This is a genomic window from Burkholderia sp. BCC1988 (assembly GCF_905339895.1).
Classification (GTDB): domain Bacteria; phylum Pseudomonadota; class Gammaproteobacteria; order Burkholderiales; family Burkholderiaceae; genus Burkholderia.
The window spans coordinates 1-57,671 of the sequence record NZ_CAJPHA010000007.1 but is presented as its reverse complement, the minus strand read 5'-3'; the positions used below and the strand labels follow the sequence as shown (position 1 = coordinate 57,671).

Here is a 57,671-nt window from a genome sequence, read left to right as displayed (position 1 = left end):
GCATCGCCGTTTCCCTGCTCCCCCCACACGAACAGTGTTTTGCCGTCCAGCGACTCCCCCGTCCACCGCGGCACGGGCATATTCGGCAACACGTCGCGTAGCTCCGGTGAGCCAAACCAGCGGGCCTCGTGGTTCGCCCATCCTGGCACGTAATCCCCGTGCAGCAATTGCAACATCGCCATTGCCCAGATGATCGACGGATTGCTCGGATCAAATTGACGCGCACGGTGAATCGCGGTCAGCGCCGCGTCCCACTGTTGCCTCTCTTTCAGCACTTGAACATGGGTGAGCAGCGCGACCGGGTAGTCGGGCGCCAAAGCGCAAGCGCGCTCGGAGGCTACTTCACTGCCGGCGAGGTCGTGCTGTTCGAGCAGGACGAGCGCCAGGTTGTTCCACGCCAGCGCATTCGACGGTTCACGGGCGACCAGTGCCTCGAGCAGTGGCTGCGCATGCAACAACTCGCCGAGTTCGATGTTCGCAGCCGCGATATTGTTTTCAAGCATCGGCATCGCAGGGTCAAGCTGCGAGGCGCGCCGGTACGCGGTCAACGCTTCACGGTGCCGTCGTGCACGCTGATGCAGCAGACCGAGATGGAACCATCCCGACGCGCTGGACGGCGAAGCTTCACAGAAACGCTCCGCCAAGTCGATCGCGTTCGTTTCGTCCGGGTGCCGCACAAGCAATTCGATCCACTCGATAATCCAGGGCTCGCCTTTCCCCGCGTTCTGATAGGCCCGTGCATACCACCTGCTTGCCTGATTCCAGTCTTCCGCCGCGACAGCCTGCCGCGCGCGTTCGACCCACGCCGGTTCGTAGTCGCGGTCCAGCACCAACGCGCATTCGATGAGCGCGTCAGCATCGACATTGCGGCCACGCATACGCATGATCCGGCTCCCGGCGATCAGCAGCGACGGATCGCACGAGTTTAGAGCGGCAAGCGCATCGAATAGACGCGACGCGCCAATCAGGTCACCCTGTTCGAGCAATCGGTCGATCCGGGCTGAAATAGGTTCACGGCTCGTCATTGTTCTTCCCCGGTTGTATAAACGTCGCAAAGGCTTGCGGTCATCGTCAATTCGACTCGCATTCGGAATCGTCCCCCTGCTTGTCGCCGGTACCGGGAATCCGGTATCGGTCGCGATCCTCGCCGACCATCCAGACCGGCGGTCGTCCTCGCCCGCTCCATGTCTGCCCCGTCACCGGATTCCAGTATTTCGGCACCGGCCTCCTGTTTTTTTCGAACCCGGGTGTTTTACGCGGTATCACTTCGAAGTCGAAGCCGAACTCCTCGAGCACCGCACGCACGCGAGCGGCCACGAGATTCTCCAGGCGCCCCCTTTCAATCGCGCGCTCGCGCTCGATCTCACTCTTCAGTTTTTCATATCGTTCCAGCAATGTCTGATAGCGGCTCATGATTCCCCCCCGGGCAAACCATCGGTTCCATCCACTCTCAACAACAGTTCGTCGTAGCGCGCGATCACCTTGGCGTCAGTCGACAAGAAACGGCCGATACATTGCCTTTGGCACGCCAGGTACTCCTCCCAACCTCGATCGTGATGTCGAATCGCCCGTACGAGTTGACGCGCGCCCTCGTCGACATCCTGGCCCGGATAGTAGTAGCCGAGGTCGCTGCACAAATGCGCGTTATGCACGAACGGATAGCCGTTCAAGCACACGTCGAAATAGAAATAGTTCAGCGCGAGCCCCCACTGATGGGCGATGTCCCATGGCAGTTTCGACGTGATCGCAACCGACCTGGTGTTGACCGGCATCACCCGATGGCGCAGCGGCGAATGCTGGAATACGCGCATCAGATACAGCGCGTTCTGCTTGATGCCATTGACCCACAGGCTTTCAGCCTCATCCTGCAGGCCGATCGTGATACCGATGCGCAGGGATCGCTCCGCCCGCCCGGGACGAGCCGACGTTGTCGTGTTCATTGCGCGCCCCCCCACTGGAATTGCACTTGACGGCGCAGGATCAGGCAGGAGGGCGGAGTATCGACGAGAACGACCGTTTCGCGCGGGTGGGACGAATCGGTATAGACCATGACGGATTTGACGAGAGGGGTGGCGTGATAGCCGGCCAGTTCAGCGCGCGCGACCTGCGCACAGGACAGCGGTGCGCTGGAAATCCGCTCGGCCAACACCGAGCAGCCGCCGGTGACGCCCGGAACCGTGACCAGCGACAAAAGCGCGGACGATGCCGGGAATTCGATGCCCGACATCGAAAAGAACGGACCGATGTCGGGATTCGCGCGCTGCCAGTCGAGCAGCACATCGGCCCGGTGCGCATGATCGAACACGCGCGCCGACACCTGGGCGACGGCGTCGTAGCAGCGACGAATACCGATTTCCTGGGCGGCATGTGCAAGGACGGTGACTGGCGCGGCGGCCGACGGCACGACAGGCGCCGGCTGCGCGAGTACCGCAATCGCGCCTCCCCACGCGGCGAGCGCGATGGCAAACGGAATGGCAAACATACGGGCGACCATGCGTATCACCCTCCGCTGAAAACCGACTCGATCGCCGCGGTGTACTGCTCGACGTTCGCAGGCAACTCCGGATCCAGCGATGCCAGGAAGGTTCGCGCGTTGCGGCGATATTCATCGAGTTGCAGATCGTGCTCCGCGAACGCGCGACGCAACGCGAGCGCGCCCTCTCCACAATCGAAACCCTCATAGCGATACCCGCAACGACCCAGCAGCGTCGAATTGTGAATCAGCGGGAAGCCGCCATACAGTGCCTCGTAGTACAGATAGTTCTGCGCGTTCTCCCATTGGTGCGACACGATCGCGTCGGCCTGGGCGGGCAAGATCTCGTACACCGGCAACCTCGGCTCGAAGCTGGCGCGTCCCTGTCGGGTCAAGTCGAGACCAAGGGCGAAGCCGACGAACGCCGCATCCTCCTTCAGCGTCATCGCATTGAAGACGCGCAGATAATCGATGAATCGAGGATCCTGTCGATGCGCGAGATCGGTGATCAGCATCGCGAGATGCGCGGTCTTGACCATGCAGATGTTCGGCTCGAGCACGGCAATGCGCCAGCGAGCACGCCCGGGCACGTAGTCCAGCGCGCTGTCAACGCCCGCGCCCTTCATCGATTGCTCCAGCAGCACCGGGCTCCACAGGTGTTGCATCACGTGTACGGGCGAGCGCGAGCCAACCTCGTAGTAGCCGGTGCAGGTCTTCTCGAACGCCGGCAGCGTCCAGACCGCGCTGTATGGCGTGCCGGACAGCAGCAGCCCATGGGTCTTGCCGAACATCATCCGCTCGATGTCGATGACGTAATCGTTGGCGACGCGCATGCCGATCACGCGACCGCCTCGATCACGAAATCCGCGTGCCCAGTCCGGATCCAACTGCGCGCTCAGTTCGATCACCACGTCGAGTTTCTCTCGCGCGACATCGAGGTCGATCACTGGTGCCGGCGATAGCGCGAGGAACGAGGTCGCTTCCGCCGGGCTTCCATCGCCGCCGTTGATCAGATATACCTCGTCGACGAGCGGCGAGCGCCTGAGCAGCATCGCGAGGAAATAGACATTCTGGAAGATGCCGTTCTCCCAGATCGATTGCTGGCCGGTCCGCAGAAAAATCGTGATGCCGACCTTCACTCGTATCGGACGGGACATCACGCCTCCCTGCCGCGGCCACGCGCGGTCACGCTCAGCAACTGCTGAAAGTAGCGTGCGCCGTTTTCCGGCGAGTGCGGATGCAGTCCGGCCAGGAAGGTGCGCGCATCGCGCACATAGTCGGCATGATTCGCGTCATGCTGCCGCGCCGCGCGGACAAGCGCCCGGGCACCTGCCGACACTTCGAATTCCGGATAGTAGTAGCCGAACCCGCGCAGCCAGGCCGAGTTGTGAATCAACGGGTAGCCACCATAAAGCGCATCCAGATACAGGATGTTCTGATCGTTCTGCCACTGATGCGCGACAACCGTATCGGACGACCGACTCATGTAGTCCACAAAATCGTGCCGATGATCGACGTAGACGCGCCCCTCGCGATGCAGATCCAGCCCGTTGCGCATGAACGAGAAGGTTGGATGCTGTTCGAGATGAGCACCGTTGAGGACCCGCATCTCGGCAATCGTGTCGGGCGCTGCACGAAACGCCGCGTCACAGATCAGCATTGGCACCATGCAGCACTTCACGACGGAAATATTGGGCTCGAAGATCGCCACCCGCAGCGCCCGCGGCGCTGCATGTGGCGCCGTCGCCGGTACGTATCCGAAGTGCTGTCCCTCGGCATTCAGTGCGTTCGCGCGATGATCGACGAACATCGGATCCCACAGGAACGGCACTTCATGGACCGGACACCGATGTAAAGTTTCCAGCATCGGTCCGAAGACGCGGTCTTTCGGAAGTATCCAGATCTCGTCGCATCGATCGGCGCGCGCGACATATCCGCCGCGCTGAAAGATGCTCGGCTCGATCAACCCGACATACGGTTGCCCACTGCATAGATAGACGACCTTCTTGCCGCGCGCGCGGAGATGGTCGAGCCATGCGACATCGAGCCCGACGCTCATTTCGATGACCACGTCGACCAGCTCCGTTGCTTCGTCCGGACGCAACATCTTCAGGTCCGGCATCAGCGCTTCGGCGTCCGCCGGCATTCGCGTCTCGAAGCCGCAATTGAGCAGGATCACATCCCGAACCGCCGGCAGCGCACGCAGAAGCTTGGCCAGGAAAAATACGTTCTGCCCCAGCCCATTGTCCCAAATGGTGTGGCCTGGCCGGGTGGCCAATGAAATTCCAATACGCATCGTGTTTCGCCTCGCCCTCGTGGGGCGTCCTCGTGTTTTTTCTCGAAACAATTTCTACAGCGATGCCGCTACTCCAGCCTCCGACGGAATCGGGTGTCACCGTTGCGGCAACCGGTAACGCCCGAGCACCGACGCCCTCGTCTCGTCGATATCGAATAAAAAGGAGGACCGGATCGGGGAAATCCGATCCTCAAGCCCCAAACATTCGCCGGAACGCACGAGGATCCGTCCGGGAACCAACCGAGCCCGGGGCAGTACATCAGTTTTGTTGCAATACGATCTCCACGCGGCGGTTCTGCGCGCGACCGGCGGCCGTGCCGTTCGTTGCAACAGGATTGGCCTTGCCATATCCGTGTGCCTCGAACTGCTTCGCGTTCAGCCCATGCGATCGCAGATAGCGCGCGACCGTTTGCGCACGCTGCTCGGACAGGCGGAGGTTGTATTCGCTCGAGCCGACGCTGTCCGTGTAGCCATTGACGTCGACCGTACCGAAGGTCATTCCCTTCGCATCCGAGACCAGTTTGTCGAGTTGCCCGGTCGCGACCGGTGTGAGCGAAGCCTTGTCGGTTTCGAAATTCGCATCGCCTGACAGCGTCATCTGCCGCGGCTCCGATCGGACGACCGGCGCGGGGGCGGGTGCCGGGGCCGGTACCGCGGCTGGCGTCGCCGCCGGCGCACCGCACTGGAATGTCAGAAGACGGGTGTTCGGTTTGCCGTCCGATGTCATGGATCCGAACGGCGCGTCATCCTGGACCGGTCGCATCGGCTGATCGCGACAAATCTCGCGCGCCTTGCTGTAGCAGGTTTCCGCTCCTTCAAGCAGTCCGTAGCAACTGACCCGATAGGTTTTCTGCCCGTCCTGCCGATCGACCGACCACGCGCTGAAGGTCGGTCCGGACGATGCCGAGCAACCCGCCAGGGTAGCCAGCGCCGCAATGCAGAACATTGCCTTATACATGTCGTACCTCATGTTTCATGTCTTGTTTCGGCGATTCCCGATCGCCCGCATGATCGGCGGGAACCGAGCAATGCTCGGCCCCTGCCGATCGCGTTACCACTGATAGCCCAATCCAACGCCGTAGGTGCGACCGGCACTACTCGCGCCAACCCCGCCCTTGAGTTTCAGGTTCTCGGTAATTCGGGCGGTGAATCCGAGCGCAACAGCACCGTAGCCTTGATAGGTCGCGGCACCGATGCCGACAGCGATCGTCTTGCCCAGGTCGACGTCCGGAATCATCGTCAACGCGGTTGCGCCGGCGACGCCCGCGTAGGCCGTCCGCGCCACCGTGTTGATCGACCCCTGCACCGCATTGAGCTGCGACACGTTCACGGCGTCGGTCGGGTTGACGCCCGGCCCGACGTTGGTGATGCGGCGTTCGCTGCCAGGCGCACCTACCGATACCGTGTTGGCCTCGCCTGCGATCGAACCCGCACCGAGCGCGACCGAATTCGGCGCGGTGGCGTTCGCGCCGGAGCCGAGTGCGACGCTGTTCTTGCCGCTGCCCAACGCGTTCGCGCCGATCACCGTCGCACCGTCTCCGGAAGCGTTCGCACTGGCGCCGACCGCCGTGGCATTCGCGCCCGATGCCGTCGCGTTGACCCCCGCCGCCATCGCGTTGTCACCGGTCGCTCCATCGTTGTTGTAGTTGCCCTGTTGAGTCCCGTTGTCGTTCACGCTGTAGTAGTGCGTGCGCGCTGACGTGACCAACGTCGACAGCGAAGTGGTCGTACCCACGGCCGAGCTGACGCTCGTCGACAGCGATGCAAGATTGCTGTCGGTTACGGAAAGTCCCGTCGACAGGGAGATGACCGAGCTGTTCGTCGTGCTCAACCCCGTCGACAGCGAGCCAACCGAGCTCGACATCGACGTCGACAGCGAAGTCACGCTGCTGTTGGTCGTGCTCAATCCCGTCGACAGCGAACTGACCGCGCTGGAGGTCGACGTGGACAACGACGCGACGTTGCTGTTCGTCGTCGACAACCCTGTCGACAAGCTACCGACCGCGACATTGGTCGCGTTCAATTGCGAGCCATTGATCGCATCCGTGCTCGTCGCACTCACACGCCCGGCAGCGACGTTGGTGATCTGGCGTTCGGCGCCCGGCGCACCGACGCTCACCACACTGGTCGGCGCAGCGCCGGCGTAGGAGTACACGTTCCCGGCCACGATGCCGCTGGCAACCGGGTTCGGTGCCGAGGTAATCGACCCTGAACCCAGCGCAACGTCACCCGGATTCGCCGTGGCGGTCGCGCCATTGCCGATCGCCACGCTTCCGGTCGTCGCTCCCGCCGTGCCCGCCGCCGAGTTCTGGCCGAGCGCAACCGAACCCGGACCTTGCGCCGTGTTCGTATTGCCGATCGCCAACGCGCCATTGCCCGTCGCCGTGTTGTTCGCGCCAACCGCCACCGCACCGGTTCCGGTCGCCGTGTTCGGATCGCCAAGAGCAACCGCTCCGCTACCGTTGGCCGTCTGACCTTCGCCCAATGCAATCGCACCCGTTCCAGAAACGACCGTCGAGTTGTGACCGCCGGCGATCGAGCCTGGGCCGGCCGCAGCCGACACCGTGTTGCCGTCGCCGATCGCCACGGTCGAAGCCGCGGACGCCGTCGAGCCGTTGCCCATCGCGACGCTCTGCGTGCCTGCTGCATTGGCTGCGTTGCCGATCGCCGTCGCCGCGCTGCCGCTTGCCGTCGCGTTGGTGCCGGCTGCCATGGCGTTGATGCCGGTTGCACCGTCGTTCGCGTAGTTGGCCTGCTGAACACCGTTGTCGTTCACGCTGTAGTAGTGCGTGCGTGTCGTCGAGACCACCGTCGACAGGGATGCCACATTGCTGTTCGTCGTGGACAGGCCGGTGGACAACGAGCTGACGCCCGTGGACAGTGAGCTGCCCATCGTCGACGTGGAGGTCGACAGCGAAGCCACGCTGCTGTTCGTCGTGCTCAGGCCGGTCGACAGCGAGTTGATACCCGTCGAGGTCGACGTGGACAGCGAGCTGATCGAGCTGGTCGCCGACGACAGGCCAGTCGACGTCGAAGTCGACAGCGACGTCACCGTGCTGTTGGTCGTGCTCAGGCCCGTCGAAAGCGAGCTGATTCCCGTCGAGGTCGACGTCGACAGCGACGAAATCGAGCTGGTTGCCGACGACAGGCCAGTCGACGTGGAGGTCGACAGCGAAGCGACCGAGCTATCGGTCGAGCTCAGACCCGTCGACAGCGAGCTGATGCCGGTCGAGGTCGAAGTGGACAGCGACGAGATCGAGCTGGTTGCCGACGACAGGCCGGTCGACGTGGAGGTCGACAGCGAAGCCACCGAACTGTCGGTCGAGCTGAGGCCCGTCGACAGCGAGCTGATGCCTGTCGAGGTCGACGTGGACAGCGACGAGATCGAGCTGGTTGCCGAGGACAGGCCGGTCGACGTGGAGGTCGACAGCGAAGCCACCGAGCTGTCGGTCGAGCTGAGGCCCGTCGACAGCGAGCTGATGCCCGTCGAGGTCGACGTCGACAACGAGCTGATCGAGCTGGTCGCTGAGGACAGGCCCGTCGACGTCGAAGTCGACAGCGAGGCCACCGAGCTGTCGGTCGAGCTCAGGCCCGTCGACAACGAGCTGATGCCGGTCGAGGTCGACGTCGAGAGCGACGAAATCGAGCTGGTCGCTGAGGACAGGCCAGTCGACGTGGAAGTCGACAGCGAGGCCACCGAGCTGTCGGTCGAGCTCAGGCCCGTCGACAACGAGCTGATGCCCGTCGAGGTCGACGTCGAGAGCGACGAAATCGAGCTGGTCGCCGACGAGAGGCCAGTCGACGTGGAAGTCGACAGCGAGGCCACCGAGCTGTCGGTCGAGCTGAGGCCCGTCGACAACGAGCTGATGCCCGTCGAGGTCGACGTCGAGAGCGACGAAATCGAGCTGGTCGCCGACGAGAGGCCAGTCGACGTGGAAGTCGACAGCGAGGCTACCGAGCTATCGGTCGAGCTGAGGCCGGTCGACAGCGAGCTGATACCCGTCGAAGTCGACGTCGACAACGAGCTGATCGAGCTGGTCGCCGAGGACAGGCCAGTCGACGTGGAGGTCGACAGCGAGGCCACCGAGCTGTCGGTCGAGCTCAGGCCGGTCGACAACGAGCTGATACCCGTCGAGGTCGAGGTGGACAGCGAGCTGATCGAGCTGGTTGCCGAGGACAGGCCCGTCGACGTCGAAGTCGACAGCGAGGCCACCGAGCTGTCGGTCGAGCTCAGGCCCGTCGACAACGAGCTGATGCCGGTCGAGGTCGAGGTGGACAGCGAGCTGATCGAGCTGGTCGCCGAGGACAGGCCAGTCGACGTGGAGGTCGACAGCGAGGCCACCGAGCTGTCGGTCGAGCTCAGGCCGGTCGACAGCGAGCTGATGCCCGTCGAAGTCGAGGTAGACAGCGAGCTGATCGAGCTGGTTGCCGACGACAGGCCCGTCGACGTGGAGGTCGACAGCGAGGCGACCGAGCTATCGGTCGAGCTGAGGCCGGTCGACAGCGAGCTGATGCCCGTCGAGGTCGACGTCGACAGCGAGGCGACCGAGCTGTCGGTCGAGCTGAGGCCGGTCGACAGCGAGCTGATGCCGGTCGAAGTCGAAGTGGACAACGAGCTGATCGAGCTGTTAGCCGACGACAGGCCAGTCGACGTGGAGGTCGACAGCGAAGCAACCGAGCTGTCGGTTGAGCTCAGGCCCGTCGACAACGAGCTGATGCCGGTCGAGGTCGACGTGGACAACGAGCCGATCGAGCTGTTAGCCGACGAGAGGCCAGTCGACGTGGAGGTCGACAGCGAGGCCACCGAGCTGTCGGTCGAGCTCAGGCCCGTCGACAGCGAGCTGATGCCGGTCGAAGTCGAAGTGGACAGCGACGAAATCGAGCTGGTTGCCGACGACAGGCCAGTCGACGTGGAGGTCGACAGCGAAGCGACCGAGCTATCGGTCGAGCTCAGGCCCGTCGACAGCGAGCTGATGCCGGTCGAGGTCGACGTCGACAGCGACGAAATCGAGCTGGTCGCCGAGGACAAGCCGGTCGACGTGGAAGTCGACAGCGACGCGACCGAGCTATCGGTCGAGCTCAGGCCCGTCGACAGCGAGCTGATGCCCGTCGAGGTCGACGTCGAGAGCGACGAAATCGAGCTGGTCGCCGAGGACAAGCCGGTCGACGTGGAGGTCGACAGCGACGCAACCGAGCTATCGGTCGAGCTGAGGCCGGTCGACAACGAGCTGATGCCGGTCGAGGTCGAAGTCGAGAGCGACGATATCGAGCTGGTCGCCGACGAGAGGCCGGTCGACAACGAGCTGATGCCGGTCGAGGTCGACGTCGAGAGCGACGAAATCGAGCTGGTCGCCGAGGACAAGCCGGTCGACGTGGAAGTCGACAGCGACGCGACCGAGCTGTCGGTCGAGCTCAGGCCGGTCGACAGCGAGCTGATGCCCGTCGAGGTCGACGTCGAGAGCGACGAAATCGAGCTGGTCGCCGAGGACAAGCCAGTCGACGCGGAGGTCGACAGCGAAGCGACCGAGCTATCGGTCGAGCTCAGGCCCGTCGACAGCGAGCTAATCGAGCTGGTTGCCGACGAAAGGCCCGTCGACGTCGAAGTCGACAGCGAGGCGACCGAGCTATCGGTCGAGCTGAGACCGGTCGACAACGAGCTGATGCCCGTCGAAGTCGACGTGGACAGCGAACTGATCGAGCTGTTAGCCGAGGACAGGCCAGTCGACGTGGAAGTCGACAGCGAAGCGACCGAGCTATCGGTCGAGCTGAGGCCCGTCGACAGCGAGCTGATGCCCGTCGAAGTCGAGGTGGACAGCGAACTGATCGAGCTGGTTGCCGAGGACAAGCCAGTCGACGTCGAGGTCGACAGCGACGCCACCGTGCTGTCGGTCGTGCTGAGGCCTGTGGACAGCGAACTGATCGAGCTGGTCGCCGACGACAAGCCGGTCGACGTCGAGGTCGACAGCGACGCCACGCTGCTGTTCGTCGAGCTCAGGCCCGTCGACAGCGAAGTAATGCTGCTCGTTGTACCGGACAACGTCGTTGACAGGCTATCGACGGCAAGATTGGTCGCGAACAACTGAGATCCATTGATCGCATCAGTGCTCGTTGCGCTCACCTGGCCGGCTGCTACGTTCGTGATTTGACGCTCCGCGCCCGCCGCGCCAACGCTCACCACGCTGCTCGGATTAGTGCCGGCGTAGCTGTATGTCACACCGCCCACGGTTCCTGTCGCGGTCGGATTCGGTGCGGCCGTCACCGAGCCACTACCCAGTGCCACGTCACCCGGGCTGGTCGTCGCTGTCGCGCCGTTACCAATTGCCACGCTTCCCGTCGTCGCCCCGGCCGTACCAGCCACCGAGTTCTGACCCAGCGCAACCGACCCGGGGCCTTGCGCGGCGTTCGTATTGCCAATCGCCAACGCGCCATTGCCCGTCGCCGTGTTGTTCGCGCCCAGCGCAACCGCACCATTGCCGGTCGCCGTGTTCGGATCACCAATCGCTACAGCACCGTTACCATTAGCCGTTTGACTCTCGCCCAACGCAATCGCACCCGTACCGGACACGACCGACGAATTGTGGCCGCCGGCAATCGAGCCGGCACCGGCCGCTGCCGATACCGTGTTGCTGTCGCCCATTGCGATAGTCGAGGCTGCGGCCGCAGTCGAGTTATTGCCGATTGCAACACTCTGAATCCCCGCTGCGTTCGCAGCATTGCCCACCGCGGTAGCAGCATTGCCACTTGCAGTCGCATTGACTCCCGCTGCCAGCGCGTTGATTCCCGTCGCGCCGTCGTTGTTGTAGTTGCCCTGCTGGACGCCGTTGTCATTGACGCTGTAGTAATGAGTGCGCGTCGTCGAGACGACTGTCGACAGCGATGTCACGTTGCTGTTCGTCGTGCTCAGCCCCGTCGACAGCGAGCTGGCCGTCGTCGAGGTCGAAGTCGACAGCGACGTCACCGTGCTATTGGTCGTGCTCAGACCCGTCGACAACGAGCTGGCCGTCGTCGAGGTCGAAGTCGACAGCGACGTGATCGAGCTGTTCGCCGACGACAGACCGGTCGACGTCGACGTCGACAGCGACGTCACCGCGCTATTGGTCGAGCTCAGGCCCGTGGACAGCGAGTTGGCCGTCGTCGACGTCGAAGTCGACAGCGAGGCCACCGTGCTATCAGTCGAGCTGAGGCCCGTCGACAGCGAGCTGATGCCGGTCGAGGTCGAGGTGGACAGCGAGCCGATCGAGCTGTTTGCTGACGACAGGCCCGTCGACGTGGAAGTCGACAGCGAAGCGACCGAGCTATTGGTCGAGCTCAGGCCCGTGGACAGCGAGTTGGCCGTCGTCGACGTCGAAGTCGACAGCGAAGCGACCGAGCTATCGGTCGAGCTGAGGCCCGTCGACAACGAGTTGATACCCGTCGAGGTCGAGGTGGACAACGAGCTGATCGAGCTATTGGCCGACGAGAGACCGGTCGAAGTCGAGGTGGACAGCGAGCCGATCGAGCTGTTTGCTGACGACAGGCCCGTCGACGTGGAAGTCGACAGCGAAGCGACCGAGCTATCGGTCGAGCTCAGGCCCGTGGACAGCGAGTTGGCCGTCGTCGACGTCGACGTCGACAGCGAGGCCACCGTGCTATCAGTCGAGCTGAGGCCCGTCGACAACGAGCTGATGCCGGTCGAGGTCGAGGTGGACAGCGACCCGATCGAGCTGTTTGCCGACGACAGGCCCGTCGACGTGGAAGTCGACAGCGAAGCGACCGAGCTATTGGTCGAGCTCAGGCCCGTGGACAGCGAGTTGGCCGTCGTCGACGTCGACGTCGACAGCGAGGCCACCGTGCTATCAGTCGAGCTGAGGCCCGTCGACAACGAGTTGATACCCGTCGAGGTCGAGGTGGACAACGAGCTGATCGAGCTATTGGCCGACGAGAGACCGGTCGAGGTCGAGGTGGACAGCGAGCCGATCGAGCTATTTGCCGACGACAGGCCCGTCGACGTGGAAGTCGACAGCGAAGCGACCGAGCTATCGGTCGAGCTCAGGCCCGTGGACAACGAGTTGATGCCGGTGGAGGTCGACGTCGAGAGCGACGAGATCGAGCTGCTGGACGACGACACCGTCGTCGACAGCGAATCCACGATGGAATTGGTCGCGAAGAGTTGGGAGCCGTTGATCGCGTCCGTGCTGGTCGGCGTGATTTGACCTGCCGCGACATTGGTGATCTGGCGCGTGGTGCCCGTGCTCGCGTTGCCGACGCTCACCACGCTGCTCGGATTGCCGCCCGCGAACGTGCTGGTCACGCCGCCGACGGTACCCGTCGGCGTCGCGTTGGGCGCTGCGGTGACGGAGCCGCTACCGAGCGCGACGTCGCCAGTGTTGTTGGCGATGGCATTCGGGCCGATCGCGACCGAGTCGGTGCCGAGCGCCTGGCTGTCGGCTGCCGTCGACTTCGCGTGGAAGTACTTGATGCCCTGGCTGTTGATGCTGTCGATCGCCGAGCCGACGCTGTTGGCGGTCGACGTCGTGCCGTTCGCGTTGTAGGTGGTGTACGACGGAGCGGAAACCGTGCCGGTTGCCGGGTTGTAGCTCGCGCCGCCACCGAGGGCTGCGGCGGTGCTGTTGCCGAGATTGTCGGTCTTGGTCGTGACCGTGCTAAGGCCGGTGGACAGCGAGCTGATCGAGCTATTAGCCGACGAGAGACCGGTCGACGTGGAGGTCGACAGCGAAGCGACCGAGCTGTTGGTGGAGCTGAGGCCAGTCGACAGCGAGTTGATGCCGGTCGAGGTCGAGGTGGACAGCGAGCTGATCGAGCTATTAGCCGACGAGAGACCGGTCGACGTGGAGGTCGACAGCGAAGTAACCGAGCTATTGGTCGAGCTCAGGCCCGTTGACAACGAGTTGATACCCGTCGAAGTGGACGTGGACAGCGAGCTGATCGAGCTATTCGCCGACGAAAGACCCGTCGACGTGGACGACGACAGCGATGCGACCGAGCTGTTGGTCGAGCTCAGGCCCGTTGACAGCGAGTTGATACCCGTCGAGGTCGACGTGGACAGCGAGCTGATCGAGCTATTCGCCGACGAGAGACCCGTCGACGTGGACGACGACAGCGAGGCAACCGAGCTATTGGTCGAGCTCAGGCCAGTCGACAACGAGTTGATGCCGGTCGAGGTCGAGGTGGACAGCGACGAGATCGAGCTATTCGCCGACGACAGGCCCGTCGACGTGGACGACGACAGCGAGGCAACCGAGCTATTGGTCGAGCTCAGGCCAGTCGACAACGAGTTGATGCCGGTCGAGGTCGACGTGGACAGCGAGCTGATCGAGCTATTAGCCGACGAGAGGCCCGTCGACGTGGACGACGACAGCGAGGCAACCGTGCTATTGGTCGAGCTCAGTCCGGTCGACAGCGAGTTGATGCCGGTCGAGGTCGAGGTGGACAGCGACGAGATCGAGCTATTCGCCGACGAAAGACCCGTCGACGTGGACGACGACAGCGAAGCAACCGAGCTATTGGTCGAGCTCAGGCCAGTCGACAGCGAGTTGATGCCGGTCGAAGTCGAGGTGGACAGCGACGAGATCGAGCTATTCGCCGACGACAGGCCCGTCGACGTGGACGACGACAGCGAGGCAACCGAGCTATTGGTCGAGCTGAGGCCCGTCGACAGCGAGCTGATGCCCGTCGAGGTCGACGTGGACAGGCTGGCAATGCTCGACGTCGTCGTACTGGCGACGGCATAAAGCTGGCTGCCGTTGATCGCGTCCGTGCTGGTCGCGCTGATCAGGCCGGCAGCGACGTTCTGGATGCGCCGCTCCGCCCCGGCCGCTCCGACGCTGACCACACCGGCGGCGGAACTCGCACCGGCGTAGGTGCCGAACGTCTGACTGCCAATCGTCGTGCTGGTGACCGAACCCGTGCCGCCGGTCGCCGTGTTCGCGGCGCCGATCGTGACGGCGCCCGAACCGAGTGCGACCGAGCCCGCCACGCTCGCGTTCGCGCCGGTGCCGAATGCCTGGGCATTGGCGGCGCTGGAGACCGCGGTATCGCCGAGCGCGGTGCCGCCGGCCGCGGTGGCCGTGCTGCTGTTACCCAATGCGAGCGAGCCCTGGCCGGTTGCCGAATTGGCATTGCCGATCGCAACCGCGCCTTGTCCATTCGACGAATCGTTTGCACCGAGCGCAACCGCGCCCGTGCCGATCGCCGAGTTCGGGTCGCCGATCGCGACCGCGCCGTTGCCCGTCGCCGTCTGGCCGCGGCCAATTGCGACGGCGCCACCTGCGGCCGTGCTGCTGTTGGCCGTCGTGCCGCTCGAGCCGATCGCGACGTTCTGGCCCGTCGCACCCGAGATGACGCCATCACCTTGCGCGATGCCGAATGCGCCGCTCGCGGTCGCACCACGGCCAATCGCTATGCCGGACGTGGCTGCCGCAACGACGGACGACTGGCCTCCGATGGCGATACCGTCGGAGGCAGCCGACACGGCGCCCGATGTCACGTTGGCGCCAATGGCGATAGCACCCGCTCCACTACCGGTGGTGCCACTACCAATCGCACTCGCTTCCAGACCCGACGCCGTGGCGCCAGTACCCAGCGTATTGCCATAGGCGCCCGACGCAACCGAATTACTGCCGATTGCAACCGACTGTTGACCCGACGCCGTGCTGAATGTACCAAGCGCATTAGCAAAGGCACCCGATGCAAGCGCTCGATTACCAAGCGCGGCGGCCTGTTGATTGGACGCAGTGGCGGCACTCCCAACCGCAACGGCATAATTGCCGGACGCTAAGCCAGCATCACCTTGCGCGACGCCTGATGTGGCGCTCGCGGTTGCACCACGACCAATAGCGATACCCGAGGTCGCCGTCGACGCAACCGAAGACTGTCCGCCGATCGCGATCGAATCCTGCGCTGCCGCATTCGCCCCCGAAGTCGCATTACCGCCCAGCGCGACCGCCCCCGTTCCGCTCGCAGTCGTCGTCGGGCCGATTGCTGTCGCATTGGTAGCGTTGGCAACAGAAGAAGTCCCGATCGACGTCGCGCTGTTGGCAGTCGCGCGTGTACTGTTACCCATCGCGATACTCGACTGGGACGCCGCGGTGGCTAACTGGCCGACTGCCACGGACTGTATACCGGACGCAGTCGCCACATTGCCCAGTGCAGTGGAGGACCTACCGGATGCAATCGCCCCTTCGCCGAACGCACTTGCAAAGCTGGCGGACGCGGTACTGTAATCTCCGACTGCAACCGAATCTCCACCGGTCGCGACTGCATGGCTGCCGATTGCTGTATCGCGAATGATCGACGACGCTGAAACGCCTGCGGTCGAAAACGCACCGATAGCGATATCCTCGGAGTTGTACGACACCGCGCCGCCGGCTCCCCCGTTTTGATTGACTCCGCCGATTGCAACAGAAGACGTTCCAACGGCACTCGCACCGTAGCCGAACGCGCTGGCACCAAGGCCGCTAGCCGTTGCATCCAGACCGACAGCCGTCCCCCATTTGGTGGAATACGCGCTCATACCGACTGCAACCGCACCATCGCCAACGGCCGTCGTATACGCACCGTAGAGGGTTACGCCCAAATAGGCGAGCCCTCCGCCGTTCGCGTTACACCCCGCCACCGTCGAAAACGTGCCGCTTCCGTCGATCGGCGCGGTGCTGGCCGCCATCGTACGCGAACCATCCGGACTCGTTCCGCCGCCACTAGTGCAGACGCCACTAAACCCTGAGACCACGGTGGCGTAGCTCCCTTGCCCCGCGGCAAGAAGCAATGCACTGACCATCAGTTTGACCACCGCCGAGCGTTTGCTCTTGCCGCGTGCGGTGTCCAATTCAGATGCAGCGACCCACGTTCCCAGGGTCTCGTTCCAGACGGTGCGATATGTATGATTCATGGTATGCCGATGCTCGGTAGACACTAACGAAAGAAGGCTTGCCGGCCAGTCTTCCGGTCAGGACTTCACAATTTTTAAAGCAGTGCGAACTAATTTACTTTTTCTTATTCCACGTTGAAACGCTTCCCGCTAGGCCTTCTTGCCAGCCAACTTCAATACTCGTTCTCTACGATCTCTCAGTTTCAACGGTGCGCCACACGTTCACGGAACGACACTTCATTCCAGCGTCGAAGCCACCGCTGATCATCTTCTGGAGCCGCGCTTCGTCTTCCCGGCTGCCCATACCGCGCACGCCCTCTAGCTTTCGTTTCAGACCTTGCGCGATAGCCGACCCAGATCCGTAGAACCCGGCAGCCATACCCGCGTCGCAAGCTGTCTTCACGATCTCCCTATCTCTCTCAGGTACACAGCAGTCGGCAATCACATGCAGACACGATCGAATATCCATCATCAAGCGCTCACGCCGTACTTCGCAGCACCGTGATTCCAGATCGTCGCCTCCATTGCCATCGGATCCCGGATCTCCTGAATGTCCCAGGCCCGCTTCAATATCAACGCCCACTCCATCGCCCTCATCCAGGTTGCGCGCAGTCCCTTCGCAGGTCAGTCGACCGCCGCACTGGGCAGCAGCTCAGCCTTGGCAACCTTCGCCTGTTCAATCGCCCTGCATCCATTTCGCCCCGACGTCACAAACCAGCGCCATATCAACCGCGCCTTGCGCACCAAGCACCACGACGTCACGTGCCATGCTTGTGCCGAGCCGCACGAGATGCCGAAGCCTGTTCCGCGCCGACTCACTCCATCGGGCTGCAGCAATGAACGCCGGCGCAATCTTCACGATGTCCGGCTCGGGGATTGCCATTCCCACGTCGACGCCATAGGCGAGCCCGTAGTCGTCGATCGCGATACGGCAGCCGAGTACCCTGAGTCGATCGAGAAAAGTACGCGCGCGTCCACCTGCGACTCGCGCCCCCTCGCTCACCTCCACGACCAGACGCTCGGCGAGCTCCGGTGCGCGGGTGAGCCGATCGAGCAGGCTTTCCCATTGCAATCCCGATACGAGGCTCTGTTCCGACAGATTCACGCCGATGCTCAGCTGCGGCGAACTCTCCAGTACATCCAGCACACGTGCTACCACATAGCGATCGAAGCAGCCCATCAGTCCCGCTCGGACGACGCTCGACAGATATGCATCCGGTGACGGCTCTCCTTCGTCAAATGCGCAACACCACGGCACGCACTTGAAATAGAGCACCTTGCGACCGTCGTCGGGTGCGTGCACCGCCGACATCACCAGCGAAATCGCATCGACCTTCATCGCACGCAAGACGGTGTCGACCATCGCCGCATCCGCTTGCGTCTCCATCCCGGCATTCGAATTGACGCTCCGCGCCTCGACCGCCGGGGCGACATCATCACCGCCCCGCGTCGCGTTCAAGCTGGAGAGCCATGCTGCTTGCGGGTGCGACGTTGTTCGTCCGCTCAATCGAAGTAGCCAGCTTTCCGTCGAGTGGTCCGCCGTCGAACGATCCGCGTCGGGGGCCGGCAACGCCATCCCGGATATCGACCGATACGCGTCGCGAGCCGTCGGCCCCTGTACAACTCCGCCATACAGTTTTCGAGCTCGCTCACCGAACTCAACGTCGGTGACCTCGACAAACGTACGCCTGAAGCGGCTTACCAACATGGGTCGATTGAGGACCCTTATGAACAATGCGCCACCCATCTCCATACCTCCCCGACGATACCGAGCCTTTCGTAGGCCCTCGCTTGTTATCCGATGCATACGCTGCCTCGCTGCACTCGCCCTTGACTGAAAGCCATGAAAGACACAAACGGACGTTTGCATCAGAGTTACAAAAAAAATTACCGATTCGTGAAACCGCCCGTGAATGCTGGGCTGCCTTTCTGTAAGCCTTGTCGGACAAAAACGTCCCTTTCCGTCCAGTAATATCTGCTTGGTGACACGGAAATTCACCATCCTTTGCAATTTGACTATCGGCACGCCATGCCGACGGCGGCGGCATGCGCCTTTCATGGAAGCAAGCCCCGCGGAGGAACACAGGAATCCCAGTTGTGAGCAACCACGTTTGCCGTTTCTTCGCGCCTCAGCGGGAAGCTCGATACGCCGTCCGCGCGGAATCTTCGACGAGCGCGTCTTGATGAATGCAGCACTTCAGCCGGACCGCGCACGCCAGCGCCCAGTCGATAAAGCGGCAGGAGTCGGGCGATGAATATCGGGTATGCCCGTGTCTCCACGGACGAGCAAAGTCTCGGACTTCAGATCGACGCGCTCACACGCGCCGGATGTGAGGTCGTTTTTTCCGATCAGGGTATCTCCGGCGCCGACTTCCATCGCCCGGGTCTCGACGCAGCACTCGAAAAAGTCATGAAAGGCGACACGCTCGTCGTCTGGCGGCTCGACCGGTTGGGTCGCTCGCTGAGCAAGCTGATCGACCTGATCAACTTTCTGGCGCGCCGGGGGGTGGACTTCATTTCCCTGACCGAATCGATCAATACGGCTTCGTCCGGCGGGCGACTCGTCTTCCACATGATGGGCGCGCTGGCGGAGTTCGAACGCAGCCTCATCAGCGAGCGCACCCGCGCAGGATTGGCTGCCGCGCGCGCGCGCGGCAAGCAGTTGGGGCGAAAGCCGCACATGACGCCGGATCAGTGCGCCCATGCCCGCGTTCTGCTTGAAACCCAGTCGGTCGCGGAGGTCGCCGCACACTTCAATGTGCATCCTCGAACGATCAAGCGCGCCCTCGTCGCACGATCCGAGACCGGTGTCACGTGCGAGACGAGCCAGGCTTGATCAGAAGCGTCGCCGATCGATCATTCGGAGAATGCCCCCGTGTCGCCCGGCCATGAATCGCTGCTTCACGTCTTGAACGTGTCTAGAACGGTTGCGCCAACGCTCGCGTCTATGCCTGCTTCAGCAGCGCGGCGACCGTTTCCGCGGATGGCAATTCATAGGTGCGCCATATCAATTGTCCGCGTCGGTCGATCACGTGAACCTGGGTTCCGTGATTGTCCAAGCCCGTCACGCCGGCTCCGAACAATGCCTGGACGGCATCGACGTTCTGCAATTCCGGAGCCGCGGCAGTCCACCCCGGCCGCGCATCGAATTGCCGAAGCCATGCACGCATTCGTTCCGGGGTATCGGACAACGGATCGATGCTGAGCGACAGCAACTGAACGTCCGAGTGCGCGCCAAGCAACGTTTGCACACGTTGAAAGACGGCGCCCTGGATCGGACAAACGGTAGAGCAACCCGTAAAGAACAGCTGCAGCGCAGTCACGCGACCGGCCAGCACCCCGCGCAGACGCGTTTCGCGACCCTGCGCCGTGAGAATCGGCCAGTCGGGAACCAGAACCGGAGGCTTGATGCTTCCACCGTGATACGCGATTGGCGCGTTTTGTCCGCGCACAAGCGTCGACGTGCAGAATGCGGACAACGCAACGGCCGGAAACACGGCAATGCGTATCGCGCGTCGGCGCGCACGAAAATCAGGCGGGGCCATTCCGCGCACCGGTCAGAAAGTGCCAAAGCGCGGCGCAATCGCCATCGCTTATGCGATAGCGCGGCATCTCGACATTGAGCAGCACATAGGCTGGATCGACTCCGTCGCGCAGCATCGTACAGAACCCCTCCTGATCGTACCGGCTCGGAGGGCCACCCCGCCGGCTTTGCAGATCGACGAGCCAGTCGCGAGTAAGGCGTGGCGCAATCGAATTTCGCACGGCGGGGCCGATCTCCGAAGCATGGCAATTTGCACACCGAACGACATTCGATGGAAGATCGCCGGGATGGGTCAACATCCGGCCCGTTAGCGGAGCCGCACCGGTGAACAGTGCGTGGCCCGCTTCGCGGTCGCCGCTCGCCATCGCGCACGAGCCACCTGCGCCGAGTAACGCGACGTACAACAACCGTGCAACGTACCGGCGGCTGGATCGGGACAGCAGGTATTTCCTCACAGAATCCGGACCGCCTTCGAGACGCTGGGAACGCCGTTCGCATCGAGCGCGAACAGCATGTAGTAGCCCGGCAATGCGACACCTGAGTCGGCCGGAATCGACAATTGGTATGACGTACCGCTTGTCGACAGGATCGGCAGCGGAATTCGGCGCTGGTCGTTGTTCGTCGAATGCGTCACCGACGACATCCGCATCAACGCGAAAGACGCGACCGCGCCCCCGGTCGAAACGGTGATCGTCGAACCATGCATCGCGCTGGCCGGCCCGGACACGATCGCCGGGCGCGAGGCAAGCGTATTGTCGGCATTGAGCAAATATGGCGGCGTCAGGATTTCGGCATTCAGGTGATTGTTCACGCAGCCGACACCGCATTGCCCGCCGCCGCCGACGAACACGCGCCCGTCCGGCAAAAGAACCGCCGTGCTGTGATAAGTGCGCGGCGTCCGCATCGGCTGAAGAAGGTTAAAGCGTTGCGTCACCGGGTCCCATATCTCGGGCACCAGGATCGCGGTCGTGTCGGTAAAGGGCATCGGCAAGCTCTGACCGCCAACGATCACGACATTGCCGTTCGGCAGAATGACGCTGTTCGCGAATGCGCGCTGATAGGTCATGCCGTTCAGCCGCTGTACCGAAACAGGCTGTCCCGGACCGCGCGTGATGTCGATCAGGTACGCCGAATTCGACGCATATGTCGACGTATTGCCGTTCTGCTGATACGACTTCGCGCCACCCGCCTTCAGAATCAGGCCCGTATCGAACAGCGAAGCCGTACCGTTGATCGCGTATGGGTCGACACCGCGATTTCCCGCCGAGGTGATCGAACCGGCCCCGCTCGTCGAGATCCAGTTCATCCGTGCGCTCGGGCCGGCATGGAATACGCTGCCATTCGTCTGCGCGAACAGCCACAGATGGTTGTCACCACGATAGATGCCCTGCGGATCCGGGCCGATGACGTTCGTCTCAGGCACGCCCGACAGCACGGTCCATCTGCCGCCGTCCCACAACTCGGCCGTCTTGCCACCCACCCCGCCGCTCCACGAACCGCCGAGCGTAATCACCGCACCATTCGAAAGCAATGTGTCGCCCTGGTAACCGCGCGGAATGTTCATCGTCGCGGCGGCGCTCCAGGTATTCGCCGTCGGATCATAGAGCGTCGTCTTGGGACTGCTGTCGCCGCCATTGACCAGCAACCGCCCGTCGGGCAGCATCGCGGTGCCCGGGCAGAACATGTCGGAACCCGCGGAAGTCTCGATGTACTGGGTCACCGCGTTCGTCGCGGGATCGAAGAGCGCGGTCTGCGTTTGCGTGGTCGCGGATCCGACGTCGTTCTGGATCGTGTACGGCTGATTCGACGACCACATCACGAGCTTGCCGTTGGGCGTATTCGCGATGCCGATCGGATTGACCGGTAACGTGATGACCGGGCTCCATGCGGACGGCAGGGTTACGGGGAAGGCCTGCGGCAACGTCAACGCGAACTGGCCACTCGCCGCCGCATTCTGACACGGAGACAGGCTCAACGTCGAACCGGAAGCGAGCGATCCTCCGCTGACGCTCGCGCACATTCCGCTCGAGACTGAAATCAGTTGATATTTTCCGCCAACCGGCGCGACGGTCCACTGATCGTTGGTCAGCGAGCTGTCCTGACACGCGTAAGGAATCAACGGCGCGCCGCTCGTGCGCTGGCCCTGATAGACGTTCAGGCATTGTCCGGTGGATTGGGAAATCACGTGATAGCCACTACCGACCGGCTGCAAGAGCCAGCCGGTGGCACCCTGATTGCTGCATGCGCCTTGCACGATCGCGCCGCCGCCGATCGTCATGCAGAGACCGCTGCTCGCGACGACTACGTTGGTCGACGCGTTGACGGGCAAGTACAGATTGAACTGGTCGCTGGTCTGTGTGGCGCCCTGACAACCATACTGGATCAGGCTCGCACCGCTGACGGTCGAGCCGCCGCTCACGTTCGCGCACATGCCGTTCAGTGCGGAGACAATCCGGTAGCTCGATCCAACCGCGACGATTGTCCACTGATCGTTCAACAGGTTGCTGCCTTGGCAACCATACTGAATCAACTGCGTCCCGCTCGCGCCTGAACTGCCCGGTACGTTGAGGCACAGGCCGCTGCCCTGCAACACAATGTGATACCGGTTTCCGGCGACCGGCACGAACGACCAGGTCGTATTGCCTTGACCTGAACACGAAGTCTGCACGATGCCGACGCCCGATGCCGATGAATTCCCCGCGCTTGTCAGACAGAGGCCGCTGTTCGCGGAAACGATATCGGTGTATGACGGGCTGCCAATCGCGAACGCACTGTCGAACGCCAACGTGCCCACCCAAACCAGCATCCAGATGAACGCTTTCCCGCAGAGATCGCGCATACGGCCCTCGTCGATGTCGTTGATGACGGGAAAGACGTATATCCCGGCTCAGCTTCCGCAACTGTACGTTTCCACACCATTCGAATTATTCGATCGACTGGACGGGCTCGAGCCGGATCCGAATTGCGAATTCTTCGTCCGTTCTGAAATTAAATGGCACCCAGGCGATGCGCCGTAACACGCGTAGCGGATCGCTCATCACCGGAACACAATTCAACCGACACCGTTGAATTAATCGCTACATTCTCCAATAAGTTCCCAGTCCTTATATATTTTCATATTTCGCCGGAATACACCGTAAACCCTGCGTACAGCGACTATGCTTGGTTACGGGAATACGCGTCTGTGCCGGACGCGCCGATACTCTCCGCCGCCATGCGCAACAATCTCCGTGAGCGCACATGCAGACGCCGGACCAGATCGCGGCCGAACAGGTCAGGATCGTCTACGACTCCGTGACGCCATACGTCGCCGGTGGCACTTTGCTTGCTGTTGCCGCGACGCTGTCGATCGACCGGCTCGGCCATCCGGATCCGGTGTCCGGTCCTGCGTGGACGATCTATATTGCCGCGTGTTCGGCCGGCCAGGTTCTACTGTCGCGCCTCTATCACCGGTCGCCGACTTCGGTCAGCAACTGGCGGCACTGGGCCCTGTGGCTGTCGGCCTTCAGCACTGCCGCCGGCATGGGCTGGGGATGGGCATCGATTCATCTCGCGATGGGCGCCGACTTCGGAATCGCAAGCCTCGTGGTCATCGCGACGTTCAGCATCGTCGCCGGCGCGATTCCGGTATTCAGCGCGTACTTGCCCGCGTTCATCGCCTTTCTGTTGCCGGCCACCGTCCCGTATATCGGCGCGGCGATCGTGTCGCCGCATGCAATCCAGCGGGAGACCGCACCGATGATGCTGCTGATCGCCTGCGTGGTCGGCTATCTCGGGTTGCTCGCGAACCGTGCGGCAACGCAAAACATCCGGCTACGCTTCCGTGCCGAACGGTTCGCAGGCGATTTGCAGACCCAGAACGAGCGGGTCGAGCGACTCGCCGTCGATCTCGACTGCCAGCGACGGATCGCCGACCAGGCCAATCTCGCCAAATCGCAATTCCTCGCGGCAGCCAGCCACGATTTGCGCCAGTCCGCGCACGCGCTGAACCTGCTGATCGGCGCGTTGCGCAGCATCCCGATGCCGCCCGAAGGACGACGGCTCGTCGAGCGCATCGAGCGCTCGTCGGATGCGCTGAGCCGGCTCTTCGGCGCGCTGCTCGACCTGTCCCGACTCGACGCCGGCAGCGTCGAAGCACAGTGCCGGCCGTTCGCGATCGATACTGTGCTCGAATACGTGTGCAACGACTGCCTGCTCGACGCGCAGGCCAAAGGCATCACGCTGTCGCGCGTGCCGTGCCGCGCGGTGGTTCACTCGGATCCGCTGCTGGTCGAGCGCATCGTGCGCAACCTCGTGTCCAACGCGGTGCGCTACACCGATCGCGGCAAGGTCGTCGTCGGCTGCCGGCGCCGCGGCACACACCTTGCGATCCAGGTCTGGGACACGGGCTGCGGCATTCCCGATCACCTGCAGAAGCTCGTGTTCCGCGAGTACTACCAGGTCGGCAATGCCGAGCGCGATCACGAAAAAGGCTTCGGGCTCGGACTCGCGATAGTGCGGCGCCTCGCCGACCTGCTCGAATGCCGGCTGGCCGTGCGCTCGACGCCCGGACGCGGATCGTGCTTCGAAGTCGCGATGGCGCTCGCCGTCGGCACGCCCGCCCCGCTCGACACGCCGATCGTCAGCCACGGCGACGTGCCGGGTTCAACGGGGCTCGTAGTGGTGATCGACGGCAATCGCACGACGCGTACCGGGTTGGCGGAACTGCTGGCGACGTGGGGTTACGACACGATCGCGGCGCGCTCGGGCAAGGAGGCGCTCGACCGGCTGTCGGCCTGCCCTCGCCGGCCCGACCTGCTGATCTGCGATTACCTGCCGCCTCGCGGCGAAAACGGCATCGTCGTGATCGAGCGGCTGCGTGAAGCACTCGACACCGCCCTTCCGGCGTTGCTGATCAGCGGCGATACGACCGACGAACAACTGGCCGCGTCGCACACGCACGGGCTGGTCCTCCTTCACCGACCGTTGCCGAATGGCAAGCTGCGCGCGGCGGTCGGCCATCTCGTCGCCGCAGGTGCGCGGCAACGCTCGACGGTCAACGCGGACGCGCACGGCGTCGCGCTCTAGCGGCACTGCGCGGGGCCGCAGGCTGCGGTCGGCTTCTACACGATGCGCGTGTTCGCGTCGGACGGGCTTTCGACGCACGGCTGCGGCTTCGTGCCACCGGTGCGCTTGCCGGCCCGCGCCGGCGGACGGCACGCGACGCAGACGCGATTGCGACGCAGGTCGTGGCGATGCGTGACGAATGCGGCATCGCATCGGACACAGCGCGCCGTCGACAGCACGCCGCTGTCGAAGAAACGAATCAGCAGCCACGCACGCGTCAGGTCGAGCAGCGGCTCGCAGTGTGCCGCGTCGCATCGCCTCGCATACCATTCATAGGCCTTCACGAGCGCATCGAGTCGCGCACACTTCGCGTTGCTCCGCAGAAAGCGGTAGGCGTTGAGGAACAGCGACGCATGGATGTTGGCCTGCCACGTCATGTACCAGTCGCTCGAGAACGGCAGCAGTCCTTTCGGCGGCGCGACGCCGCGCACCTCGCGATACAGCCGGACCAGGCGCTCATGCGGCAGCGGCAGTTCGATTTCGAGCATCTGCGGGCGCGCGCCGAGCCGAATCAGCGTCACGGCCGCCAACACGTGCTTCGCGTCATCGGCAAGACTCGACGCATGCGCCGTCCGGGCACCGCCGCTCACGGCACGTCCTGGTCGAAGGCTCCGAGACTGGACAGCGCCATCGCGACATGAAGCCGCGCGGCGTCGGCCGGCGGTTCGGGCCGCGCGAGCGCCGCAACCGTTTCGTATCGACTCAGGCGCAGTACGCAAAGCAACTGCCCCGACGACGACAGGCTCATCATCGATCGCATCGTCAGGCTTTCCAGCGTGCCGGCCATTTCCGGCGTGGCGCCGAGGCGAAACATGCCGGTCGCGCGATCCGCCTGCAACAGCCGCTGCGCCAGCCACAGATACGACAGGTTCAGGTCGCGAATTGACTCTTCTTCATTGATAGTTCCCATATTGCACCTTGATTGATATCGAATCAGGCCGATGGAGACGTCTCGCAAATTCGTGCAAAGGAACATGCCCTGTTTCGCGGGGTAAATCGCCTGTTTCAACGTCAATTGCCGATTTTCAGAAAGCAATCGATCGAAATAAACAGCGCACCCCGTATTGGCACGTTCGGCTCTTTTTATCGTATAGTCTGCACCCGGGTTCGATCGCCCCCCAAAAAATTTCGGCTTCCGTAACTCGCCCAGGCCCTGCTGTCGCGATCTTCGTTATGCTCGTTGTACGCCTCACCTCACGGAAGGCCGCGATGATCCAGTGTCAACCATGTCTTTCCGGATGTAAATCCGACGTTAGCCCGTGGCGAAACAGAACCGAATACGACCAAAGTATTAAGACTTTTCGAAAAAAACGGGTTCTCCAAAAGCAGAAGAGGTCCGCCTCCAGACTTCATTTTTATTTCCATGAAAATACTCATTGTCGATGATCATCCGGTTCTGCGAGATGGCGTGGCGACGTTGTTGCGCCAGGATCAGGACGGGATGGTCGACATTCAGGCAAGCAACGCCGACGATGCAATGCGGCTGCTCGAACAGCACACCGACCTCGACGTCATCGTGCTGGATCTGAAAATGAACGGCATGGACGGTTTCGCCGCGATTGCGGCGATCACGCAGGTCCGGCCCGAGTTGCCGATCATCGTGCTGTCCACATCCGAGGATCCGCACGACGTGCGCGCCGCCTTCACGCACGGCGCGCTCGGCTACATTCCCAAATCCGCGACCGCACACACGTTGCTGTCGGCCATCAAGATGGTCATGAACGGCGAGCGTTACGTGCCGCCGCTGCTGCTCGATACACAGTCGGCGCATCGCAACCCGCCCGCGCACGAACCCGACGGCCCGCGCCTGACGCTGCGCCAGCTCGACGTGCTGCGCCTGATCGCCGAAGGCGTGCCGAACAAGCTCATCGCCGATCGGCTCGGCCTGTCGGAGAAGACCGTCAAGGCGCACATCACCGCGATCTTCAAGGCGCTTCACGTGCGCAATCGCACCCAGGCCGCCGCGACCGGCCAGCGCCTGGGGCTCCTCTGACCCGCCTCGTCGCGACGCATGCGATGCATGCACGGTCGAAGGCACGGCGACACGAACGGGATGGCGTTCATGCATCGTGCCCGGCGCGCGCCGGCCACGCCGGCGGCGCCGTTCAGTCGACGTGCGCGCAATGTCATCGCGCCGTGGCGGTTGCCGGCGCAGCGCCGCCCGGCGACTGCATCAAGCCGGTTCGCACCCGCGGCATCGCCGCCGTCACCGCGCCGGCAGCCGGGATCGTTCCGGACGACGATGCGCCGACCGGCGAAACCAGCGCGACGCCGTCCATCGTATTGCCGCTGACGACGATCCGGCTGGCCGTGCAGCCGCGCGACAACAGCGACACCGGCGTGCCGGCAATCGACGCGAACGTGTTGTCGGAGACCTGGAATTCGCACACGTTGCCGATTGCCCGGAACCCGGCGTAGGCCGATCCCGATACGCGATTGCGCATCACCTTGACGTACGACACCGAGCCCGACCACGTGTCCAGCTCGATGGCGCCCTGCTGTGTCGGCTGCAAGCCGTTGTTCACGTTCGCGTTCTGGATGTTGGTCACCACGTTGTTGTCGATCACGACGTTCGACACGCCGTAGGTACGCCAGCTGTCCTCCTGTGCGACGAGAATGCCGGCCGCCTTCTGCACGCCATCGACGGTGTTGTTCGAGATCGTCACGGCCTGGCCGCCCACGACGGAGATGCCGCGCCCCCAGTAATTCCCCGATACGGTGTTGTGGTCGATCAGCACGTTGCTGCTGAGACGGCCGTCGCCCAGATAGCTGACGACCGCGATCAGGTCGTCGCCGGTGCCCGTCACCGTATTGTTCTGCACCAGCACATTGGTCGAACCGTAGGTGGTGTGGATGCCGTCCGCCAGCGTGTCGCGCACGGTATTGCCCACGATCGCGACGTTGCTGGCGCCGAACACGAAGATCCCGCCGCTGGCGGCGCCCTGGATCGTCACACCGAGCACCTGGATGTCCGTGCCCGTCACCTCGACCTTGCTCGATTCAGGCACCGTGAGCCGCGTCGTGCCAGTACCGATCAGCGTGACGCCGACGAGCGTCGAACCGGCGCCGCTCATCAAGATCGTCTGGTCGGACGGATTGGTCGCGACGAGCGTCGCGCCGTAGCCCGATACCACCACACCCGATACCGTCACCGACAACGAGCGGCTGACCGTATAGCGTCCGGGCGCGAGTATCAGCGTTTGTCCGACCTGCAGTGCGTTGAGCGCGGCTTGCAATGCATCGGTCTGGTCGCTGCCGTCGCTTGCCGGCTTGACCGTCACGGCCGGTGGTGCGGCAGTCGATGCCCGTCTCGATCGCGCATGCGCGATACGCCACGGCGCGACGTAGCCCGTAAGCGTCGCCGCGCAAACCTGAACCGGGAAGCTGGCAGCCCAGCATGCGAATGCAACCACCCCGGCGCTAACAATACGAAATGACCTGATCATGATGACCCCCTCGATAGGCATCCGTCCGATGCAGCGCGATGCGACGGCATCCGGTCGCAACGTATCGACGGTCGGCCGGCGAGCCGGCGCGACACGTGTCGAACATCGGAGCAGAACGATTTCGTGCGGAAACAGTCGGACAGCTGGCCTCGCTTCAGGCCGGTGCCCGCTCGCCTGCCGATACGGGCGGGCCGCTCCCCCAAGAGCGGCTCGACGTCGACGGTGCCGGCAGCGTGCGACCGTCGAGCGACATGCCGAAGCCCTTCCATGAGCGACGCGGGTCGGCCGGCTTCGTGTCCGGACCCAGACGATCATTTCGCTCGATTGGAAGTCTATTTCGCCGTTGGCGCGCGTAAATCGGACAGAATCCCCGCGACGTCGTAGGACGGGTCGTGAGCCCCTGTCGCATCCGCGATATGAACCGGCTTACGAGTCGTCGTGCCGGCGCGGGACGTCGCGCGACAGGCGTGAATGTGGTCTCGAGACGAGTCGCATGTCTATATTCACTCTACTTATTAATTGCGATGTGTGAAAGCACAACGAACTCGCGCCGCATTTCACAGCAACGGCAGCATGAGCCGAATATGCTCCGCGAACGCCGCCGGCAGAAGCGACGGCCGCTTCCGGTCGAACCGCAGCGTAATGCCGACCGCCGGCAGCGGCGGCAGCCCGCGATCGCCGGCGAGGATGGCCAGATCGGCCGGCACCGCCGATCCGCTATGGCGGCACGTTCGAGCCGATGATCATCGAGCGCGCGCAAGGCAGCTTCGTCTACGATGCGAACGGCCGCGCGATCCTCGATTTCACGTCGGGCCAGATGAGCGCGGTGCTCGGGCAAAGCCACCCGGAAATCGTCTCCGTCATCAACGAATATGCGGGCAAGCTCGATCACCTGTTCAGCGGGATGCTGTCGCGCCCCGTCGTCGACCTCGCAACGCGCCTCGCCGACATCACGCCGCCCGGGCTCGATATCGACCGTCCTCCAGATCCCTTCCGTGTTGAACGGGTCCTCGTGCACGAGTCGCCGCACCGTGTCGATATCGCTCGCCTCATAGAGAAACAGGCCCCCGCTCACCGAGCTAGCGTGTCGGCAAGTCTTCCGCGAAATTGTCGAACACACGTTGCACCAGGGCATTGATTCTCAGCATCGTGGCCGACTGGGTTCTGCCCGCGAGCGTGACGATCCCGAAACAGGCCGAACCAGCCAGCGGCGGATCGAGCGGCACCGGATGCAACCTTTCCGCCCGAACCGCCTCGTCGAATACTGGCCGACTGCCAAGAATGACGACATCGCTGACGGCTGCCGCCGCCTCCAGCTCCCCGAAATCGTCGCTCTGGAGCTTGATGCGATCCGCGATTGGATATCCGAGATGCTGCTGAAGATCGTCGAGCGCGTACTTCGACAGATGCGTGCAGCCGACCGGATACTTCAATAGATTCTCGGGCGATACGCCAGCCATGCCCGCAAGCGGATGCGCGTGACCGCAGAAGAATGCGGCCCGCCATCTCGGCAGCGGCACGATCTCGATTTCCGGCTGCTGCGTGAGCGACGCGATATCGCCAACGAACATGTCGATGCGCTCCGCCAGCAACATGCCGAGCAGGTCGGCGGTATCGCCGCGCTTGAGTACTACGCGTACTTGGGGCGCATTAACGGCCCCAAACGTCAGGATGGGTTGCCGGAGCAGCGCGGCGGGCGTCGCGCCCAGCCCGATGCAGAGATCGCCGAACTCCCCGCGCTCGAGCAGCGCGAGGTCGCGCCTGAGCTCCCGCACTTCGAAATCGATCCGGCGCGCCCGCTCGACGAATACCTTGCCGTGCGGCGTCAGCGTGATACGTTGCGCGCTGCGATCGAACAGCGAAATACCGAACTCCGCTTCGATCGACTGGATACTGCGGGACAGCGCGGATTGACTCAGGTGCACCTCCGCGCAAGCGCGACTGAAATTCTGGCACCGAGCGAGCGCGAGGACGTGTTGCAGTTTGCGAAGGTTCATGTGAAATCAGGCGTTCACGGGCAGCGACCCTGCCCACGTGCGGAAAGTATAGTCGCGCCCTTCGCCGCAACGGCTCGATCGTGGCGCCCGTGTGCCGTATCAGAACCGGTGATGAATGCCGACGCTCACGCCAACCTGACTCTTGCCAGGCTGGCCCACACTGGAAAAGCTGTTGACGCCGAACGCGCTCTCGTCGGAGTTCCAGACCGTGCCGACATGCGCATACAGAAACGTCGCCTTCGACAGCAGATACTCGCCTCCGCCGACCAACAGCGTCGGGTGTCCCGGCGTGCTCTGGAACGCGTAGCGGCCGCCCAGCACGTACCATTGAATCGTCGGCGTCGCGAAACCCTTCGCACTGCCCCAGTAAGCCACGCCGCGCGGCGTCAACTGGAGGTCTCCGACCACGCGCGTGACGCCCGCGCCAACGGTCACGCCGCCCACCGTATAACGAAGCGCCGCGCTGTACCGCTCATCGACCCGCCCCGACGCATCGATGCCGCCTGCGCTCGTACCGCGACTCTGCTCGTAAAGCACGCGAGCGGCAAGCGCTCCCCGGACATATTCGAGCGCCGCACCGACATACCGGCCGGCCAGGCCGTTGCCCGGAAGTTGTTGACCGAAGCCATATTCAGCCTCGACATCGAATCCGTAAAACGGCTGCGACTGGAACTTCACCGCATTGTTCAGCCTCAGCGTCGCCAGCGGAATCGCGTTCAGCGAAAGCGTCGAGTCGTTGGCGAAATACGTAGGATCATAGAGCACCGTCTTGTCGAACTGTACGCTGTATTGCCGCCCGAACGTCAGCCGGCCATAAGGCGATCGAAACCCGACGCTCGAAAGGCGGTTGAACAACGTGCCCGGCGTCACGAGGGTGCCCTTGCCGAGGTCGAAGCCGTTTTCGAGCTGAAAGATTGCACCGTAGCCCCCGCCGAGATCCTCGTCGCCCTTGATGCCGAAGCGGGACGGCAGAAACGCACTGCCCAGCATGCCAAGCGACGACTTCCCGTTCGATCCGGCGTTGGTCAAGCTCTGGATGCCGATATCCAGGATGCCGTACATGACCACCGAGCTCTGCGCGCGGGCGCCATCCGCCCCCGTCGCGCACGCAAGCGTCAACGCGGTCGTCGCCAGTCTCCTCACTGATTTTCTGTTTTTCATGTCGCCCCATCGATTGATTGGATTGTGCTTCGATCCGGCCCCACGCATTCCCGCTCGCTACGGCATATTCATTTCGCATACCAAATCGTTTGAAAACCGATCTTCTTCATCGCATGCGCGGCACAGGTATATGCGTCCGCGTGAATCTTCGAGACCGCGATGCATCGTATTCAGCTAAAAAATCACCATCCAATGAGATTCTCGTCGTCCGGCGATGCAAGATTTGCATGACCCTCCGATGACTGTGTGCGGAACACACGAGCGGGCGTTCCGATCATGTCGGTCACGACCGACATGGCCATCCTCGTCAAAAAAAAGCGCGTATCAGTTTCATGACTGACACGCGCACAAGGAGACACGGCTCTGATGTGGATTGCGCGAACGACGCGTTGTGACCTTGGACTACCGCGACGCACGACGATCCGGACATCCATTCGGCTCGACCGCAAGTCCCGGACAAATCGGCGTGGTTCCGACAGCGCGGCATATCGATTCGTACCGATCGCCATGCGACCGCGCAACGGGCTTCGTCATCGCGAGCCCGGGCGCGCCCGCCCGTTCATCGGGCAATCCGCCCGACGAGCGGGTCGATCCAGCGGCCGGCTATCCACACATACGCGCCCGTTGAGATCGCGCAGAACCAGTAAAGACCGATCCCGACGACGATCCCGACCGTCATCGGCGATTCGACCGGGAAGTGGCGTGTCAATACGGCCGGAGCGAACGCGACGGTCAGGATGAACGCAAAGTAGATGCCCAGCACGAGCACGCTCATGCCGATACTCAGGCGTGTGCGACGGCGGACCAGACGGGCCACGTCGCGCGTGCGTGCGTCGACGCTTGCGTTCGCATCGGTGCTGCGCGCGACGACTGCCGGGTGATTGACGTTCGACATGGTTGCTCCAGTGATCAGTGAGTTTGGGGAGCGCTGATGCCGATGCCGGTCGCGCTGCGGAACATCTGCGCATCGAATCCCGCACGCTCCGCCGCCGCACGAGCAGACGAGTCGGTAATCGATGCGAGCCATGCGACGCCGAACGCCAGCGTCATCGAGAACAGGGTCGGATTTGCGTACGGAAAGAGCGCACTGTCGTGCTTCAGGATGCCCACCCAGATCGTCGGCCCGGTCACAAGCAGCCCGACCGACGACACCAACCCGACTATCCCGCCAGCCAGTACGCCGCGCGTCGTCAATCCTCGCCAGAACATCGACAGCATCAGGATCGGGAAGTTGGTGCTCGCCGAAATGGAGAACGCGAGCCCGACCAGGAAGCTGATGTTCAGGTTTTGCACGAGATGCGACAGCAGCAGCGCAGCCGCGACCAGTACGAACGTGGCCCGGCGCGATACCGCCAGTTCGCGCGCCGGATCGGCTTGCCCCCGGCACAGGATGCGCTTGTACAGATCGTGACCGACCGCCGATGCGCCCGAAATCGTGAGCCCCGCGACGACCGCCAGGATCGTTGCGAACGCAACTGCTGACATGATGCCGAGGAACACGTCGCCGCCGAAGTAATGGCTCAGATGCATCGCCGTCATGTTTCCGCCGCCGATCAGCGTGTGCGTGACCGGATCCAGGAAAGCCGGATTGCGGAGCACGAATACGATCGCACCGGCGCCGATCACGACGACCGCGGTATAGAACCACGCAATGAGCGCGGTTGCGTAGAACGCCGATTGCCGGGCCGCGGCGCCGTCGCGTACGGTGAACAGGCGACTCAGGATATGCGGCAGGCCTACCATGCCGAAGATCAACGACATGCCGAGCGAAATCGCATCCACGGGGTTCGTGACGAGCCGGCTCGGCGCCAGCACGGCCGAGCCGGCCGGATGAGACTGCACCACCGTGGCGATCAGCCGACTGGCGCTGAAGCCGGTCGCCTGCAGCACCTTGAACGCCAGATACGTACCGATCGCGACCATCAGCACCGCCTTCACGATCTGCACCCACGTGGTGGCCAGCATCCCGCCGATCAGCACATACACGAGCACCAGCGCGCCAACCGCCAGCATCGCCACCATGTAAGGCACGCCGAACAGCAGCTGGATCAGCTTGCCGGCGCCGACCAGCTGGATGACGAGATAGAACAGCACGATCACCAGCGAATTCACGGCGGCCAGGCTCCGAACCGGACGCTCCGCGAGACGGAATGCGACGACATCGGCGAGAGTGAAGCGTCCGAGATTGCGTAGCGGTTCCGCGACGAGAAACAGCAGGATCGGCCAGCCGATCAGCGTGCCGACGCCGTAAATGATGGAGTCGTAGCCCGAGCCGGCCATCATGCCGACCGCACCGAGGAACGACGATGCGGACATGTAGTCGCCTGCGAGCGCGAATCCGTTCTGCAACGGCGTGACACTTCCGCCGGCCGTATAGAACTGCGAAACCGAGCGGTTGCGACGCGATGCCCAGTACGTGATGCCGAGCGTCAACGCAACGAATAGCAGAAACGGCGCAAGCGTATACCCGCTTGCGACGCGCTGCGCCGGTGCTTCGGCCGCGCATGCCGCGCCCGCTGCGGCCGCGGCGCACACGCCTGCCGACAGCGCGGCCATCGTCCGCCGGGCGCGAAACGTTGCATGTTCCATGGTGTTCTCCTCCGTTTTTTATGAATGCTTCGGTCGCGCGACGCTTTCCGTCAAACGCCGAGACGGCGACGCACGACTTCGTCGAAAATCGCGACGCCGATCGGTGCCACATCGTCGTTGAAGTCGTATTCGGGGTGATGGCACATGTGACCGCCCTGCCCGAGAAAGAAATAACAACCGGGCCGCGCCTCGAGAAAGCGCGCGACATCGTCACCCGCCATCAACGGTGCCACGTCGGTCAGCACGTTCGCGGCGCCGACCACGGTATCGGCAGCCGCCATGACACATCGCGCCGGAGCTTCCGCATTGATCGTGGCCGGCGTGCCGTGCGAAATGTCGAGATCGATCGCGCATCCGTGCGATAGCGCAACGCCGTCGCAGATCTCTCGCATGCGCCGATGCACGCGTTCGCGCGCCAGCGGCGACAGCGCGCGCGTGGTGCCTTGCAGCGACGCGCGATCGGGAATGACGTTCGCCGTCGCCCCCGCAACGAACTGGCAGATGCTCAGCACCGCGCTGTCGAGCGGATCGATCGCGCGGCTGACGACGGTCTGCAATGCAGTGACGAGCAACGCGCCGATGGCGATCGGATCGACGCTACGATGCGGCGTTCCGCCATGACTGCCGGTGCCGCGAATCTCGATCGAGAAAAAATCGACCGCGGCAAGCTGCGATCCGACGCGCACCCCGATCTTGCCCGGTTCGAGCTGCGGATGGTTGTGCAACCCGTAGATTTCGTCGAACGGGAAACGCGCGAGCAACTGATCGTCGAGCATCGCCTGACTGCCTTTGACGATTTCCTCGGCCGGCTGGAATACCAGCACGACCCGCCCCTTGAACTGGCGATGGCCGGCCAGCAGCTTCGCCGCGCCGAGCAGGATCGCGGTGTGTCCATCGTGACCGCAGCCATGAAACAGTCCGTGATGGACCGAACGATAAACCGGCCGGCCTTCCTCCTGGATCGGCAGCGCATCCATGTCGGCGCGCAACGCAATCGTGGGGCCCGGCCCGCCGTTACCGTCGATCACGCCCACCACGCCGGTGCGGCCGATTCCGGTATGCGTATCGATGCCGAACGAGCGCAGCAACTCCGCGACGAACGCTGCCGTGCCGGTTTCCTGAAACGCGATTTCCGGGCGACTGTGAATCTGTCGACGCCACGCTTTCATGTCCTCGGACAGTGCGGCGACAGGTGTACTGATCTGCATGGAACGATTCCTCGGGGATTGCTGCCGCGCGGCAAGCGCGACGTGGCTGAACGAACCTGTCGAACAAGGCTCGACGTTCGCCCGATTCTAGAAATCGCAAAATGTGCGGTCCAATGCAAAGTTTCGGCATTTCCTATGCAGAGAGCACATAGGCACGCGACGACACCGGCGGATTGGTCGGCCGCCATGCGCAGCGATCTCTGTGAGCGCAAATGCAGTCGCCAGATCAGATAGCCGCCGAATTGGTAGACACGCTACCTTGAGGGGTAGTGGCGAAAGCTGTGCGAGTTCGAGTCTCGCCGTCGGCACCAGAACACGGTTGCGCCGTGTTTCGGGCACGTTAAAAGAACCGCGACAGCGCAAGGCTTCGCGGTTCTTTTTATTGCATCGGCAAGCCGGGCCGATGCGTGGACCGGCGCGTCATCGAAGAACGAGACGCGGCTGGCGGCCGGCGTCGCGCCATCGATGCGCGAAACGGCGGCCCGGACACGTGATGCGCGCCCGCCAACACGGCGTCGCAGGCCGCGTCCGACGGCGATCCGGTTGAAATGCTCGAGTGAATGGAATAGCGCGTTGACTATAAGCGCGGGGCCTTCGACAATGCTTCGGCGCGTATCGAAGTATGGAAGTGTGCCGGACCGAACATCGGTTCGCGATACGAAAAAGACAATAAATGGAACCGGAGAGAAACAGTGAGTCAGCACAATATTTCAACCGTGGCCCACCCGATCGCGGAGCCCGTGCGTGCCGTGATCCTGATCACACTGACGGACGGTTGTGCCCGCTCGGCGAGCGCGCTTGCAGAAGTCGCCGGCGTCACCGCTCAAACGGCGAGTTCGCACCTCGCAAAACTGCTTGACGGCGGCCTCCTGAAAGTGGAAAGCAAGGGCCGGCACCGCTACTACAGTCTGGCCGGCCCGCACGTTCCCCGCGTGCTCGAGAGCCTCGCGTCCGTTGGCCCCGTCTCGCAGGCATGGCGCACGACGCCGAATCGTTCCGCGCGGGAATTGCGCTTTGCGCGCTGCTGCTACGACCATCTCGCCGGACAGATCGGCGTTGCCGTCACACAGCGCTTGCTCGAGCGCGGCTACCTCGTCGAGCACGGCGAATACGCGTACGAACTCACACCGAGCGGGCATTCGTGGCTGCAGCAACTCGGCCTCGACGTCGGCAGTCCCTTCGCCAATCAGGCAGGATACGCGCACCGGTGCCTCGACTGGACCGAGCGGCAATTTCATATTGCCGGCGCACTCGGCGCCCATTTGATGACTGCATTCTGTACGTGGGGATGGATGATCCGCGGTCATGAGACCCGCGTCGTCGCCGTGACGCCGGCCGGCTGGGACGCGCTGCGTGAACATTTCGGCATCGAGCGCGACGCCGAACTGGACGCGCAGGCGCAGCGTGGCGCGCCGCGCTTCGCCGAACGTCGCGAGACGGCCTGACCAGCAGGCCGCGGGGGCATCACGCAGGCGCGTCGGCCGCCTGCAACGCCGGTTGGCGGCGGTAGCGGCCGGCGGCTATCGGCTGCGGAGCAATTGCTGCTTTCGCTTGCGCGTGTCGGTGTCGATTTATCCAATCCGCAGTTCGAACAGGCAATCAACGATTGCGTAGCCAACCTCCAATCAGGCTGATCGGCCAATTTCCATGTACGGCCAAGAGCGACCATTCCACGATCACGCGTTTATACTCCCAGACACAGCAATCTGCGTGATACGACAAGGCCAAATGAAAACGAGAGAATTGTTGATCGCTTCGCTAGGAGCGTTGGTGTTGACTCAACCTTCACTATCCTTCTCGCAAAACATCAACGGGAAAAATCTCTATATACAAAGATGCGCGATGTGCCATGGCGCAGATATCAAGGGCACCGGACCATTGGCCAAGAAAAGCAATCCTGCCACGCCTGACCTCACAACTGCTGCGTTCAAAAAGCGACTCCGTGATTATCCAGGCGTCATTGTTTCATCGGTAATACTTCGTCCGAACGGGGACCTGATTCCGAGAACTTTGAGGGAGAACGGCGTAAAGCTTGCGCCGCACTCCTGGACCGTTCAGGATTTTCGCGATCTGAATAACTACATGAGTGACGTGATTTCCAAAAGCCGATGATTCCGTGTTGACCGTCTGACCGCGATGGGTCGGGTACTGTCGGATTCGGAAGCATCATCGGCAGAGCGCATTGCCGGCTCATCGTCGGGCCGGGTTCGGCCCAGACCGTGTCAGAACGTGCATGGGGCTACCGTTGTTCCTCTTCTGATCTGAACTGAAAATGTTGCCACTCTACAAGTTTGTCCTCGGCCCGATTCTGGTGATACAGGCACGCAGGCTAAGGCGAACGGCGCTACGCCTACCGGAGGCAGCAGGGCCTCGTTGCGGGAGTGAAGGCTCGCGAGAGGCCCTGCAACCGGCCTTGCGAATTCTGGTTGTCGGTGACTCGTCGGCGGCAGGAGTGGGGGTCGACGATCAGGTACAGGCATTAGCGCAACCGGTTGCCAAAATGCTGGCTATCAAACTGGGCAGGCCCGTTACATGGCAACTGGTGGCAAAGTCGGGTGTCAACACTGAAGAGTCTCTAGCGCTATTAAGGCAGAGCGAATTACAGCCGGCGGACTTTCTCGTGACCGCATTGGGTACTAACGATGTAACGTCGCAACGTTCGCCACGCCAGTTCCTGCAAGACTATCGGCGACTGGTTGAAGAAGTCCGCCGTCGCACCGGCGCATTTGGTCTGGTAGCAACAGGGCTACCGCCATTACGAATTCTGCCAGCGGCGCAGCACCCGCTGCGCTGGTACCTGGGCCGATATGCCGCGTCTCTGGACCGCACGCTGCGGCGGTGGATTAGCCAGGATGCTGCCGCGCGCTATGTATCACTTGATTGGGCAGCAAAGCCGCTCGAGATGGCCCGTGATCGATTTCACCCCGGGGCTGGGCAATATCGCTGTTGGGCTGAGCTCGTCAGCGAGCAGATCGTGGATTTACTGGTTAAGGATTCTGGGCCAGTGGTCGATCTGGGCATGTGCAACGTAAAGCTTGAACGTCCGCTGTAGAGGAAAGCGACTGGCTGAATCCGCCGTCGGCTACGGCCGACCGCGTCGGGCGGCAGCCGGCCAGGAGCGGACTTTCGAGGTAGGAGGCCAGTTGGTCGACAATCACCGCAAGCCATCGTGTCCAAGAGATCGCCAGCCGAGTGAGTGGAGCAGCAGCGGGCTCAAGAAGCGTAATTGGCGAACGCCTTTTGGACCAGACCCTCAGGTCCAAAGAAAAATACTTCCGCAGCGAGCCGTCCGTTAGCACCTCGATAGTGAATGACGATGCTTCCTACTCCAGCTAGCGTCGCTATGCTTTCAAAGCGAAGGTCGGGAACCATTTTCAGCGCCTTTTCCCAATAGACTCTAACGTTGTCCTTACCCTGAAGCATCCCATCGGGCTCGCCCATGATCTGTGCAATCAGCGGAGACGACATCTCGAACCCGTCCGAGTAATGCGAGAGAATGCGATCGAGGTCGTGCGAATTCCATGCTTCGATCCATTCTTGACCAAACGCTTGCGCGAATTCCCGTGTGATAGTTTTCATGGTTAATTTGAAGGGCCCGGTAGAATTGAAAAGAGGTTGAACGGCTTGCCTCGATGTATATTGCCGTTCATCAAGCAGGAATTTCAATAGGTTTGCGCAACTATGGTATCTGGAGCGGGAGCAGCCATGAAGGTACAGGTGCACATCGTGAATTCGCTGACGGATGGCGAAGCCGGGGGCAATCCGGCTGGCGTAGTGATTGACGCGGATGCGCTCGACACGGAACAAAAGTTGGCGGTCGCGCGGAAGGTCGGTTTGTCTGAAACGGCGTTCGTGTCGAAATCCAGTGTCGCGACAATCAAGCTGGAATTTTTCACGCCGACTCGCCAGATAGCACATTGCGGACATGCGACGATTGCTACCTTTTCACTTCTCAGGCAGCTTGGCCGGGTCAGTGACGGGAAGGCAACGAAGGAAACGGTTGACGGATGCAGGAATATTCTGGTAGACGGCCAATCTGTTCTGATGGAACAAGGCGCTCCGGCATATACATCGATCGAAGCACGGTCTGACCTGGCAAAAAAAATTGCGGAGTCGATAGGATTGAGAACGGCAGATATCTATCGCACTACAAGCCCGACGGTGATCAACACGGGAAACAGCTTTCTGATGATCGCATTGCCCGATGGTTGCTCGGTTGCCGAGGTTCAGCCCGACCATCAAGCGATTGCGTTGATTAGCGAGGAACTCGACCTGATCGGCTATTACCTGTTTTCTCGCGAGACGGTCATCCCCGGCCGGCATGCCGGGACACGCATGTTCGCACCAAGATTCGGCATTCCGGAAGAATCCGCGACTGGAACGGCCGCCGGCCCGCTGGCATGCTTCATTTATGAGCGCATGGGCGCCAGAGATCCCGAAATGATTATCGAACAGGGATGGATGATGCAACCTGCGTCTCCGAGCATCATCAAGATCATTCTCGACATCGAGGACGGAAAGGTTGCGCGGTTGATGGCCGGCGGAAGCGCGACCATCAAACAAAGTGTCCTAGTGGAAATTTGAGCCGGAAGGTCGGCGGATCCCGAACGATCAATCCGGATCGTTGTCTTTGAGCGTCCGCTGACGAGAAGGCGGAACGTCTCGTTAGGGTGGTGGATTCAACCGGTCCTGAAAAGATCGAGCGTAGGTCGTGGCGTAGCTTCGTGTGCCGATCCCTATCAGACAAGTCACAGGTACTGCTGCATCAGCATTCCCCCTCTCCATCAGAAAACGGCGCATCGCTCGACCGATCACCCACACGCCCTACCCCGCCCTCACAGCACCGGCAACACTGCCCGAATATGCTCCGCGAACGCCGCCGTCAGAAGCGACGGCCGCTTCCGGTCGAACCGCAGCGTAATGCCGACCGCCGGCAGCGGCGGCAATCCGCGATCGCCGGCGAGGATCGCGAGATCCGCGGGCACCGCCGTCTGCGTCATCACCGCAAACGCCTGCCCCGAGCGCACCAGCGCGGTCAGCCCCGCGAGGCTGCTGCTCGCATACGCGACGCGATAATCGCGGCCGGCGCGACGCAGCGCCTCACAGGCCGCAATATGATCGAGCGTATCGGGATCGGACAGCGCGAGCGGCAACGGATCGAACCGCGCCACATCGAGCCCCGGATAACCGATCCAGACCAGTTGCTCGCGGCGGATGAAGTCGCCGTCCGAACCATCGTCCGGCACGGACACCATCGCCAGATCGACCGCCCGCTTGTCGAGCTGTTCGAGCAGCCGCGGCGTCGGCCCGCACACGACTTCGACGATCGCCTGCGGATGCTGGCTCGAAAACTGCCGCAGCAGCGACGGCAGGAACACGCCCGCGTAATCGTCCGGACAGCCGAACCGGATCGTGCCCGACAACCCGGTGCCGCACAGATCGGCCATCGCCTCGTCGTGCTGCCGCAGGATGCGCTGAGCATGCACGAGCAGCCGCTCGCCGGGATGCGTGAGCAGCACGCCGCGCCCGGTGCGCTGGAACAGCGGCTGGTCGACGCTTTCCTCGAGCCGCCGCATCTGCTGGCTGAGCGCGGACTGCGTGCGGCCGACCCGCGCCGCCGCGCGGCTGAGCGAGCGCACCTCGGCGATGACGACGAACGAGCGCAGCAGGTCGATTTCGAGCGAACGTGCCAAGGTATTAGCTCCTTTTCTACCTTGCATAAGAACTATTCGTTTCCATAAAACCAGACCGGCGCCTAGACTGCAAGCGATCCTTGGCCCTTGTCCGGAGAAGCCCGATGTCCCTGAACGACGACGCAACCTTCTGGCACAACGCCAGGCAGCACCTGATCCGCTACGGCGGCACGTTCGAGCCGATGATCATCGAGCGCGCGCAAGGCAGCTTCGTCTACGACGCGGACGGCCGCGCGATCCTCGATTTCACGTCGGGCCAGATGAGCGCGGTGCTCGGGCACAGCCATCCGGAGATCGTCTCCGTCATCAACGAATACGCGGGCAAGCTCGATCACCTGTTCAGCGGGATGCTGTCGCGCCCCGTCGTCGACCTCGCGACGCGCCTCGCCGACCTCACGCCGCCCGGGCTCGATCGCGCGCTGCTGCTGAGCACCGGCGCGGAATCGAACGAAGCGGCGATCCGGATGGCGAAGCTCGTCACCGGCAAGTACGAGATCGTCGGCTTCGCGCAGTCGTGGCACGGGATGACGGGCGCGGCGGCATCCGCCACGTACAGCGCCGGCCGCAAGGGCGTCGGCCCGGCCGCCGTCGGTTCGTTCGCGATTCCGGCGCCGTTCACGTACCGGCCGCGCTTCGAGCGCAACGGCACCTACGACTATCTCGCCGAACTCGACTACGCATTCGACCTGATCGATCGCCAGTCGAGCGGCAACCTCGCCGCGTTCATCGCGGAGCCGATCCTCAGCTCGGGCGGCATCATCGAACTGCCGGAAGGCTACATGGCGGCGCTCAAGCGCAAATGCGAGGAGCGCGGGATGCTGCTGATCCTCGACGAAGCGCAAACCGGCGTCGGGCGCACCGGCACGATGTTCGCGTGCCAGCGCGACGGCGTGACACCCGACCTCCTCACGCTGTCGAAGACGCTTGGCGCGGGGCTGCCGCTCGCGGCGGTCGTCACGTCCGCGCGGATCGAGGAACGCGCGCACGAACTCGGCTACCTGTTCTACACGACGCACGTGTCGGACCCGCTGCCGGCCGCGGTCGGCCTGCGCGTGCTCGACGTGGTGCAGCGCGACGGCCTCGTCCAGCGGGCGAACGTGATGGGCGACCGGCTGCGGCGCGGGCTGCTCGACCTGATGGAGCGCTTCGACTGCATCGGCGACGTGCGCGGACGCGGCCTGCTGCTCGGCGTCGAGATCGTCAAGGACCGACAGACGAAGGAACCGGCGGATGGCCTTGGCGCGAAGATCACGCGCGAGTGCATGAACCTCGGGCTCAGCATGAACATCGTGCAGTTGCCGGGCATGGGCGGCGTGTTCCGGATCGCGCCGCCGCTGACGGTGAGCGAAGCGGAAATCGATCTCGGGCTGTCGCTGCTGGAACAGGCGATCGCACGCGTGCTGTAACGCCGCCGCCCGTCGCTGCCGCACGAAGCGCGTACGATCTGCGTACACTATCCGGCAGGCAACGACCACGGGCAGCGAGGCAAGCGATGGCGAGCGCGGCAAACGACAGCGGCACGAACGAACACTGGCTCGTCGCGCACCGCGATCCGGAAACGGGGATCGAAAGCCTGCGTGCGCATTTCAGCGGGCATGCGTACGATCCGCACGATCACGACGACATGCTGATCGGCTTCACGGAACAAGGCGTACAGCGTTTCCAGTGTCATCGGTCGCTGCATACGAGCGTGCCGGGCCGCGCGATCCTGATCGAGCCGGGCGCGCTGCACGACGGCCATGCGCCGGAAGCCGGCGGCTTCACCTACTCGATGCTGTACCTGCCGCAGGCGTGGGTCGAACGTGCGGCACGCCGAATCGATCTTCCCGGCCTGAGCGGCGTCGAAGCCGCGTTCGGCCATACGCTCGTCGACGATCGCCGCCTCGTCGACGCGATCCGCCACGCGTTTCTCGCGATCCACGGCAACGAAGGCAAGCTCGCGCGCGACCAGACGCTCGACCGTCTGCTCACGCGCCTCGGCGGTCAGTTGCGCGATTCGGTCGCGGCAAGCGCCGACACGAGCACGCGCACCGTGCCGCCGGCGATCGTGCGCGTGCGCGACCTGCTGCACGCGCATCTGGACGGCAACCTCGGCCTCGACGAACTCGCCGAGTTGGCCGGCACCGACCGCTTCCGGCTCACGCGGCAGTTCCAGCGCGCATACGGGACGTCGCCGCACGCGTACCTCGTTCGCCTGCGCCTGCGCGCGGCGCGCCGGCTGCTCGCGGCGGGCCGCACGCCGGCGCAGGCCGCCGCGGACGTCGGCTTCGCCGACCAGAGTCACCTCGGCCGCTGGTTCCGCCGCGCATACCGGATGACGCCGGCCGCCTATCGGCGGATGTGCACAAACGTTCCAGACTGATCGCGCCGGCTATCCGATCATGAGCGCTTCAACGAGGAGCACTCATGTTCGATACGAAAGTGGCATTGATCGTGCGCGACGATCTCGCGGCGTGGCAGAAACTCAACGTGGTCGCATTTCTCGCGACGGGCGTCGCGGCCGGCGCGCCGGAAGCGCTCGGCGAGCCTTACGAGGATGCGGCCGGGAATCGCTACGGCCGCATGTTCGGCCAGCCGATGCTGGTGTTCGCGGCCGATCTCGACGGCCTGCAGGCCGCGCATCGGCACGCGCTGTCGCGCGAAGTCAGGATCGTGCCGTACGTGCGCGCGATGTTCTCGACCGGGCACGACGCGGCCAATCGCGAAGCGTTTCGCGCCGGGGACGCGACGAATCTCGATCTGGTCGGCCTTGCATTGCACGGGCCGAAGAAGGCCGTGGATAAAGCCGTGAAGGGTCTGGCGTTGCACGCGTGAACCCGGCGTCCGGCTCGCTGCCGCGGGCCGCTTCCATGCCTGGCCGACGCGTCCGGCCGAACCGTTCGCCGTGCTTGCTGGCGAGCCACACGCCGAGCGCGACGACGACGATGCCGAGATAGGTCGTCACCGGAATCCGGTCGCCGAACATCCACGCGGCCCAGGTCAGCGTCACGGGCGGTTCGAGATAGACGAGCGTCGCCACGCGCGTCGCGGGCATGCGCTTGAGCAGCGCCCATAACGTCAGGTAAGCCATGAACGTCGAGAACACCGTCAGCCACACGACGGACAACCAGACGTTCGGCTGCGTCGGCACATGCAGATCGCCGGTGACGAGCCCGCATGCCGCGAACAGCACGAGGCTCACGCACCCCTGCACGAACAGCGGCAGAAACAACCCGTCCTCGTTGCTGCGCGCCGTCGTGAGCGCGCGCCGCCGCTGATAGATCGTCGCGATCGACAGCCCCAGCGCGGACACCAGCGGCAGCATGTACATGACGATGCCGACCGATTCGGTCGGCAGCGCGTATTGCCCGCCGATCACGATGCCGACGCCGATGAATCCGAGCACGAGCCCGGCCCACTGGCGCGCGCCGCTGCGCTCGCTGCCTTCGAACGTCGTCATCGCCGCCGTGATGAGCGGCTGCAACGCCGCGACGATCGCCGCGATGCCCGGCGGCAGCCCATGCTGGATCGCGACGTAGACGCAGGCCAGGTAGAGAAACTGCGACAGAAAGCCGATCACCGCGTGATAGCGGATCTTCTCCAGCGTCAGGCGCCCGAGCCGCCTGTTGAGGACGATCGCCAGACAGAGCGTGACGAGCAGAAAACGCCAGAACAGCAGGTTGAACGCACCGGCCGTCTCCGCGCCGAGCTTGGCGCCGATGAAGCCGGAACTCCACGACAACACGAAAACGAGCTGGATCAGGAAGAGCTGCATCGGAACGTCGCTCCTCAGAACGTGGCTGTGGATGTGCGCGCGTCGCCCAGGTCTTCGAACCGGATCGGTTCGAGACCGATGCGAAGGTACTGCATCGCGGCTTCGTCGCGGAGGCTGCGTTGCAGTGCAAGCCAGTTGACGACCGTGCGCGGGATGCCGTCGTCCGACGCGAGATGCCAGAAGCCGTTGTCGTCCTCGCGCGTGTACGGGCAATGAAACGACAGCACCAGCGACATGCGCCGCCCTGCCTCGACCGGTTCGACGCCGTGAAACAGCTTGCTGCCGTAGATCAGCAGCGCGTCGCCCGCCTGGCTCAAATCCGCCGTCTTCACATGCGCGCGTTCGCGATCGTGCCGATCGAACGTCTCGGCAGTCGATTCGTAGAACAGAAAGTTTCCACCCTCGTATTCGGATCGATCCGACAGCACGATGTTCAGCACGAAACTGGTGCCGTCGGTGTGCCACATGCCGACCTGCTCCTTGTCGTCGCGCTCGCGCGTCGGGTAGTAATAGTTGAACTGCGAGCGCGCATTGATCATCGGATACGGGATCAACGGCGCGCCGGCCAGACGCGACAGCCGCAGCAGGAACGCGCGGTCGTGCATCATCGCGTCGATGAAGCGCGAGCGGTTCGTCACCGCACGCACCCGCTTCGAGATGATCCAGTTGCTGTGCGACGCGCTGCGTTCCAGCGTGCGGCCGATCTCGCGCAATGCGTGAACCGCTTCGTCGGAGAACAACCCGCGCAGGCTGCACACCGCGTTGAGCGCGTTCGACCGCGTGCCGCGCATCGGCACGTCGCGATAGCCGAGATCGTCGAGGTTGCGGCGATACCGCACCTGATAGCCGTCGCGCAGGAAGCTGCTCGTCCAGCGCATCCGTTCCGCAACGGTAACCGTGTCGTCCACGACATTCGCGTCGCCGGCCAGCGAGGTCCGCAGCGCAAGCCTCACCCGATCGAACCCGCGCGCAAACACCGGCAGTGCATTTCCCTTGTTCATCGCGTGCCTCGCTCTCGTCGTTGCGGCCCCGGGGCGCTAGCCCTTGAACTGCGCAATCTGGTACACGACGCTGCCGTCCCCGCTGCGCAGCTCGTCGATCACCCGGCAGTTGCCGTGACTGCTGCGCACGTGGCGGAATTGCTCGGGCGTGTATTTCAGGCAGACGTTGGTGATCAGATGCCCGTGGACGCCCGCCTTCGACACAGGCTGCAGCGTAACCGCGACGTGGAACTGATCGCCCAGCAGGTTCAGCCGGACGATCGACACGTCATGCTCGCCGTGCGGCTCGAAGCCCTGCTGCCGGCTGACGACTTCGGAGAACCGCACCATGTTCTCGTTGCGGTAGAAGTCGTAGATGTGCGCTTCGCGGCCTTCCACGAACAGCTGCATCTCCGACACCACGTAGGTCGACTTGCCGCCGAGATTGCGGATCAGCCGGCCGATCGTCACCGGCAACTCGTTGCCTTCCTGGAACCCGAGCATCGTGATGAAGGTCATGTCCTGGCCCAGATCGATGTGGTTCCACTGCACGTTCCGGTAATCGTCGGCGATGTAGTTGAAACAGCCGGGCGTCTTCAGGAACGGCATGATCGCGTCGCGCATCGCGTGTTCCGACGACTCGTTGATGTCGACCGCCGTGTAGCGCAGATGATCCGGCCCGCCGCCGCTGACGCCCTTCATCAGTTCGGTCGTCTTGACCGGCTCGGGCCCGAGTTCGATGTAGTGAACATGGCGGCCGCGCGACAACGTGGCGAGACGCTCGCTCAACGCACCGATCGCTTCCCGCAACGATCCTTTTCCATTGCGATCCGCACATAATGCAGGACTCCGAACCCCCAATTCGTTCAGGTTCCGCATCAAGGAGAAGACTTCACGCCCCGCCTCGCGTTGCCGCGCGGCATCGTCCGTGCGCTGCAACGTCGAATACTTCTCGTGATTCTCGACCGTCCATACCGACTCCGCCTTCAGCTTCCTGTCCCGCACCAATGCATCCACTACAAAATCATTGATAGACATGAATCGTTCCCCGGGATACGTGTCACGCTCGATCGAATGCCTGCCGTCGTCCGCCTGTTGACCCGAGGATAGGGAGGCGCAATAATTCCGTCAATCGACATTACCTGAATCACTGATTCGGAAAATCAAAATCATGCCGCGCACCCTGGACGTCGACCTGCTGCGTACCTTCCACGCCGTCGCGAAGCTCGGCCGCTTCAAGGACGCGGCCGCGTATGTGAATCGCAGCCCGTCGTCGGTCACGGCACAGATCCAGAAGCTCGAGGAGATGGTCGCGCAGCGGCTGTTTACGCGAAACAACCAGGCCGTCGAGCTCACGCAGTTCGGGCACAAGCTGCTCGGCGACACCACCGAGTTCCTGTCGAGCCACGACCGCCTGGTCGAATCGCTGTCGCCGCAGATCCTGACCGGCAAGTTGCGGCTCGGCATCCCCGATTCGTATGCCGCGCATTTCATGGCGGAATTCCTGCCGCGCTTCGCCGCCGACCGGCCGTTGCTCGAACTGACCGTCGAAGCGCGCTCCAGCGAGGAACTGCAGCAGCTGTTTTCCCGCGGCCAGCTCGACATCACGATTGCCGTCGTGCCGAAAGCGCTGCCGCACGCGGAACTGCTCAGCAAGACCCATCCGGTGTGGGTCGCCGCGCGCACCTTCAAGTTCAATCCCGACGCGCCGCTGCCGATCGCCGTGCAGCTGCAGGGATGTCCGTACCGCGACACAGCGCTGAACGCGCTGAAGAAGGCGAAGATCGCGCACCGGATGCTGCTCGAGAGCGCGAGCTCGCCGGCGGTCGAAGCGTGCATCGCGAATGGCCTCGCGGTCGGCATCATCGAGCACGACCGCGTGTCCGGCAACCTGACGAGCAACGTCGCGGGGATCGCGCTGCCCGATCTGCCGCCGCACCTGATCACGATTCTCACGGACGACAGCAATCGCGCCGCGCTGCATTTGCGCGACGTGCTGAAAAGCACGTTCAGGATCAGCTAGGGTAGAAGAGTCATCAGCAGGTCGAGGCCGAACCGCTGCTGATAGAGGTGTTTCGCGTCGTCGTAGTGATTTTGCGTCGATCCGAGTGCTTCGCCAGGTGTAGTCGAAATTGCTACGATCGAAGCAGAATCGGCTACACCATTCCCGTAGACCGCCGGCCCGTTGCAGGCCGGCGGCTTTCTCCATCAACCGCCGAGATACGCCTGCTTGATCCGGTCGTTCGCGAGCAGGTTCGCGCCCGTGTCGGCGAGCACCACGCGCCCCGTTTCGAGCACATAGCCGCGATCGGCCACACCCAGCGCCTTGTTCGCGTTCTGCTCGACGAGGAACACCGTGACACCCTCGTCACGAATCGTCCGGATGATGTCGAAGATCTGCGCGATCACGAGCGGTGCGAGGCCGAGCGTCGGCTCGTCGAGCAGCAGCAGGCGCGGCTTGCTCATCAGCGCGCGGCCGATCGCCAGCATCTGCTGCTCGCCGCCCGACATCGTGCCGGCCCGCTGCGCCGCGCGTTCCTTCAGGCGCGGAAACAGCTTGAACACGTGCTCGATACCGTCGTCGATTTCATGACGGCTCGCGAAGAAGCCACCCATCTTCAGGTTCTCGAGCACAGTCAGGCTCGGGAACACGCGCCGCCCTTCCGGCGAGATCGCCATCCCCTGCCGCATGATCTGGTGCGTCGACATCGCGGTGATGTCGTTGCCCTCGAACAGCACGCGGCCCGACGACGCGCGCGGCGTGCCGCACACGGTCATCATCAGCGTCGTCTTGCCGGCGCCGTTGCTGCCGATCAGCGTGACGATCTCGCCCTTCTTCACCTCGATCGACACGCCCGCGAGCGCCTCGACCGCGCCATAGTGCGTATGGACCTGTTCCAGCTTCAGCATCACTCTTCCCCCAGATACGCCTTGATCACGCGCGGGTCGTTGCGGACCGCTTCCGGCGTGCCGATCACGATCGGCCGGCCGTGCTCCATCACGAGGATGCGGTCCGACACGCCCATCACGAGGCTCATGTCGTGCTCGATCAGCAGCACCGATACGCCGAACTCGTGGCGCAGCTTGTCGATCAGGTGCTGCAGCTCGATCTTTTCCTGCGGGTTGAGACCGGCCGCCGGTTCGTCCAGCATCAACAGGCGCGGCTCGGTGATCATGCAGCGCGCGATCTCCAGGCGCCGCTGGTGCCCGTACGACAGCGTGCCCGCCTGCCGGTTGGCGACCGACTTCAGCCCCATCCGGTCGAGCCACACGGCCGCGCGTTCGAGCGCTTCCTTCTCGGCGCGACGATACGCGGGCGTCGAGAACAGGCCCGGCAACAGCCCCGACTTCACCTTGCGGTGCTGCGCGACGAGCAGGTTCTCGACGACCGTCAGCGACTTGAACAGGCGGATGTTCTGGAACGTGCGCACGAGGCCCTTCAACGCGATCTGGTGGCTCGGCAGCCCGGCGATCGCGTGGCCGTCGAGCACGACGTCGCCGCCGGTCGGCTTGTAGAAGCCGCCGACGCAGTTGAACACCGTGGTCTTGCCCGCACCGTTCGGCCCGATGATCGCGAACACCTCGTTGCAGCGCACGTCGAAATCGATGCCGTCCACCGCGAGCAACCCGCCGAAGCGCATCTGCAGCCCGGCGACCTTCAACAGTTCTGCGTTCGCGCTCATTGCGGCAGCTCCACGTGGGGACGGCTCGCGGGCAGCAGGCCCTGCGGACGCCACATCATCATCAACACCATCACCAGGCCGAAGATCAGCATCCGGTACTCGGCGAAGCCGCGCGCGACTTCCGGCAGCACGGTCAGCAGGATCGCCGCGAGGATCACGCCGAGCTGCGAGCCCATCCCGCCGAGCACGACGATCGCGAGGATCAGCGCCGACTCGATGAAGGTGAACGATTCAGGATTCACGAGGCCCTGACGCGCCGCGAAGAACGCGCCGCCGATGCCCGCGAACGCCGCGCCGAGCGTGAACGCCGACAGCTTGATGCGCGTCGGGTTGAGACCCAGCGAACGGCAGGCGATCTCGTCGTCGCGCAGCGCTTCCCACGCGCGGCCCATCGGCATGCGAATCAGGCGGCTCGTCACGAACAGCGTGAAGCCGACCAGCACCAGCGCGATCAGGTACAGGAAGATCACCATGTGCTCGCCGCTGTATTCCAGCCCGATCAGTTCATGGAACGTCTTCGCGCCTTCGACGCTCGCCGAGCGCGCCATCTCGAAGCCGAACACCGTCGGTTTCGGAATGCTCGAGATGCCGTCCGGGCCGCCCGTGAGGCTCGTCAGGTTGTTCGCGAGCAGGCGGATGATTTCGCCGAAGCCGAGCGTGACGATCGCGAGATAGTCGCCGCGCAGGCGCAGCACCGGGAAGCCGAGCAGGAAGCCGAACGTCGCCGCGGCGATCGCCGCGATCGGCAGGCACTCCCAGAACGACAGCCCGAAATACTGGTTCAGCATCGCGTACGTATAGCCGCCGACCGCGTAGAACCCGACATAGCCGAGATCCAGCAGCCCCGCGAAACCGACCACGATGTTCAGCCCGAGGCCGAGGATCACGTAGATCAGCGCGAGCGTCGCGACGTCCACTGCACCGCGCGAACCGAAGAACGGCCACACGAGGCCGACCGCGAGCAGCACCCAGATGATCGCGCGCTGCTGCTGCGCGCCCATCGCGGGCATCGCCGGCAGCTTCACCGCCGATTTCGCGCGCACGAGCCACGGCTTGAACAACTGGAACAGGAACACGGCCGCGACCGCGATCCACACCGGACGCCAGTGCGGCGTGAGCACCACCTGATAGCCGTCGAGCTTCAGCTGCAGGCCGAGCACTGGAATCGTGAGGATCGCCGTCAGCAGTGCGGCGGCCGCGGCATTCTTCAGCGCCTGGCCGACCGACGCGTCGGCGGCCGGGCGGCGAACGGAAATGACTTGACTCATCTGCGTCTCCCTCAGACCTTTTCGATGTCCGACTTGCCGAGCAGGCCGGTCGGGCGGAAGAGCAGGATCAGCACAAGCAGGCCGAACGCGACCACGTCCTTGTACTCGGCCGGCATGTAGCCTGCGGCGAAGGTTTCGGCGAGGCCCAGCAGCACGCCGCCGAGCATCGCGCCCGGGATGCTGCCGATCCCGCCCAGCACCGCGGCGGTGAACGCCTTGATGCCCGCGACGAAGCCGATGTACGGGTTCAGCTTGCCGATCGTCAGCCCGATCAGCACGCCGCCGACGGCCGCCAGCATCGCGCCGAGCACGAACGTGAACGAGATCACGCGGTTCGTGTCGATGCCGAGCAGGTTCGCCATCTTCATGTCTTCGGCGCACGCGCGGCACGCACGGCCCATCCGCGAATGCGAGATGAACAGCGTGAGCGCGATCATCAGCACGATCGTCACGCAGACGATCAGCAGACGCGCATACGGAATCGTCACGTCGTAGTCGCCGCCGAGATGGATGTCGAATGCGCCGGAGATCAGCACCGGCACGGACACGTCGCGCGCGCCCTGGCCGATCTGCACGTAGTTCTGCAGGAAGATCGACATGCCGATCGCAGAGATCAGCGGCACGAGGCGCGGACCGCCGCGCAGCGGGCGATACGCGACACGCTCGACCGCGAAGCCGTACAGGCCGGTGACGAGCACCGACACGATCAGCGCGGCGCCGAGCACGAGCGGCAGCGGATAGCCGGCGGAGATGCCGATGGCGGTGAGGGTCACGAGGCCCACGTATGCGCCGATCATGTAGATCTCGCCGTGGGCGAAGTTGATCATGCCGATGATGCCGTAGACCATCGAGTAGCCGATGGCGATCAGCGCATAGATCGCACCCAGCGTCAGGCCGTTGACCAGCTGCTGGGCGAATTGAGGAAAGAAGTCAGTCATGTGCGGGAAGCTCCCGTTGGCGCTGGGTCGCGTGCCGTCGCCGGATCACGGCGTTCGGCCGCGCGCAACGCACGGTGTCGTCTCGGGCCGCCCGTCGGCCGCGCAATGCGGTCATGCGCGGCGCGAATGCACACCCGCCCCGTCCGGGTCTCGGACAGGGCGGGCGTGCGGGCGGGTACGCCGGATTACTTGGCGGCGGTCTTCGTCGCGTCCTTGTGCCACGTGTAGACGACGAACTTGAACGCCTTCAGGTCGCCCTGGGCGTCATACGCGACCTTGCCGATCGGCGTGTCGAACGTCGTCTTGTGCATGTACGCGGCGACCTTCGTCGGGTCGGTCGTCTTCGCGCCGGCGATCGCGTCGGCGATGATCTTCACCGCTGCGTACGACGGCATCTGGAACGGGCCGTTCGGGTCGCGCTTCTTGTCCGCGAACGCCTTCACGAGCGCCGCGTTGGCCGGATCGGCCGAGAAGTCGGCCGGCAGCGTGACGAGCATGCCTTCCGAAGCCGGGCCGGCGATCGCCGTCACGTCCTTGTTGCCCACGCCTTCAGGGCCCATGAACGTCGCCTTCACGCCCTGCTCGCGCGCCTGGCGCATCAGCAGGCCCATTTCCGGGTGGTAGCCGCCGAAGTAGACGAAGTCGACGCCTTGCGACTTCAGCTTCGTGATGATCGCCGAGTAGTCCGAATCGCCGGCGTTGATGCCTTCGAACAGCACGACCGGGATCTTCGCGCCTTCGAGGTCCTTCTTCACCGACGACGCGATGCCCTGGCCGTACGACTGCTTGTCGTGCAGGATCGCGACCTTCTTCGGCTTCACGTTGTTGATGATGTAGTGCGCGGCGGCCGGGCCTTGCTGGTCGTCACGGCCGATCGTGCGGAAGATGAAGTGGCGCTTCTTGCCTTCCGTCAGCTGCGGCGCGGTGGCCGACGGCGTGACCATCACGATGCCTTCGTTCTCGTAGATGTCGGAGGCGGGGATCGTCGAACCCGAGCACACGTGGCCGATCACGTACTTGATCTTCTGGCTGACGATCTTGTTGGCGACGGCGACGGCCTGCTTCGGTTCGCATGCGTCGTCCATCTGCACGACTTCGAACTTGTTGCCGCCCGCGCCGCCTGCCGCGTTGATCTGTTCGATCGCGGTCAGCGCGCCGGCCTTCACCATGTCGCCGTATTGGGCGACCGAGCCGCTCATCGGACCAGCGATGGCGATCTTCACGGTTTCCGCTTGCGCGGCGGCGGCGCCGGCGGCGAACAGCACGGCGGCGACGGAAATGGACGTAAGACGGGACAGCGTCATCTGGGAGCTCCTCGATGTTGTTTAGTCATACGGGCAAAGGCGGCATGACTTGCGCAATCGAACAGCACCCGGGGCGAGGACATGGGACACGCCCGAGACACATGAAGACGGACCTGCGGATAAATGTTGCGTAGCGGGGCCCGGCTCTTGCAGTCCCCCAAGGGGGACGTCTGGTTCGGAAAGACATCGTGATGCGTCTTGCATTGCGCAAGCGTTTCGCCTGCCCCGCTTGCCAACTGCTTGTTCGGAGGGATGGTCCGACAGCCGTTGGCAAGGCAGTCGAAATTATATGGGGGTTTTTAAATCGTCTGTCAAAAATGCCGCTTCTATGAGGGAAAACACGGAGAAACTGGGCGGGGGTGAGGTGGCGATTTGGGAGCAACTCGGATGGGTGGAGAACGTTTGCGGTGGGTGCAATTGGGTTGCGATTTTGGGTGGGGTTGTGGGGTTGTGCCTTGATGGGTGGGGCTTTGCGGCGATTTGTGGTTGTGGATCGTGCGATTTTGTTGTTTATTAGGGTCGAGCTTTTTAAATCAATCGACTGAGGATTACGTCGGCGCGTACCAACGCGGGGCGGCGCGTTGGATCGGTCAATCCTTCCATATGCTGACGTTTACGGGGTTAACGAAAGCTCGTTGTTATTTTTGTGAAATAATGCGAACTCGCCTCTGCAATCCAGCCAGCCTCCCCCGCGAACCGCACCCGACGCGCTTCGCCGTCGCGTCAGGGCCGCTTCAACGCCCGTCCGTCGTTCAGTCTCGCCAGCCAGTGATCTGCCGTTTTTTCAATGCACATCACCTGCTTCGGATCGCATATGAATCATCCCTTCCGCCTTTCTTCCGCTGCCGCGCTTGCTTGTGCGCTTTCTGTTTCTACCGTCGACGCCTCGGGCCGCGATTCGCTGGTCGATCGCTCGGGCGGTGCCAACGTGTTTCGTTCGGAACATCAGGCCGTGGCTCGCGACGATGGGCGCTCGGCTCGCGCAACCCGGCGCGTAAAGTACGCCGCGCCGGCTGAACGCAGCCCGTTCGATACGCCTGATACGCGGCCGGTGCGTGTGTCAGGCGATAAGCTCGAATCACACACTCCGTCCGTACACGAATCCGATTTCGTATTGCCCGCGAATCGCGTTGCGCTCGGCGCCGGCGGGCGCGACAGCCTCGGGCGCGCTTTGCCCGGATACGAACAGCGCGCGCAGAACTGGAACGAATACCTGCGGGCGAATGGATCGCGACCTGTCGGTGGCGGCGGCTCGTATGCGCCGACGCGGACTTACGATGCCGCGCACGGGCCGCACGGTACGCCGAATCCGTTTGATCCGTCAGTGCCGCAACCGGAGACACGGACGTTCTATGACAATGGAGCCGGTACGCATTGCACGGCTACAGGTGGCGCCGGAACGTCGCGGTCGTCGTGCAATATCGCCTGGTGATGCATTGGAGCGGCTGATAGCGGCTACCCTGCGTTGCCTGGCGCGCTGCGCGACGTCGCGCAGCGCGGCCGCGTCTTGCGGCGTTGCCTTTTACAGTTTCGTGATGATCAGCCTGCCAGGCTCAATATCGATTCGCGCCTTCTGGCCGGGTACAAAACACGCATCTTCAATCAGCCACATTCCACCAATCTTCATGTAGGGGTAGAACTTCTCCGGCTTGATGTCGGTTTTCGGGGTACCCCACATTTCCTGGATCGTGACGAAACGTTCCGTCTTCGGTGGTCGTGCTTTATGATTCGGATTAGCCATGGGCAACTCCTTGAAAGTTGGCTTTGGTTAGCGGGTCGTGAGTGTTGGTAGCACTTGCGGCCCGCGCTCGTTTACTGCTGCGTTTTTTGTGGTTGAGATTCCTCCTTTGTTTTTGCCCCGATGAAAACAATGTTTCGATAGGGCCTAGCGGTTATGTTGTGTCCATTCGCGCGCGCGATGCACGCGCGATCATCATTGGACATTGCCTATTAGACCATCGCTGACGCCCAATATTTGCGGCTTGCGCGAACGTTAGCCGTTAGGCATAGGTACGCAACTTCGCTCGCGTGCGCCGCGCCATCGCATGCGCAGATGCGGAAGGAAAAGCTAATCGACGCGGCCGTCGATCGGCCTCGGGACGCGATCATTCGAAACAGTTCGAATGAATTGGCTTCACTCGCGGCAAGAGCACAGTTCGATACAGAAGCGACTGCTGCTCCGTCTCTTCCGACTTCCCGACGTAAAGAAGTTGCTCACTGGAAACGTTCGTTTTCTACAGCTTCCACCGGCTGAATCCACCACCCCTTCCTGTCATTCGAACTCTTGGTTAGCTAATGGCGGCCTCCCAGTCGCTTCGGACATCGGTTAAGAGAGGCTACTCCATTGCCGAGACTCTGAAAGCTTTTTCGCGGCTCCGAGACGCCAGAAGACTACTTGCTTGAAGGGAGCCCGTCTCGAATCGACTTGGCAATTTGGGATGCAGTTGGCCACATCAGGGGGCACCATGAGCGCGAGCGCCTCGATCTTCAGTGTAAGTCGTGCCTCGAGATTATCGCTGGCCTCGCGTCGACGCTCCAAGTCTCGACTCAATACGGTAGCGACTGGCGGGATGGGATAGCCCCGGAATCCGAATCAGCGGACAAGGTGGCGAGCCTGCGGCAAAGCTCAAGAAGCTCGACGATAAGCGCCATGCGCTGGATGTGCTGCGCACGGTGCCACTCAACGCCCTAGACAAAGTTGGCGGCGAATGTATCGCCGCGCAAATAAATGGCTAAATCCAGCTCCAAGCGTCAGCGACCCGCAGTCAGGACCCATCTTCCGTACCAGGTTGGGACGTTTCGCCCGATGTACGCCCATCCTCGGATCGAACGATGAAGCTGCACCGTTCGAACAGCTCGTCAAAAGTCAGTATGTCAATAGACGTCATGCTGTTCCGGTAAAGCTCGAACGATCGAAGCTTATCCTTATTCACGCCCTGCTCGGTGTTGAATTCACCGAGGGAGCCCACGACGATGAAGGATCGTGGCTTGAAATTGAACACCTCTTCGCCCGTGGGATCGCCATGTGCATCCGTGGGGCGGATGTATTCGCTCAGGCTCCTCATCGCGGAGGCCACGGTGGCTTGGACCTGCGCAACGGCGCCGGACAGTTCCTTCGACGGAGCCCAACATCCGGGCCGATAGGGTGTGGAATCGAGCAACTTTGTGGTATGGGTCTTGATCTCTACGAAACAGAGCGAACTGACAATGCCTCTCGTCTTCATCAGGCCATCGGCCCGCTTTCCGTAGTTGATCAGGTCATGCCCTTCAACGACCTGTTCCAGCTTCCGATTGTCGAACCCTGTGACAAAGAAGTAGCTAAGGCCATAGCCGAATATCCACCGATTCCGTTCAAAGAACGCTTGCCATAAGGCTTCGTCTCCTTTCAAACCTTTGGCCGACTTCACATGGTCGAAGTAGGCCGGCTCGCCAAGTAACCTCTCGAATATAGCGACTTGCCGCTTGCGATAGCCAAGAGCGACAACATCTTCTTTCGTAATCTCCTGGCGGATGACCTCAGAGAAGACGTCCTGGTTATCGTGAATCAGGCTGACTGCTTGCTCCCTCGATAAGACAAGACGTCTAAGTTCTGCGTCGGTGATATTAATCTTATCCTGGGACGGAAACTCGATCGACGCGATATTCTCAAAGAATGTTAGCAGCTTCTGAATCTCTTCCCCGACAAATGAGAAATGCGTTTTATGCGGCACACCTGTCTGGCCATTGAAGGCCTGAATGGTCACGACACGCAACTCTCTTGTCGATTCCAGAAACTTGGCGATGATCTCAGTGCGACCTCTTTCCGTGCGCCGCAGCACCACCTCCTTCTTCACTGTCGCATAGTGAAGTCCGTCTGAGTCGATCACCTTTGAGGCCAGCCGCACCGCCTCATGCGCGTCCACGTAAACCCGTGGACTAATATATGTCTTATCGGACAACTTGTTCCGATGAATTTTTTCTTCGTTAGCCATTACGCCTCCAAGGCTCTATTATTGCAGATTCGGATCTGTGCAACTGGCAACGGACAGGCCGGTAAAAACATCCGGAGCAGCGAAGCAGCGGTCGACATCATTGTACTGACTTGACGCTCGACTTCTTCTGGAGAAACGCGAGCGGCGCGCGCATGTGTGGCGATGGAGGCCGAAGTTTGATGTCGCTGACGCGGATGAGCGGGCATTTGCCAGTGTAAAATCATGGGAACTGTCGACCGCTAATGGATGATCGGACGTGCATACGGCAGAGTTGATTGTTCGAACAAAGCGTTTACCCGAGCGGCAATGCCGCGAAATAAGCATTCAATTTTAATTTGCAACTCCGAGCAGATATAGTTTACGTTATACAAAAATATAATTTATTAATTATATG

At 62.9% G+C, this 57,671-nt stretch carries 41 protein-coding genes, 1 tRNA gene and 7 pseudogenes (1 of these 49 running past the window's edge); 14 read left to right on the top strand and 35 right to left on the bottom strand.

Annotated elements, in window-relative coordinates; all coding sequences use genetic code 11:
* The 11 genes and pseudogenes from U4012_RS11775 to U4012_RS11735 form a co-directional block, all read right to left on the bottom strand.
* On the bottom strand, positions 1-1,025 hold the 5' portion of the coding sequence (locus U4012_RS11775) for a tetratricopeptide repeat protein (RefSeq protein ID WP_321798635.1). Its footprint begins 886 nt before the window's first position; 1,025 of the gene's 1,911 nt are visible here — the first part of the coding sequence; the start codon lies at positions 1,023-1,025; its stop codon lies off the left edge, out of view.
* Between the two features lie 46 nt (positions 1,026-1,071).
* Positions 1,072-1,413, bottom strand: coding sequence for an H-NS histone family protein (locus U4012_RS11770; RefSeq protein WP_321798633.1), 342 nt, complete (start codon positions 1,411-1,413; stop codon positions 1,072-1,074).
* Positions 1,410-1,940: a DUF2827 family protein gene (locus tag U4012_RS11765; protein WP_321798631.1), complete on the bottom strand. Its 531-nt coding sequence runs from the start codon at positions 1,938-1,940 to the stop codon at positions 1,410-1,412. The genes U4012_RS11770 and U4012_RS11765 overlap by 4 nt, the downstream gene beginning before the upstream one ends.
* Positions 1,937-2,494 (bottom strand): hypothetical protein, encoded by a 558-nt coding sequence (locus tag U4012_RS11760; RefSeq protein WP_321798629.1) that lies wholly within the window; start codon positions 2,492-2,494, stop codon positions 1,937-1,939. Before U4012_RS11760 ends, U4012_RS11765 begins: the two co-directional genes overlap by 4 nt.
* Before the next feature lie 5 nt (positions 2,495-2,499).
* Positions 2,500-3,630, bottom strand: coding sequence for a DUF2827 domain-containing protein (locus tag U4012_RS11755; RefSeq protein WP_321798627.1), 1,131 nt, complete (start codon positions 3,628-3,630; stop codon positions 2,500-2,502).
* Positions 3,630-4,769 (bottom strand): DUF2827 family protein, encoded by a 1,140-nt coding sequence (locus tag U4012_RS11750; RefSeq protein ID WP_321798625.1) that lies wholly within the window; start codon positions 4,767-4,769, stop codon positions 3,630-3,632. Before U4012_RS11750 ends, U4012_RS11755 begins: the two co-directional genes overlap by 1 nt.
* A 259-nt stretch (positions 4,770-5,028) precedes the next feature.
* Positions 5,029-5,727, bottom strand: a complete 699-nt coding sequence (locus U4012_RS11745) for an OmpA family protein (RefSeq protein WP_321798623.1) — start codon at positions 5,725-5,727, stop codon at positions 5,029-5,031.
* Positions 5,728-5,820: 93 nt separating this feature from the next.
* A pseudogene (locus tag U4012_RS35930) lies at positions 5,821-6,081 on the bottom strand (YadA C-terminal domain-containing protein); the annotation flags it as partial.
* Positions 6,082-6,210: 129 nt separating this feature from the next.
* Positions 6,211-15,831, bottom strand: a pseudogene (locus U4012_RS11740) (hypothetical protein); the annotation flags it as partial.
* Positions 15,832-16,656: pseudogene (locus tag U4012_RS35925) on the bottom strand (ESPR-type extended signal peptide-containing protein); the annotation flags it as partial.
* A gap of 655 nt (positions 16,657-17,311) precedes the next feature.
* A complete protein-coding gene (locus tag U4012_RS11735; protein ID WP_321798621.1) occupies positions 17,312-18,211 on the bottom strand; it encodes an EAL domain-containing protein in 900 nt (299 codons plus the stop codon).
* 675 nt (positions 18,212-18,886) lie between these two features.
* Here U4012_RS11735 and U4012_RS11730 point away from each other — a divergent pair.
* Complete coding sequence (locus U4012_RS11730; RefSeq protein WP_124668011.1) at positions 18,887-19,471, top strand: recombinase family protein; 585 nt, start codon at positions 18,887-18,889, stop codon at positions 19,469-19,471.
* Positions 19,472-19,580: 109 nt separating this feature from the next.
* Here the strand turns inward: U4012_RS11730 and U4012_RS11725 are convergent, their stop codons facing one another.
* The 3 genes and pseudogenes from U4012_RS11725 to U4012_RS11715 all read right to left on the bottom strand — a co-directional run bounded on the left by U4012_RS11725 (position 19,581) and on the right by U4012_RS11715 (position 22,985).
* Complete coding sequence (locus U4012_RS11725) at positions 19,581-20,180, bottom strand: SCO family protein (RefSeq protein ID WP_321798619.1); 600 nt, start codon at positions 20,178-20,180, stop codon at positions 19,581-19,583.
* Positions 20,167-20,556, bottom strand: a pseudogene (locus tag U4012_RS11720) (hypothetical protein); the annotation flags it as partial. The pseudogene U4012_RS11720 and the gene U4012_RS11725, both read right to left, overlap by 14 nt.
* 74 nt (positions 20,557-20,630) lie before the next feature.
* Entirely contained in the window at positions 20,631-22,985 is a 2,355-nt protein-coding gene (locus tag U4012_RS11715) for an RICIN domain-containing protein (protein ID WP_321799028.1), read from the bottom strand.
* A 434-nt stretch (positions 22,986-23,419) separates the two neighbouring features.
* Between U4012_RS11715 and U4012_RS11710 the strand changes: the two genes are divergently transcribed.
* Complete coding sequence (locus U4012_RS11710; protein ID WP_321798618.1) at positions 23,420-25,246, top strand: hybrid sensor histidine kinase/response regulator; 1,827 nt, start codon at positions 23,420-23,422, stop codon at positions 25,244-25,246.
* A 35-nt stretch (positions 25,247-25,281) separates the two neighbouring features.
* Here the strand turns inward: U4012_RS11710 and flhC are convergent, their stop codons facing one another.
* Positions 25,282-25,875, bottom strand: coding sequence for a flagellar transcriptional regulator FlhC (flhC, locus tag U4012_RS11705; protein ID WP_124668015.1), 594 nt, complete (start codon positions 25,873-25,875; stop codon positions 25,282-25,284).
* Positions 25,872-26,300, bottom strand: coding sequence for a flagellar transcriptional regulator FlhD (locus tag U4012_RS11700; protein ID WP_321798614.1), 429 nt, complete (start codon positions 26,298-26,300; stop codon positions 25,872-25,874). The genes flhC and U4012_RS11700 overlap by 4 nt, the downstream gene beginning before the upstream one ends.
* A gap of 348 nt (positions 26,301-26,648) precedes the next feature.
* On the opposite strand from U4012_RS11700, the gene U4012_RS11695 reads away from it, so the two are divergent.
* Entirely contained in the window at positions 26,649-27,278 is a 630-nt protein-coding gene (locus U4012_RS11695) for a response regulator transcription factor (RefSeq protein WP_321798612.1), read from the top strand.
* Between the two features lie 133 nt (positions 27,279-27,411).
* Here U4012_RS11695 and U4012_RS11690 read toward each other — a convergent pair whose 3' ends face one another.
* Complete coding sequence (locus U4012_RS11690; RefSeq protein ID WP_321798610.1) at positions 27,412-28,731, bottom strand: right-handed parallel beta-helix repeat-containing protein; 1,320 nt, start codon at positions 28,729-28,731, stop codon at positions 27,412-27,414.
* A gap of 557 nt (positions 28,732-29,288) precedes the next feature.
* Positions 29,289-29,444: pseudogene (locus U4012_RS11685) on the bottom strand (LysR family transcriptional regulator); the annotation flags it as partial.
* Here U4012_RS11685 and U4012_RS11680 point away from each other — a divergent pair.
* Positions 29,444-29,701 (top strand): annotated as a pseudogene (locus U4012_RS11680) (aminotransferase class III-fold pyridoxal phosphate-dependent enzyme); the annotation flags it as partial. The pseudogenes U4012_RS11685 and U4012_RS11680 overlap by 1 nt on opposite strands.
* 109 nt (positions 29,702-29,810) lie before the next feature.
* Here the strand turns inward: U4012_RS11680 and U4012_RS11675 are convergent.
* The 5 genes from U4012_RS11675 to U4012_RS11655 all read right to left on the bottom strand — a co-directional run bounded on the left by U4012_RS11675 (position 29,811) and on the right by U4012_RS11655 (position 35,686).
* A complete protein-coding gene (locus U4012_RS11675; protein WP_321798609.1) occupies positions 29,811-30,728 on the bottom strand; it encodes a LysR family transcriptional regulator in 918 nt (305 codons plus the stop codon).
* Positions 30,729-30,827: 99 nt separating this feature from the next.
* Positions 30,828-31,889, bottom strand: a complete 1,062-nt coding sequence (locus U4012_RS11670; protein WP_321798607.1) for a porin — start codon at positions 31,887-31,889, stop codon at positions 30,828-30,830.
* A gap of 559 nt (positions 31,890-32,448) precedes the next feature.
* Complete coding sequence (locus U4012_RS11665) at positions 32,449-32,784, bottom strand: DUF485 domain-containing protein (protein ID WP_185702594.1); 336 nt, start codon at positions 32,782-32,784, stop codon at positions 32,449-32,451.
* A gap of 14 nt (positions 32,785-32,798) precedes the next feature.
* Positions 32,799-34,478 carry a sodium:solute symporter family transporter gene (locus U4012_RS11660; protein WP_321798604.1) on the bottom strand — a complete coding sequence of 560 codons (1,680 nt, stop codon included), beginning with the start codon at positions 34,476-34,478 and terminating at the stop codon, positions 32,799-32,801.
* 50 nt (positions 34,479-34,528) lie between these two features.
* Complete coding sequence (locus U4012_RS11655; protein WP_124485259.1) at positions 34,529-35,686, bottom strand: M20 aminoacylase family protein; 1,158 nt, start codon at positions 35,684-35,686, stop codon at positions 34,529-34,531.
* A 233-nt stretch (positions 35,687-35,919) separates the two neighbouring features.
* On the opposite strand from U4012_RS11655, the gene U4012_RS11650 reads away from it, so the two are divergent.
* The 4 genes from U4012_RS11650 (at position 35,920) to U4012_RS11635 (ending at position 38,738) form a co-directional block, all read left to right on the top strand.
* Positions 35,920-35,997: transfer RNA gene (locus U4012_RS11650), tRNA-OTHER, on the top strand.
* A 405-nt stretch (positions 35,998-36,402) separates the two neighbouring features.
* The gene (locus U4012_RS11645; protein WP_321798602.1) at positions 36,403-37,131 is read left to right on the top strand and encodes a winged helix-turn-helix domain-containing protein; all 729 of its coding nucleotides are present in this window, start codon (positions 36,403-36,405) and stop codon (positions 37,129-37,131) included.
* Positions 37,132-37,414: 283 nt separating this feature from the next.
* Positions 37,415-37,798 carry a cytochrome c gene (locus tag U4012_RS11640; protein ID WP_321798600.1) on the top strand — a complete coding sequence of 128 codons (384 nt, stop codon included), beginning with the start codon at positions 37,415-37,417 and terminating at the stop codon, positions 37,796-37,798.
* 301 nt (positions 37,799-38,099) lie between these two features.
* Positions 38,100-38,738, top strand: coding sequence for an SGNH/GDSL hydrolase family protein (locus U4012_RS11635; RefSeq protein WP_321798597.1), 639 nt, complete (start codon positions 38,100-38,102; stop codon positions 38,736-38,738).
* Positions 38,739-38,899: 161 nt separating this feature from the next.
* On the opposite strand, the gene U4012_RS11630 is transcribed toward U4012_RS11635, so the two are convergent.
* Positions 38,900-39,265: a nuclear transport factor 2 family protein gene (locus U4012_RS11630; RefSeq protein WP_321799026.1), complete on the bottom strand. Its 366-nt coding sequence runs from the start codon at positions 39,263-39,265 to the stop codon at positions 38,900-38,902.
* A gap of 126 nt (positions 39,266-39,391) precedes the next feature.
* On the opposite strand from U4012_RS11630, the gene U4012_RS11625 reads away from it, so the two are divergent.
* Complete coding sequence (locus tag U4012_RS11625; protein ID WP_321798595.1) at positions 39,392-40,270, top strand: PhzF family phenazine biosynthesis protein; 879 nt, start codon at positions 39,392-39,394, stop codon at positions 40,268-40,270.
* Between the two features lie 251 nt (positions 40,271-40,521).
* Here the strand turns inward: U4012_RS11625 and U4012_RS11620 are convergent, their stop codons facing one another.
* On the bottom strand, positions 40,522-41,406 hold the full coding sequence (locus U4012_RS11620) for a LysR family transcriptional regulator (RefSeq protein WP_321798593.1): 885 nt from the start codon (positions 41,404-41,406) through the stop codon (positions 40,522-40,524).
* Positions 41,407-41,483: 77 nt separating this feature from the next.
* On the opposite strand from U4012_RS11620, the gene U4012_RS11615 reads away from it, so the two are divergent.
* The 3 genes from U4012_RS11615 to U4012_RS11605 all read left to right on the top strand — a co-directional run bounded on the left by U4012_RS11615 (position 41,484) and on the right by U4012_RS11605 (position 44,193).
* Positions 41,484-42,785, top strand: coding sequence for an aspartate aminotransferase family protein (locus U4012_RS11615; RefSeq protein WP_321798591.1), 1,302 nt, complete (start codon positions 41,484-41,486; stop codon positions 42,783-42,785).
* Between the two features lie 86 nt (positions 42,786-42,871).
* Entirely contained in the window at positions 42,872-43,741 is an 870-nt protein-coding gene (locus tag U4012_RS11610) for an AraC family transcriptional regulator (protein ID WP_321798589.1), read from the top strand.
* Positions 43,742-43,785: 44 nt separating this feature from the next.
* Positions 43,786-44,193, top strand: coding sequence for a DUF2000 domain-containing protein (locus U4012_RS11605; RefSeq protein WP_082088634.1), 408 nt, complete (start codon positions 43,786-43,788; stop codon positions 44,191-44,193).
* Positions 44,194-44,329: 136 nt separating this feature from the next.
* Here the strand turns inward: U4012_RS11605 and U4012_RS11600 are convergent.
* The 3 genes and pseudogenes from U4012_RS11600 to U4012_RS11590 form a co-directional block, all read right to left on the bottom strand.
* Positions 44,330-45,133 (bottom strand): annotated as a pseudogene (locus tag U4012_RS11600) (DMT family transporter); the annotation flags it as partial.
* Between the two features lie 14 nt (positions 45,134-45,147).
* A complete protein-coding gene (locus U4012_RS11595) occupies positions 45,148-46,134 on the bottom strand; it encodes a 2OG-Fe(II) oxygenase (RefSeq protein ID WP_321798586.1) in 987 nt (328 codons plus the stop codon).
* 36 nt (positions 46,135-46,170) lie between these two features.
* Positions 46,171-47,151 carry a hypothetical protein gene (locus U4012_RS11590; protein WP_044846851.1) on the bottom strand — a complete coding sequence of 327 codons (981 nt, stop codon included), beginning with the start codon at positions 47,149-47,151 and terminating at the stop codon, positions 46,171-46,173.
* A 133-nt stretch (positions 47,152-47,284) separates the two neighbouring features.
* Here U4012_RS11590 and U4012_RS11585 point away from each other — a divergent pair, with 133 nt between their 5' ends.
* Positions 47,285-48,136 carry a LysR substrate-binding domain-containing protein gene (locus U4012_RS11585; RefSeq protein ID WP_124485249.1) on the top strand — a complete coding sequence of 284 codons (852 nt, stop codon included), beginning with the start codon at positions 47,285-47,287 and terminating at the stop codon, positions 48,134-48,136.
* A 185-nt stretch (positions 48,137-48,321) separates the two neighbouring features.
* Here U4012_RS11585 and U4012_RS11580 read toward each other — a convergent pair whose 3' ends face one another.
* From U4012_RS11580 to U4012_RS11560, 5 genes are all read right to left on the bottom strand, one after another.
* Entirely contained in the window at positions 48,322-49,023 is a 702-nt protein-coding gene (locus tag U4012_RS11580; RefSeq protein WP_044846849.1) for an ABC transporter ATP-binding protein, read from the bottom strand.
* The gene (gene livG, locus U4012_RS11575; RefSeq protein ID WP_321798582.1) at positions 49,023-49,796 is read right to left on the bottom strand and encodes a high-affinity branched-chain amino acid ABC transporter ATP-binding protein LivG; all 774 of its coding nucleotides are present in this window, start codon (positions 49,794-49,796) and stop codon (positions 49,023-49,025) included. The genes U4012_RS11580 and livG overlap by 1 nt, the downstream gene beginning before the upstream one ends.
* Complete coding sequence (locus U4012_RS11570; RefSeq protein WP_044846847.1) at positions 49,793-51,064, bottom strand: high-affinity branched-chain amino acid ABC transporter permease LivM; 1,272 nt, start codon at positions 51,062-51,064, stop codon at positions 49,793-49,795. Before U4012_RS11570 ends, livG begins: the two co-directional genes overlap by 4 nt.
* 11 nt (positions 51,065-51,075) lie before the next feature.
* Positions 51,076-52,002, bottom strand: a complete 927-nt coding sequence (livH, locus tag U4012_RS11565) for a high-affinity branched-chain amino acid ABC transporter permease LivH (protein WP_321798579.1) — start codon at positions 52,000-52,002, stop codon at positions 51,076-51,078.
* Positions 52,003-52,187: 185 nt separating this feature from the next.
* Positions 52,188-53,306, bottom strand: coding sequence for a branched-chain amino acid ABC transporter substrate-binding protein (locus U4012_RS11560; RefSeq protein ID WP_044846845.1), 1,119 nt, complete (start codon positions 53,304-53,306; stop codon positions 52,188-52,190).
* An 814-nt stretch (positions 53,307-54,120) separates the two neighbouring features.
* On the opposite strand from U4012_RS11560, the gene U4012_RS11555 reads away from it, so the two are divergent.
* Positions 54,121-54,738: a hypothetical protein gene (locus U4012_RS11555; protein ID WP_321798574.1), complete on the top strand. Its 618-nt coding sequence runs from the start codon at positions 54,121-54,123 to the stop codon at positions 54,736-54,738.
* 90 nt (positions 54,739-54,828) lie between these two features.
* On the opposite strand, the gene U4012_RS11550 is transcribed toward U4012_RS11555, so the two are convergent.
* Positions 54,829-55,047, bottom strand: a complete 219-nt coding sequence (locus U4012_RS11550) for a hypothetical protein (RefSeq protein ID WP_321798571.1) — start codon at positions 55,045-55,047, stop codon at positions 54,829-54,831.
* A 1,024-nt stretch (positions 55,048-56,071) separates the two neighbouring features.
* On the bottom strand, positions 56,072-57,277 hold the full coding sequence (locus tag U4012_RS11545; RefSeq protein WP_321798568.1) for a Shedu immune nuclease family protein: 1,206 nt from the start codon (positions 57,275-57,277) through the stop codon (positions 56,072-56,074).
* Between the last annotated feature and the right edge of the window lie 394 nt (positions 57,278-57,671).

What these genes read in the sequence shown, in the direction of transcription:
- U4012_RS11735 (WP_321798621.1), bottom strand. Translation starts at nt 18,211, where the DNA reads ATGGCGTTGCCGGCCCCCGACGCGGATCGTTCGACGGCGGACCACTCG.
- U4012_RS11625 (WP_321798595.1), top strand. Translation starts at nt 39,392, where the DNA reads ATGAAGGTACAGGTGCACATCGTGAATTCGCTGACGGATGGCGAAGCC.
- U4012_RS11730 (WP_124668011.1), top strand. Translation starts at nt 18,887, where the DNA reads ATGAATATCGGGTATGCCCGTGTCTCCACGGACGAGCAAAGTCTCGGA.
- U4012_RS11655 (WP_124485259.1), bottom strand. Translation starts at nt 35,686, where the DNA reads ATGCAGATCAGTACACCTGTCGCCGCACTGTCCGAGGACATGAAAGCG.
- U4012_RS11765 (WP_321798631.1), bottom strand. Translation starts at nt 1,940, where the DNA reads ATGAACACGACAACGTCGGCTCGTCCCGGGCGGGCGGAGCGATCCCTG.
- U4012_RS11570 (WP_044846847.1), bottom strand. Translation starts at nt 51,064, where the DNA reads ATGAGTCAAGTCATTTCCGTTCGCCGCCCGGCCGCCGACGCGTCGGTC.
- U4012_RS11710 (WP_321798618.1), top strand. Translation starts at nt 23,420, where the DNA reads ATGCAGACGCCGGACCAGATCGCGGCCGAACAGGTCAGGATCGTCTAC.
- U4012_RS11605 (WP_082088634.1), top strand. Translation starts at nt 43,786, where the DNA reads ATGTTCGATACGAAAGTGGCATTGATCGTGCGCGACGATCTCGCGGCG.
- U4012_RS11745 (WP_321798623.1), bottom strand. Translation starts at nt 5,727, where the DNA reads ATGTATAAGGCAATGTTCTGCATTGCGGCGCTGGCTACCCTGGCGGGT.
- U4012_RS11585 (WP_124485249.1), top strand. Translation starts at nt 47,285, where the DNA reads ATGCCGCGCACCCTGGACGTCGACCTGCTGCGTACCTTCCACGCCGTC.
- U4012_RS11595 (WP_321798586.1), bottom strand. Translation starts at nt 46,134, where the DNA reads ATGAACAAGGGAAATGCACTGCCGGTGTTTGCGCGCGGGTTCGATCGG.
- U4012_RS11675 (WP_321798609.1), bottom strand. Translation starts at nt 30,728, where the DNA reads ATGAACCTTCGCAAACTGCAACACGTCCTCGCGCTCGCTCGGTGCCAG.
- livH (WP_321798579.1), bottom strand. Translation starts at nt 52,002, where the DNA reads ATGACTGACTTCTTTCCTCAATTCGCCCAGCAGCTGGTCAACGGCCTG.
- U4012_RS11755 (WP_321798627.1), bottom strand. Translation starts at nt 3,630, where the DNA reads ATGTCCCGTCCGATACGAGTGAAGGTCGGCATCACGATTTTTCTGCGG.
- U4012_RS11725 (WP_321798619.1), bottom strand. Translation starts at nt 20,180, where the DNA reads ATGGCCCCGCCTGATTTTCGTGCGCGCCGACGCGCGATACGCATTGCC.
- U4012_RS11620 (WP_321798593.1), bottom strand. Translation starts at nt 41,406, where the DNA reads ATGCAAGGTAGAAAAGGAGCTAATACCTTGGCACGTTCGCTCGAAATC.
- U4012_RS11640 (WP_321798600.1), top strand. Translation starts at nt 37,415, where the DNA reads ATGAAAACGAGAGAATTGTTGATCGCTTCGCTAGGAGCGTTGGTGTTG.
- U4012_RS11630 (WP_321799026.1), bottom strand. Translation starts at nt 39,265, where the DNA reads ATGAAAACTATCACACGGGAATTCGCGCAAGCGTTTGGTCAAGAATGG.
- U4012_RS11770 (WP_321798633.1), bottom strand. Translation starts at nt 1,413, where the DNA reads ATGAGCCGCTATCAGACATTGCTGGAACGATATGAAAAACTGAAGAGT.
- livG (WP_321798582.1), bottom strand. Translation starts at nt 49,796, where the DNA reads ATGAGCGCGAACGCAGAACTGTTGAAGGTCGCCGGGCTGCAGATGCGC.
- U4012_RS11760 (WP_321798629.1), bottom strand. Translation starts at nt 2,494, where the DNA reads ATGGTCGCCCGTATGTTTGCCATTCCGTTTGCCATCGCGCTCGCCGCG.
- U4012_RS11550 (WP_321798571.1), bottom strand. Translation starts at nt 55,047, where the DNA reads ATGGCTAATCCGAATCATAAAGCACGACCACCGAAGACGGAACGTTTC.
- U4012_RS11715 (WP_321799028.1), bottom strand. Translation starts at nt 22,985, where the DNA reads ATGCTGGTTTGGGTGGGCACGTTGGCGTTCGACAGTGCGTTCGCGATT.
- U4012_RS11695 (WP_321798612.1), top strand. Translation starts at nt 26,649, where the DNA reads ATGAAAATACTCATTGTCGATGATCATCCGGTTCTGCGAGATGGCGTG.
- U4012_RS11560 (WP_044846845.1), bottom strand. Translation starts at nt 53,306, where the DNA reads ATGACGCTGTCCCGTCTTACGTCCATTTCCGTCGCCGCCGTGCTGTTC.
- U4012_RS11580 (WP_044846849.1), bottom strand. Translation starts at nt 49,023, where the DNA reads ATGCTGAAGCTGGAACAGGTCCATACGCACTATGGCGCGGTCGAGGCG.
- U4012_RS11750 (WP_321798625.1), bottom strand. Translation starts at nt 4,769, where the DNA reads ATGCGTATTGGAATTTCATTGGCCACCCGGCCAGGCCACACCATTTGG.
- U4012_RS11590 (WP_044846851.1), bottom strand. Translation starts at nt 47,151, where the DNA reads ATGTCTATCAATGATTTTGTAGTGGATGCATTGGTGCGGGACAGGAAG.
- U4012_RS11660 (WP_321798604.1), bottom strand. Translation starts at nt 34,478, where the DNA reads ATGGAACATGCAACGTTTCGCGCCCGGCGGACGATGGCCGCGCTGTCG.
- U4012_RS11665 (WP_185702594.1), bottom strand. Translation starts at nt 32,784, where the DNA reads ATGTCGAACGTCAATCACCCGGCAGTCGTCGCGCGCAGCACCGATGCG.
- U4012_RS11670 (WP_321798607.1), bottom strand. Translation starts at nt 31,889, where the DNA reads ATGAAAAACAGAAAATCAGTGAGGAGACTGGCGACGACCGCGTTGACG.
- U4012_RS11555 (WP_321798574.1), top strand. Translation starts at nt 54,121, where the DNA reads ATGAATCATCCCTTCCGCCTTTCTTCCGCTGCCGCGCTTGCTTGTGCG.
- U4012_RS11610 (WP_321798589.1), top strand. Translation starts at nt 42,872, where the DNA reads ATGGCGAGCGCGGCAAACGACAGCGGCACGAACGAACACTGGCTCGTC.
- U4012_RS11690 (WP_321798610.1), bottom strand. Translation starts at nt 28,731, where the DNA reads ATGATCAGGTCATTTCGTATTGTTAGCGCCGGGGTGGTTGCATTCGCA.
- U4012_RS11615 (WP_321798591.1), top strand. Translation starts at nt 41,484, where the DNA reads ATGTCCCTGAACGACGACGCAACCTTCTGGCACAACGCCAGGCAGCAC.
- U4012_RS11545 (WP_321798568.1), bottom strand. Translation starts at nt 57,277, where the DNA reads ATGGCTAACGAAGAAAAAATTCATCGGAACAAGTTGTCCGATAAGACA.